Below are 57,523 nucleotides of genomic sequence, written 5' to 3'. Positions count from 1 at the left end.
CCGTGGAATACGGCAAATTCGGCATACGTTCCAACGCCGTTGCGCCGGGCACCGTGCGCACCCAGGCATGGGAGGCGCGGGCCGCCGCCAATCCTCAGGTCTTCGAAGAGGCGAAGCACTGGTATCCGTTGCAACGCATCGTGAGGCCCGAAGATGTGGCCAACGCCGTCGCCTTTCTGGCCGGCCCGCAGGCGGAGGCGATCAGCGGCGTGTGCCTGCCGGTCGATTGCGGACTGACGGCGGGGCAGGCGCCGCTGGCCCGGACCTTCTCGCAATCCGAACATTACTGACCGAAGCCCTCCTGAGGGCTCAATGCGCAATAAAGGGGAGCATCATGGCGCTCGCACATTATCGTCTCGAAAATTCCTGGCATCCGCTCAAAGATTCCGCCTCGGGCGGTTTTACCTTTACCCTGGTCAATCTTTCCCGCGAGCCGTTGAAGGATTTTCGCATCGTCTACACGTCGTTGACGCGGACGGTAGACAAGCCCGCTTGCGACAATGCCGTTTATCTGCGCCGCAACGCCAATTTCCATGAGTTTGCACCGCCGTCGGGCTTCGTGCTCGAGCCGGGGAAATCCTGGCGCTTCACCGTCGATGGCCTGCTACGACCGGCCCGGCATCGCACGGATGGCGCGAAATCCGCCTATGTCAGCCTTGCCGACGGAACGCATCGCGCCGTCGATGTCGGTGACCTGATGCTGGATGGGCGTCACAGCGAGCCGGCACCGGTGCTGCTTCCCGAAGGCAAGCTCGATCTGCCCTTTTCCATCCAGCCCTGGCCCGCTGAAATCGACGCCGAACCGGGCGAGGGTTTTCCCGTCGCGCTCTTCCCGGCGGAAGATGCGGGTGCAGAAGAAGTGCTTGCGGTGGAAACCGTGCTTTCGCTGTTCCGCAGGCTCTTTGCCGTCGGGCACGTGCCCTTCAGCCTTGCGCCGGTTCATGAGGGAAAACCGCTTCGTTTCAAGCGGCATAGCGGGCTGGAAGCGGAAGGTTATCGCCTCACTTTCTCAAAAGAAGCGGTGGTTGTGGAATATTCGGCCGCTGCCGGTCTGCAATATGGCCTGACGGTTCTGGCGCAGCTGCTGCATGGCGCGCGCATCGATCCCCAATTCCGCTTCCCGGCCTCCGGCACTATCAGCGATGCGCCGCGTTATAGCTGGCGCGGCTGCCATCTCGATGTCTCCCGGCAATTCTATCAGACAGGCGATGTCCTGAGGCTTATCGATATTCTCGCATGGCTGCGCATGAACCGCTTCCATTGGCACCTGACGGATGACGAGGCATGGCGGCTCGAAATCAAGGCCTATCCGCTGCTGACCACCGTTGGCGCCACGCGCGGTCCGGATGCGCCGCTTCTGCCGCAGCTCGGTAACGGGGCTGAGCCGGTGTCGGGCTATTACACGCAGGATGAGGTGCGCATGGTCGTCGCGCATGCGGCGGCATTGAACGTCGAAATCGTGCCGGAAGTCGATATTCCGGGCCACAGCACGGCGGCTCTCGTGGCCTATCCGGAGCTGACGGACGGGCAGGAAGCGCCGGACAGCTACCGCTCGGTACAGGGATATCCGAACAATGCGCTCAACCCGGCCATCGAGCCGACCTATGAATTCCTCGGCAAGATATTCGACGAGATGGTGGAGCTGTTCCCGTCGCGGCTGATCCATATCGGCGGCGATGAGGTTGCGGATGGGTCATGGCTGGCCTCGCCGCTTGCCAAGGCGCTGATGGAAAAGGAGGGGCTCGACGGCACCTTCGGCATCCAGTCCTATTTCATGAAGCGCATTCAGGGGATGCTGCATGAGCGCGGTCGCCAGCTTGCCGGCTGGGACGAGGTTTCCCACGGCGGCGGTGTCGATCCCGCCGGAACGTTGCTGATGGCGTGGCAGAAGCCGGAAGTCGGGCTTGAGCTTGCAAAGCAGGGCTATGACGTGGTGATGACGCCGGGTCAGGCCTATTATCTCGACATGGTGCAGGATGAAGCATGGCAGGAGCCGGGCGCAAGCTGGGCCGGCACCGTTCCGCCTTCGCATACTTATGCCTATGAGGCTGTCGGCGAATTTCCCGAAGAGTTGAAGGAGCGGATGAAGGGCGTTCAGGCCTGCATCTGGTCCGAACATTTCCTCAATCGCGCCTATTTCAACCATCTGGTTTTCCCCCGTCTGCCGGCGATTGCCGAGGCGGCGTGGACGCCAAAGGCGCAAAAGGACTGGCTGCGTTTTGCGGCCATCGTCCCCTTGAACCCGGTTTATTGAGGAAGGCGACATGCGTATTGCCGTGGGTGGAATTCATACCGAATGCAGCACCTATTCGCCGGTGCTGATGGGCGAGCAGGATTTTCGCGTCTTTCGCGGCGCGGAACTGCTGGAGGCCGAGTATTTCAATTTCCTCGGTGAAGGCGGGGCGGACGTGTTGCCGCTTCTGCATGCGCGGGCGGTGCCGGGCGGCCCGGTGTCGCGTGTGGCCTATGAGACGTTCAAGGCGGAGTTTCTCGAACGCCTTAAGGCCTGCCCGCCGCTGGACGGGCTTTATCTCGCCATGCATGGCGCGATGAATGTCGAAGGCATGGACGATGCGGAAGGTGACTGGATTTCAAGCGCCCGCGCCGTCGTCGGGCCGAATGTCGTGGTCTCTGCGAGCTATGACTTGCATGGCAATGTCAGCCAGACGATCATCGATCAGCTCGACATATTTGCCGGCTATCGAACTGCGCCGCATATCGATGTGCGCGAGACGATGGTGCGGGCGTGGACGATGCTGCTGAAGGCCCTGAAGACGGGCGAAAAGCCCGGCGTCGCCTGGGCGAAAATCCCCGTTCTGCTGCCGGGTGAGAAGACATCCACAGAAGACGAACCCACCAAAAGCCTTTATGCCGTTCTGCCGGATCACGATGCGCGGCCCGGCATTTGGGATGCGAATTTCATGATCGGCTACGTCTGGGCGGACGAACCCCGGGCGACGGCCTGTGCGGTGGTGACGGGAACGGACAAAGTGGCCGCACAGGCAGTCGCGACCGAGATCGCGCAATCCTACTGGAATGCCCGGCAGGATTTTCGTTTCGGCCCCGTGACAGAGCCGCTCGAGGCTATTCTGGATATCGCCGAAAACACGGCAACGCGGCCGATCATCTTGGCCGACTCCGGCGATAACCCGACCGGCGGTGGGGTTGGCGATCGCGCCGATGTTCTCGCTGCGCTGATTGCGCGCAACTGGCAGGGCGCGTTGCTGGGCGGCATCACCGACAGGCCGGCGGTCGAAGCCAGTTTTGCGGCCGGCGAAGGTGCCGCGCTTTCCCTGAAGATCGGCGGCAGTCTCGATCCGCAGAGCCCGTCCGTGACCGTCGAGGCCCATGTTGTGAAACTGGACGATCCCGGTGCTGCTGACCAGCGGCAGGCAGTGGTCGCCATCGGCGGCATCACGGTCATTCTGGCGGCGCGGCGCAGGCCTTATCACATGATTTCCGATTTCACCCGTCTCGGCTTTAATCCGAAGGAGGCGCGGCTGCTGGTCGTCAAGTCCGGTTATCTTTCACCGGAGCTTGCGCCTATCGCCAATCCCAACCTCATGGCGCTGACGGAAGGGGTCATCAATCAGGATATCGAAAAACTTCCCAATCGCCGCCGGGACGGCGATTTTTACCCATGGAAGCCGCATTTCGATTATACCCCTCAGCCCATCCTTTCGGCCCGCTGGCGATGACAGCGGTTCGGTAGCTTTTACCCAGCGATCCGGCGGTGCCGGATCATCTCAGGCGAATATCCATGCCGTCGGCTCTTTCCATCGTCATCAACAATCCGTCGATCCGCATCGGAGCGCTCGCCATCCTGTTCTTCGGGTTTTCGAATGCGGCGACCGCCCCCTATCAGGCGGTCATCGGCATTCGCGAAATCGGGCTGAGCAACAGCGTCTATTCGCTGTTGATGCTATTTGCCGCCGTCATCAATGTCAGCGCCAGCGTGTTGATGGGCATTGTCGCAGACAGGCTGGGTGAATATCGCAAGCCAATGCTCTATATCGCGCTCTTCGGTGTCAGCGGTTATCTGCTGGTCTATCTGGCCGGCAACGCCACCGCCTTCGTCGCCGCAAAGCTGGTGCTTCTGCCGATTTTCGGAGCGATGAATTCGTTGATCTTCGCCCATGTGCGCGCCGACGCGCGTAACCTTTCGACGGGTGAGATGATCGCGGTGAATTCGATCATGCGGGCAACCATCTCGCTTTCCTGGGTGCTGGTGCCGGGCATTGTCGGTGTTTTTCTGGTGAATTCCGGCAATATGCTGATGGCATTCCTGTTTTCGGGCATCTGCGCGCTTGTCTGCTTTCTGCTCGTCGCCTTCTGTCTGCCACGCGCCGCCACGCCGGCTTCGGCGAATACCGAAGCGCGGTTCGGCCTGCGCGCCTCGCTTGCGGAAATCGGATCGCGGCGGGTGCTGCTGCGGATCATCGCGATTGCGCTCATCTGCTCGATGCTGCATCTCAACGATTCCGTGCGCTCGCTCATCATAACCGGACAGGCCAAGGGCACGGTGGCGGATATCGGCATTGTTGCGGGTATCGTCGCTGCGCTGGAAATCGTCTTCATTCTCCTGTGGGGCTGGATCGAGAAGAAGGTTCCGCAGACGCTGACACTTGCGGCGGGAGCGGGGCTTTACGCCATCTATCTCATTCTGCAGGGGCTTGCTTCAGCGCCGTGGCATATCTACGCCCAAACGGTCATCAGTGCGCTGGGTGCTGCCGCGATCATCAGCATTCCAATTACCTATCTGCAGGAACTGATCGCGGACCGGCCGGGACTCGGAAGCTCGCTGATCGCCGTCAACATCTTCCTCGGCGCTGGTCTGGGCGCGTTGATTTTTGCCGTTGGAACCCTTGTCTCCAGCTATTCGGGAACCTCCATATTGGGGGCGATCGTAGGGCTCGGCGGCGTTTATATGCTTTACGCGCTTGATGGAAAGGGCCGCCGCAGGTAACGGCCACTCAAATGAAAGAGGTTACGATGATTCTCGAAATTTGCGTGGACGATGTCGCCGGTCTGGAAGCGGCGGTCAGCGGCGGAGCCGATCGGATCGAGCTCTGCGCGGCGCTTTCGGGCGGCGGTGTAACGCCATCGGCGGGTTTCATGCAGCGCGCTGCGTCCTGCGGGGTACCGGTGAGCGTCATGATCAGGCCGCGCGCCGGTGATTTCGTCTTCACGCACGACGAAGCGGATGTGATGAAACGCGACATTGATGCGGCAAGGGCAGCCGGTCTTTCCGGCGTGGTGCTCGGCGCATCGCGTGGCGATGGTTCACTCGATATCGGCTTGCTTGAAGAACTGCGCAGTCATGCCGACGGGCTGGATGTCACGCTGCACCGGGCTTTCGATGTCGTGCCTGACATGGACGAGGCGCTGGAAGCCGCCATCGCGTTGGGGTTTCCAAGAATTCTCACTTCCGGCGGCGCGCGTTCGGCGCTTGAGGGGATTGAGGCCCTGGCACACCTATCCGAGATGGCCGCAGGTCGGATCGTCATCATGCCCGGTGCCGGCGTGCGTCCGCAGAGCGTTCAGACCTTGCTGGATCGCTTTCCGATCACGGAAATCCATGCATCCTGTTCCGCCGTTCCATCCTTTGATCCGGAAAGCAGGGTGGCGAAGCTCGGTTTCACGGGCGCAGGGCGCAAGGTTACCGATGAGGCGGCGGTTCGCGAGTTGAAGACAATCCTCACCGCTCATCGTAAAGACGGCGTAGCGCTCTAGCCGTTCCGGCCGCGCCATCGAGATCGAGCGTGATCGCGCCGGGTGCCGGCAGGGACAATGCCGCCTTGATGGCATCGGCCATCGCTTGCGCTGAAATATCCTTCTCCTCCAGCACATGCGCCAGCCCCAGCCGTGCCAGCCGTTCGGCGCGGGCGCTCTGTTCGGTTTCGCCCCCGGCTGCGAAGGGGATCAGAAGCGAGCGGCATTTTGCCTGAAGAATATCGCAGACGGTGTTGTAACCGGCCTGTGAAATCGAAAGCCGTGCGCCGGCGAGCAAACTTGCGAAATCCTTGCGGAAACGGAAGACGGACACATTGCCCGCCGCCCGCGCCGAGATCGCATCGAAATCCGCCTGCGGCATGTTGGGACCGGTCACGAGGCACCAGTTCTTGATGCCATCCAGCAGGGGGGCAGCCTCGAGAGCAGCCCGGACAAGTGCGGCCCCAACGGCGCCGCCGCCTGCGGAAACCACGATATCGAATTTTTCCGCCGGTTCCGGGGGCGGAAGGGGGGCGACGAGGCCGGTATAGACGATGCGCTGGCTGATCTCGCCTGCGAGGGGAAACGTGTCTTCCAGCCGGGCGAAATCCGGATCGCCATGGACGAGCACCGCATCGAAATGTTTCTTCACCAGTGAAACGGTCTCTTCGTCCCGGCCCGGTTTGGTCTTTTCCTGCAAGATATCGCGCAGCGACGCCATGACGAGCGGGCGTGGTTCGCTGTCTTCTATCTCATCGAGAAGCGGCAACAATTCGAAACGCACCTGCCTGCGACCGAAGGGGAAGGCCTCGATGATAACGATATCGGGTTTTGCGCCGTGATAGGCGCCGATCAGCATATCGGTTCTCAGCCTCTTGAAGTCGTCGTCCACCGGTTTGCCGGAACTGTCGACCAGGCCGGCAAAGCTGCCATCGCTGACGGCGATGGGCGGCAATTCGACATGGCGGATGCCCTCGCCCGGAAAGCCCGGAACCGGCGTGCCGCCCGTGACCAGCACGACATCGAAACCTTTCGCCTGAAGGGCGTTGGCAATGCGGCTGGCGCGGGCGATATGGCCGATGCCGAGAAGGTGCTGGACGTAGAAGAAGACGCAGGGGCGTTTTTCCGTATCGGTCATGGCGTTTTTTCCCACTCGGTCTCGAACAGGGCCTTCAGCTCGACAATGCTGGTGCGATGGTCGAAGGCGGTGCGCACACGGTTTTCGGCGGCACTGCCAAGACGCTGGCGCAATTGCGGATCGGTGATGGCCGTGCGCAGGGCCTCTGCGAAGGCGGCCGGATTTTCCGGTTCCGTCAGCAGGCCGTTTTCACCACTGACGAAGAACTCCGGAATACCGGAAATATTGGTGGAGATGCAGGTCAGCGCCTGGCTCGCGGCCTCGACCAGCACATTTGGCAGGCCGTCGCGGTCGCCATCGCTGGTGATGCGGCAGGCAAGGGCGAAGAGGTCCGCTTCCCGGTAGTTCTCCAGCACCTGCTTCTGGTCCATGGCGCCGGTCCAGACGATCCTGTCGGCGACGCCGAGTTCGTCTGCAAGTTTCTTCAGGGAGGCCAGTTCATCGCCGCCGCCGATATGGGTGAAACGCCAATGGATATCCTGCGGCAGCGAGGCGAGCGCACGCAGGAGAATATCGATGCCCTTTTTCTTGACCGCCCGGCCGACGCTCAAAATCCTTACCGGATCATCGGCATCTGAACCATCTCTTGCCGGTCGTGGCGTGTCGAAATGCGGGAAACGGGTGAGATCGAGGCCATGATAACTCAGATGCACATTCTGCCCGGCCCCGGAAAGGGTCTGCAGATGCCGAAAGCCGCCGGCAGTGCATGTCACGGCCCAGCGGGCGCTTTGCAGCTTGGCGGCAAGGTCGCGGTCGTTCGAGGTCCAGATGTCCTTGGCGTGGGCCGAAATCGTCCAGGGCGTGCCGGTGATGAGGTGGGTATAGGCGGCGACCGAGGCGGGCGTATGGATGAAATGGACATGCAGCCATTCGGCATCCGCCGGCCATTCGTGAGCTAGCACGGCGGCCTGCCCGAAACGGCGGAAGCGATTGCGGCTGAGATCATGTGGCAGATCGCTGAAAAAGCGGCGGAGCGCCTTGGTGAAGCCCGGCTTCCTGCGGCAGGCCCAAAGCGCCTTCAAAACCCGCAGCGGTTCCTCGTGCAGATATTCCGGCAGATATGTGACGGGCGCGCGGATTTCATCGTGAACGGGGTGGCGCTTCTTGTCCGTGGGCCGGCGCATCGACATGAGTTCGAGTTTCAGTCCGGCTTTCTCCAGCCCCAGAAGCTCCTGGGCGATGAAAGTCTCGGACAGGCGCGGATAGCCCTTGAGGAGCACCACGATTTTTTTTGTATCGGTCACGTTGCGCGTGTCTCTTTTGAAGCGGTGTTTGTCGGGGAACCGGTCACGCAGTCAGCGTGATCGGCGCCTTGTCGCCCTCGGGCGGCAGCCATTCGGCTATCCGGCGCGATATGTTTTCCAGACCGTCCAGCTTCAACCCGCGCGCATTGACGGAAGGCCGTGCGCGGTTCGGCAGCGCTTTCAGAGCAGCCGCCATTTTTGCCGGGTTTTCGGCATCTTCCGGCAGAAGCATGTCGAAAAGGCCAAGCTCCGAGGCGCGGCTGGCGCGGATAAGCTGCTCTTCGCGCGGCACCGTGCGCGGCACGACGAGGGCGGGTTTGTCGAAGGACAATATCTCGCAGACGGTGTTGTATCCGCCCATGGAGACGACGGCCTGCGCGCCGGCAACGAGATCTTCCATGCGGTTGTCGAATTCGATGATTTCGATATGCGGAATATCGGCAACGCTGCTCATGAAGCGCTGGCGTTGATCCGCCGGCATATAGGGGCCGAGCACCACCAGCGCCTTGTGCGTCAGTTCGCTGTCATGGCGATAGGCGTTGATGACGTCGTCGATCAATTCGCTGCCATCGCCGCCACCGCCGGTGGTGACGAGAAGGTAATCGCCTTCCGGCCGATGCGATACGGTCTCGGCCTGCGTCTTGGATCTTTGCAGGAAACCGACGAAATCCATCTTGTCGCGCACGGTGTGCGGAACGTCGAGCCCCGTCAGCGGATCGTGGAAATCGGGTGGGCCATAAATCCAGACGTGGTCATAGAACTGGCCGATCTTGGTCATGACATTGTTGCGCTTCCACTCCGCTTCGAGCAGCTGCGGCGCATCCATGACGTCGCGCAGGCCGATGACGAGCTTGGTGCCGTGTCCCTTGAGATAGGCGAGCGTTTCCTCCACCTCGCCGCGCAGGCCCATGGGTTCCTTGTCGACGATGAAGATATCCGGCTGGAAGCTTTCGGCGGTGTGGTAGATGATGGAGCGGCGCATCTTCAGCGTTTCCTGAAGATCGATATGCCTGTCCATGGACGTATATTCGCCGTTGCGCAGCTTGATAACGCTCGGGATTTTCACGAAATCGACGCGGGCGCGGTAATCGAAAGCGCCGGCAATCGTCGCGCCTGAAATGATGAGGACGTTGAGGCCGCGATAATCCTCCACCAGAGCATGCGCGATGGTGCGACAACGCCGCAGATGCCCGAGGCCGAAGGAATCGTGGCTGTACATGAGGATACGCGCGTCGTTCAAACGGGAGGTCATGGGCCACACCTCTTTTTGCCTTTCACAAAAAAGGCGATGGTGGAAGGGCAGTTTATCAAAGGGTGTTCCATTTTATCTGAAGGGATCCGCAGCATCACGTAGTCCGTCACCGAAGAAATTAAAGGCCAGAATGACGAGAACGACCGGGATCGTCGGGATGAGAAGCCATGGATATAGCGCAATGACGCTGACGCTGCGCGCTTCCGTGAGCAGAATTCCCCAACTTGTGATCGGCGGCCTGAGACCGAGGCCGAGGAAGCTCAGCGCGGTTTCGCCGAGAATCATGCCGGGGATCGTCAGGGTGGCCGATGCGATCAAGTGCGACATGAAGCCGGGAATAAGGTGCCTGCCGATGATGCGCGGCGTGCTGGCACCCATTAATTGTGCAGACAAAACATAGTCTTCTTCGCGAAGCGCCAGAAGTTTCGAGCGCACGGCGCGTGCAAGGCCCGTCCAGTCCAGCATGCCGAGAATGATGGTGATGCCGAGATAGACGAGGATGGGGCTCCAGGTCACCGGCATGATCGCCGCAAGCGCCAGCCAGAGCGGAATGCTCGGGATGGATTGCAGGACCTCGATGATACGCTGGACAATCAGATCGAATGTGCCGCCGCGATAACCCGCCAGACCGCCGATCACAATGCCGAGAACGAAGCTCATGGCGACGCCGAGAAGGCCGATGGTCAGCGAAATGCGCGCGCCATAGATGATGCGGGACAGCACGTCACGGCCGAGACGATCCGTGCCGAGCAGGAACAATTCACCACCCTCCGCCGGGCAGACGAGATGGGTTCTGCCCTCGAACATGCCCCAGAAGCGATAGGTATCGCCCTTGCAGAAGAAACGCAGTGGCTGGATATCCGTCGGCACATCTCGGTAGACCCGTCTCAGATTGTCCATGTCGAGCGTCATTTCCCGGCCATAAACGAAGGGGCCGACAAATTTTCCGTCATTGAACAGGTGGATGGCCTGCGGCGGCGCGTAGATATGCTCGATATTGCGGGTGTGGAGATTATAGGGTGCGAGGAATTCGCTGATCAGGATCGAAAGATACAGCACCACCAGAAAGGCGCCGGACCACACCGCGATCTTGTGCTGACGGAACTGCCACCACATGAGGCGCAGCTGTGAGGCCTTGCTGAAGGCCGCCATTCCGGATGTGTTGGGTTCGATCAGCGACGGGTCGAAGGGCGCGGTCGAGACATAATGGGGCAGCGCTTCGCCGGGTTTCGGAATGGATGAAGTCATTTGACGTTACCACCTCCGAAGCGGATTCGCGGGTCGAGTATGGCAAGGGCGATATCCGACACCAGAACGCCGATCACCGTCAGGAATGCGAGGAACATCAGGAACGAACCGGCCAGATACATATCCTGGCTCTGCAACGCCCTGATGAGCATGGGACCGGTGGTTTCGAGCGACAGCACGACGGCGGTGATTTCCGCGCCGGAGATGATGGCGGGCAGGATCGAGCCGATGTCCGAGATGAAGAAATTCAGCGCCATGCGCAGCGGATATTTGGTGAGCACCTTGAAGGGGTGCAGCCCCTTGGCGCGGGCGGTGACCACATATTGTTTCTGCAATTCATCGAGCAGGTTGGCGCGCAGACGGCGGATCATGCCGGCGGTGCCCGCCGTTCCGATGATGAGGACGGGGATCCAGATGTGTTCGAGGATCGACTTGAACTTCGCCCAGCTCATCGCCTGGTTCAGATATTCCCGATCCATCAGATGGCCGATGGAGATGCCGAACCAGATATTGGCGAAATACATCAGGATCAGCGCCAGCATGAAGTTGGGAATGGCGATGCCGAGCAGGCCGAGAAAGGTGAGCCCGTAATCGCCCCAGCTGTATTTATGCGTGGCGGAGTAGATGCCGATCGGGAAGGCGATAAGCCAGGTGACGATGATGGTGACGAAGGAGACCAGAACCGTCAGCCACAGGCGGTCTCCCACCACATCGCTGACCGGCAGCTGATATTCGAAGGAATAACCGAAATCGCCGACCAGCATGCCGGTCGCCCAGCGGAAATAGCGGATCGGGGCTGGCTGGTCGAAACCGTAGCGGACACGCAGCTCCTCGATTTCGGCAAGGTTCGCCGTCTCGCCCATGGCGCGCAGCTCGGCGACATAGCTTTCGAAATAATCGCCCGGCGGCAATTCGATGATGGTGAAGACCAGCATCGAGATCAGGATCAGTGTCGGGATCATGACGAGGATGCGCTTTAAAATATACCGCAGCATATCAGGCGTCTCCGTCATACCAGAAGCTATCCGGCATATAGACGCCGAGATAGGATGTGGGCTCGTAACCGAAAAGCGCCTTGTCCGGCACATTTCGCATGCGTTTGACATGAACGACGGGTTGCAGCGCGCCGTTGACGATGCCGATGGAAAACACCTGCTGCGTATAGATCCCCAGCATTTCCAGCCAGATGGCTTCGCGCTCCTGTTCGGTGACGCTTCTGCGCCATTTTTTCAGGAGATCGAGCAGATGCGCCGCCTCCGGCAGATCGGGCTCCTTGCCCTCGCGGCCGCCGGAAAGATAGTGGACGCCCCAGACCGGCCATTGCAGCTGGTCGTCGCCGGTGGGCGCGAGGCCGGAAGGCAGCATGTCCGGCGTCGGTACACCGTTATCCATGCCCATCCATACCGACATCAACACCTCGCCGCCCATGGCGCGCTTGCGGAAGACATCGCGCTGGGTGGGGCGGACGGAAACGGCAATGCCGATATGCCGCCAGTGATCCGTCACCAGTTCCATCACGTCGGTTTCAAGCGTGCTTTCGCCTGTCGTTTCGACGATGATATAGGCCGGGCGGCCATCCGGCAGGAGCCGAAGGCCGGCATTGTCGCGCTTGTCGAGACCGGCTTCATCGAGCAGCCTGTTGGCCGTCGCCCGGTCGAAAGCGCTCCAGGCGTCCGCAAATTCCTGCCGGTAAAGCGGGCTTTCCGGCAGAACGGTATCGGCGCTTTCCTTGGCCAGCCCGTAAAAGCAGACCATGTTGATTTCGTGCCGGTTTATCGCGAGCGATAGCGCCCGGCGCACGCGCACATCCTGAAAAGCGCTGCGCCAGACCGGGTCGGCACAATTCAGATTGGGCAGCAGCGCGATGCGCGAACCCTGAGAGCGCTTGTAGAGGTTCACCTTCAGGGGAAAACGCTTTTCGGCATCCTTCAGAAAGGTGTAATCGGCGAAATCGAGGCCGAAATATTGCAGATCGCTATCGCCCGACGCCGTCTTGGCCGAGATGATGTCGGACGAAGTGACGTTGAGCAGGAAACGATCAAGATAGGGCAGTTGCAGGCCGTTTTCGTCGACCCGGTGATAATAGGGGTTACGCTCGAAGACGAATTGTTCGGCCGGCGGCGCGGTGGTGTTGCGCCAGGCATCCAGCGTCGGCAGATCGGGATTTTCGGGCCGCACCTGCCGCGACATCTTGATATGCAGCCCGCTCCAGTCATCCGTCTTGTTTTTCTTGATCAGCTTGGCGAGCTTTTCCGCCGTCTGATATTTGACGTGGAACTGTTTCATATAGGCGGCGGGCAGGAACAGCCGGGCCGGTGAGGCCGCTGCGAGCTTCGCCAGAAAATCCGGGTTCGGACCGTTCCAGGTGTAGCGCACGGTCAGCCGGTCGATGACTTCGATAAGCGGCGGCTTGCTGTTGACCAGAAGTTCGATCGGCGGGCCGCCCTTGTGGATTTCCCTGTTGAGGGCGACGTCCTCCCAGAAATAGCGGAAATCCTCGGAGGTGAAGTCGCTGCCGTCGGACCATTTGTGGCCTTCGCGCAGCTTGAAGGTGAAGATGCGTTCTTCCTGAACGTCGTAGCTTTCGAGAATATCCGGATGAAGCTCGAATTTCTCGTCATAGCCGACAAGGCGGGCATAGCTGCTGATCGGCATCAGGCGAATGTCGCGCTGGCCGCCAATGAGCATACGCACCGAGCCGCCATGTTTTCCCGGCTCGCGGCCAAGCGCTTTCATGTCGATGACGCGCGGGTTTTTCGGCAGGCGTTCGGCCACGTCGGGCAATTCACCCTTTTCCCGTTTTTCCTTGAAATAGGCGGGGTCGGTATAGGCGGCCCGCGCATAGGCCGGCAGGAAGACGGAAGCCAAGAGGGCAAGGGTGGTGCGACGCGTGATCAAGGGCGAAGCTCCCGGATATCGGCATTGCCGTTTGCGAGCACGAAATGGCCTTCGCCGAGATCGGCGGAAATCATGTCGCCATCACCCTCGTCGCGGAACTGTTTGCCCCAGTCGAATTTGCCCGTCGCGCTGATCTTGCCGATGGTGCGGAAATCGAGCGGGCGGTCGAGATCGGGGAAAGGCACGGCCGCCAGCAGGGATTTCGTATAGGGATGAACCGGAGAGCGCATCAGGATTTCGCGCGGCGCCAGCTCCACGATGCGGCCCTCGCACATCACCGCCACGCGGTCGGCCATATAGTCCACCACCGCCAGATTATGCGAAATGAAGAGATAGGTCAGCCCGAGATCCTGCTGCAAATCCTTCAGCAGATTGAGGATTTGCGCCTGCACGGAGACATCGAGGGCGGAAACGGGTTCGTCGCAGATGAGAAGTTCGGGACCGAGCGCCAATGCCCTGGCGATGCCGATACGTTGTCTTTGGCCGCCCGAGAAACTGTGCGGGTAACGGTTGAGCGCGCTTTCTCCGAGCCCAATGGCCCTGACGAGATTGCGCACTTTCTCCGCGCGGTATTTCGCATCGCCCCGTCCGTGGATTTCCAGCGGCTCGCTCAGGATGTTGCCCACGGTCATGCGTGGAGACAGCGACGATATCGGGTCCTGGAAGACCATCTGTATCTTCGACCGCAGCTCTTTCAGGTCTCCGTCCCTGGCATTGAGGACGTCGATGTCGCCCTCAGGCCGGTGAAAGGTCACCGAGCCTTCATCCGGGCGAACGGCGCGCATGAGGATTTTGCTGACGGTGGTTTTGCCGCTGCCGCTTTCACCCACCAGCCCGAGGCATTCTCCGCGGCGAATTTCAAAACTGACGCTGTTGACCGCTTTGGTGGCATTGGAGTCGCCTTTGCGGAACCAGCTGGACTTCCGGGTCGTGAACGTCTTGCTGATATTGTCCACGGTCAGAAGCGGGCCGGGGGTCTTGTTCACCGCGGCGTTTTTTTTGCCCACGAGGCTTTCGTGGTCAATGTTGATTTCGCGAAGCGCCTTCAGCCTTTCGCCGGGCTTCATGTCGAAATGCGGCACGGCGGCCATCAGACCCTTGAGATAGGGATGGCTCGGCGACTTGAAAATCTCGTCGACCGTACCGGCCTCCATGATCTCGCCCTGATAGATCACGGCAACTTCATCGGCGATGTTTGCCACCACGCCGAGATCGTGGGTGATGAGCAGCATGCTCATGTTCAGACGGCTCTGCAGATCACGCAGCAGCTTGAGGATCTGCGCCTGTATGGTCACGTCGAGCGCCGTCGTCGGCTCGTCGGCGATCAGCAGCGCCGGGCGACAGATCAGTGCCATGGCGATCATGGCGCGCTGGCGCATGCCGCCCGACAGCTCGAAGGGATACATGTTCACGACCTTCTTGGGTTTGGAAAACCCCACGAGGTCGAGCGTTTCATGCATTTTTTCCGCACGTTCGGCCGGTGACAGGATGCTGTGAATCCTGAGCGCCTCGTCGATCTGGTTGCCGATGGTGTGCAGCGGCGAGAAAGACGTCATCGGCTCCTGAAAGATCAGGCCGATGCGATTTCCGCGTATCGAACGGATTTCCCGGCCGTCCTTCGGCAGTTGTAGCAGATCGACAGGGCCGGCCGCGGCATTTTCCGGATCGGTGAACAGCACGCGGCCATTCACGCGAGCCGTCTTGGGATGGATGCCCATGATGGTCTGGCCGATGACGGATTTTCCGGAGCCGGACTCGCCGACGAGAGCAGTGACTTTTCCCGGAAGAATGCGAAGGCTCGCGCCCCTGACGGCATCGATGGTGCCGCCCATGAGAGAAAACGAGACCCGCAGATTTTCAATACGGAGCAAATCTGCGCCTGCGCTCATGCCAAAGGGTTCCTTGCCGTCTCTTTATCGTTGCCTTGTGACAATTTGCTCAGGAGGGCTTAAATCCACGTTATCGCAGGGTTTGTTGTCTGTCTATGCCTCTGAAACATCGAATTGTTTAGCGAATTCAAAGCCGGCTTCCGAAACACGACGGCTTGCCTGACGCCTTTTGTTTGGCGATATGTTAACGAGCGTTTCTGGATGAGGATCCATGTCCGACAAGAAATATTACGATGCCCAGCTGGATAAGGCCCGGCAGTTGCAAAATGGCGGCCAGTATGCGGAAGCCAACGCGCTTCTCTTATCGCTGGTTGCAGCAAAGGACGGCCACCTGATGGGTGAGCAAACGGTGCTCGGCCTGCCGCGCCGGCTGCACGCGGCACGGCTGCGCCTCGCCAAGGCCGAGGGCGATATGGTCGCCAAGATCGGTTATCAATATACGCTTGTTCCGCCCCCGCAGGTGCTGGAGAAATATGCGCGGTTTTCCACGGAAGAACGTCGCACGATCAGCGTCAAAAGCCGTGAAGATGTGCCGAGGCTCATCCACCAGATATGGATCGGGGAAAAAGCCCCGCCGGTATCGGTTGAGGCATGGGCCGCCCACGCTTCCAACCATGGTTACGACTATCGGCTCTGGCGGGAGGCCGATCTTGAGCGGGAAGGCGTGTTTTCGAACGGCGTCTTCAAAACAATGCTGGACAAGGGCGATTATCCGGGCGCGGTGGATGTGGCCCGCTATATCCTGCTGGAGCGGTTCGGCGGCATCTATCTCGATTGCGACTGGTATCCGGCGCGGGACGATGTGAGTTTCGATACATTCCTGCCTCTGGCGGGGCTGACGGTGTTTGACGAAAAAACGCCGCGGGACACGGGGCAGGGCAGCATGCTGCTTGCCAATTCCTTCATCGCCGCGCCTGCCGGACATCCGGTTTTCAGCAGGATGCTGAATGCCTTTCCCGGGATTATCGAAGACATGCCTCGCGCACCTGCCTGGTGGTCGACCGGCCCCTTGATCTTCACCATCATCGCCCGGGCGGGAAGTATCAGCCTCGCGCCGGCGGGGTTCGTTGCCGCGTCCCTTCCCGACCGCGCGCCCTTTGAAACGGTGGAAGCGGTCAGGCGGAAACTTTCCACTGAAGCGAGCGGGTTGCTGATCGCCTGGAAATCATGGTGAGATGTCGTCGACGAGGTCTTTCGAAGAACGCCAGCGGGCAGCGGGATGGTCGGCGGTCACCTCGAAAAGCCGTCTCAGAAAGCGCCAGACATTGTCGTCATGGACGAGATGGTGGGTGAGGATGCCGGTCGTGCCGCCGTTTTCGGCGGCACTCAAGATGCGGGTGGCGGTCTCCGCGAAGAGCACGTCGTCGTCGCGGCCACCGCGGCTGCCGTGCCAGTCGATCACATCGACATGGGTGTTCAGGCAGGGCGGCGGGGTGCTTTTCTCCGGGCCGAAAACGGATAGGGCGCGATATCCGAGGCCCGCCAGTGCCTTCACGATACCGGCATCTATGCGGTTCCACGGCGGCACGAGCATCGGCACCAAACGCCCGCCATGCAGATCGTGCAGTTTATCCAGTCCGGATTGCAATTCATCGAGAACGACAGCGGGATCGCGATGCGATCCGAGTTCCTGTTTCTTTTCCTTCTCGCCGGCATAATTCGTATGGGACCAGCCATGCACGGCGACCTGGGCAATGTCCGACGCATCCAGATGCCGTGCGAGCTTATCGGTCGTCATCTCGGGGATGACCGCGAGCGTGACCGGAGCGGAAAAGCCGCCGCAAAGATCGAGCAACGTGTCGAGCGCGGGCGTCGGCTCCACCGCATCGTCGTCCCGGAGCCAGAGATCGGCGGATATGCCGCGCCGCCCGCATTCGTCCAGTGCCGCAACGAGTTTTTCCAGACTCATGATTTTCGCGCCTTTGCTTGCAGCAGGATATGGTTCAGTTCTTTTGCGGCATTTTCCAGAGACCGTTCGTTCCTCACGAATTGCCGGGCCGCCCGTGCCAGTTCTTCGCGCTGTCTGCCATCGCCGAGCAGGGTTTTAATCGCGTCGGCATAGGCGGCTCTATCATTTTCTGGTGTCAGTAATCCTGTGGCGCCGGATTTTACCACCTCGGGAACGCCAGCCACTTCTTCGGCCACAACGGGCAGGCCGGCAGCCTGCGCCTCGAGATAGGCGAGACCATAAGCCTCGCCATGGCCCGGCCAGACATAGAGAGAGGCTTTTGAAAGGAGCATTGCGATCTCGGTCGCGGTTTTTTCCCCGTGCCAGACGAGACGGTGGTTGGGAAACGCGCTGAACATGGCCTGTACGGCCGTGCGTTCCGGTCCGTCGCCGACGATATCCAGCGTCCAGTCGAGATCATGCGGCAACAGGGCGAGCGCTTCGGAAAGGGCGCGATAGCTGTCGAGCTTGTCACCCGCCCGCATCATGGCGACGGTGATGAGCCTTGCGGGTGTCGGCTGGGGCGTGTTCTTGAGAAAGGCCTCGGCATCGATGAAAGGCGGCAGCATGGCCCAGCGAAGGGCGGGCGAGGCCCGCACAAGCCCTTCACGATCCCGTGCGGTGAAGCAGATATTGATGGCGGCGGCGTTCAACGCGGCCAGCAACCCATCCTGAACCGCCTGCCATCCCATCCCATTCCGTTTCGGCGAATAGGACGCTTCGGCGCTGGCATAGGGGATGTCGAAACGTTTGCTCAGTTCCGGTCCAAGCAAGTCCGGAGCCTTGTAATAGGGGTGGTAACAAAACCAGAGATCCGGCACGCCATCCCGTCGCCAGCGCCGTGTGACGATCTCGATTTCGCGCTCGGCCTCCTCGGCGAGCAAGGCCCTTGCCGGGTCATCCGGCTGTTTCAGGAAGCTGCGCAGTTCCGAAGCGACGGAAACATCGTGACCGCCCATCGTGATCGCCGTCATTAGCAAACGGGCCATCAGCCGGTCGCCGGAGGGAACGGGATGGTTGGGTGATTTGAGCGGCGCATAAAAGGCGATCTTCATGGCGATGGTTGTGCGTTGCCGGTGGCTTGGGCGTCAACCGGAATTTGAAAGGCCCGAGCCTTGACAGGTCAGTCATTCTTGCCCAACTGAAAGGCATCTTTTGCACATGCGCGGAGCGTGACACGCTTTGACTTCCCCAGACATTTCCCGGAACCTGCTTTCCAGCATTGAAAACAGAAGCGCCAAAGCGGGGGTGATCGGCCTCGGCTATGTCGGTCTGCCGCTTGCCATGACGATCGCGAGGGGCGGTTTCAAGGTTGTCGGTTTCGATATCGATCCCGGTAAAATTACCGCGATCGAGACCGGGCGCAGCTATATCGAGGCCGTTTCCGACGAGGTGCTGGCGAGTACGCGACAGGATGACGGCTTTGTCGCCACCTCGGATTTCTCCAGGCTGGCCGAATGCGATGTCGTTGCCATCTGCGTGCCCACGCCGCTTACGAAATATCGCGAGCCGGACCTTTCTTATGTCGAAAAGACCTGTCGCGATATTGCCGCCCATCTGCGCAAGGGCCAGCTCGTGGTTCTGGAATCGACCACCTATCCCGGCACGACTGACGGGGTGGTGAAGACCATTCTGGAAAGCACGGGGCTCGTCTCCGGCGTCGATTTCTTCATCGGCTTTTCACCCGAACGGGAAGATCCCGGCAATCGCGATTTCGAGACCTCGACCATTCCGAAGGTTGTCGCTGGCGATGGCGAGGCGGCCGGAAAGCTGATGGCGGCATTTTACGGTTCGGTGGTCAAAAAGATCGTCCCCGTCTCGACAAATGCCACGGCCGAGGCGGTCAAAATCACCGAAAACGTCTTCCGCGCCGTCAATATCGCGCTCGTCAACGAACTCAAGGTCGTCTACGAGGCGATGGGGATCGACATCTGGGAAGTGATCGACGCGGCGAAGACCAAGCCGTTCGGTTTCATGCCGTTTTATCCCGGTCCGGGCCTTGGCGGCCATTGCATACCGATCGATCCTTTTTACCTCACCTGGAAGTCGCGGGAATATGAATTGCCGACGCGGTTCATCGAACTGGCCGGCGAGATCAATACCGGCATGCCGCGTCACGTCATCGGGCGGGTCGCGGAGGCGCTCGATATTCATTCCGGCAAGGCGCTCAGCCGCTCGAAGGTGCTGGTCGTCGGCCTCGCCTATAAAAAGAATGTGCCGGATATTCGCGAAAGCCCCTCGCTGAAGCTCATCGAGCTTATTCAGGAGCGTGGCGGCGAAGCGGCCTATTTCGATCCCCACGTGGCCGAAATCCCGAAAACCCGGGAATATAGCCACCTGATGGGCATGAAATCCGTGCCGTGGGACAGGCAGGCGATCGGCGCTTTCGACGCCGTTCTCGTTGCGACCGATCATGACAATGTGGATTATGCCGCTCTAAGCGAATGGGCGCCGCTTATCATCGACACGCGCAATGTTTTCGCGCGTCGGGATATAGCCGCAAAACACATCATCAAGGCCTGATAACATGAGCAGACTCGATAGTTTCATTCGCCGGCTGACCGCGCAGCGCGATATCCTCAACCATGTCGCGGCCGATCTCGATATGCCGGGTGAAGGCGCGCTTATGGAAATCGGCCTTGGCAACGGGCGCACCTTCAATCACCTGCGGGAACTGTTCCCCAACCGCCGCATCATCGCTTTCGACAGGGCCATGGGTGCGCACGCCTCCTCCGTTCCGGCGCAGGAGGATCTGGTGATCGGTGAAATATCGCAAACCGCTCCGACTTTCATCGGCTCGGAAGCAGCATTCGTGCATGCCGATATCGGCACGGGCTATCCGGAAAAGGATGCGGTCACCCTCACATGGTTGCCCGATCTTGCGGCGGGCATGCTGGCGAAAGGCGGTCTTGCGGTCAGCGGCCTGCCTCTGGATCATCCCATGTTGAAGCCGCTGCCGGTGCCGGCAAGCGTGCCGACGGACCGTTATTTTCTCTATCGCAAGATTTGAGATCGGACGCCCCGACAGGTGTGACGGGGCTATCTCATAAATAGCGTTCGCTCTCTTCTTTCGAGAGCAGGAAGACCTTCATTTGCGAGTTGCGGCCGCGAATGGCGATTTCTTCGCTTCTGAGATCGGCAATCTCCTGTCCCGCCTGAATGATGGCCGGTTCGGAAACAACGATGGCTGCGCCGAATTCTTTGGCCTTGGATTCGAGCCTGCTTGCCACGTTGACGGTATCGCCGATGGCCGTCAGGGTTTTGGCCGCGCCATATCCCATGACGCCGACGATGCTCGGACCGGAATGTATGCCGACGACGACTTCCAGGCGGACGGCGAATTGTTTCTCCAGCCCCTCGTTCAGAATTGCTATATCCCGCAATATGGTCGCGGCCGCCTTCATGGCGTTGCGGCAGGCATGCTCCGCGTCCTCGCCAAGTCCGAAAAGCGCCATGGCGCCATCGCCGATGAATTTGTCGAGATGGCCTCCCGCCTGCTCTACGGCCTGGCCGACGATGGTGAAATAGCGGTTCAGAAGGAAGACGACATCATAGGGCAGCTTCGCTTCGGAAAGCGTGGTGAAGTTGCGCAGATCGCAAAAGAGGATGGCGATTTCTTCTTCCCGGCCGGGGCGGGCCGGTTGTGCATCGGCCGGCAGGTCGCTTTGCTGGGGCGGCGAAACGAGAAGGGCGATATCAATATCGCTGGTGGGGCGTAGCTGACAGCCGAGCCGGACATCCGAATCGGCATGGATGCGCCGCAATGTGGTTTGCTCGATGTCTCCCGGTGGCGGTAGCGGGCCTTTGCTGTTCAGAACCTTGACGCGACAGGTTGAGCAGCGCCCTTTGCCGCCGCAGACGGAGTAATGCGGAATTCCCGCAAGGCGGCTGGCTTCCAGAATGCTGAGCCCGGCAGGTACATGTGCCTGCGCGCCATGTTCATAGCGGATTTCGATCGCCGTCAATCGTTGCCGAAAGCTGCGTACGCCACGCATGGCGAAAACCAGCATTACCGCGCCGACGAACAACGTCTCCGCCGTGCCGGTGATGAAACGGATCTGTGTTTCCATTTCCCGCTGCAGTGGCAGCTCGTCCTTTTGAATCGTATTGTCGGCAAGTCCGGGTGGAAGCGCATATTTTTCATCGATTTCCGCCAGCCAGCGGCCGGCATCGCTGAAGCCCAGCAGCGCCAGGAGCGGCAGCATCACGGCCACCGTCATGAACAGCCCGGCTATCCGCGGATACCAGTCCCGGTAACGCAGCCAGAAATAGAGGCCAATGCATCCGTGGACCCAGATCACGATCAAGGCGAGGCTTTGCCAGGCGCCCTGTATCGGGTTGTTGATCCACAGCCTGCGGATGACGGAATAATAGCCGACATCGATGCCATAAAGCATATGCGACACGCGGATATTGACGGCGTGGCCGATGATCAGGAACGGGATCGACAGGCCGAATATGACCTGAAGCGCTTCGCGGAGCGGCATGCGCAGCGTTCTGCGCAGATAAAGCGAGCGCAGAACAAGACAGACATGCACTAGAACCGAACCATAAAAAAGCAGGCTGCTGACGGGGTTGAGCCAGATCAGGCTGAACCATTTTCGCGCCCGTTCGGCGGTATCGATGGAGATGAGTGCGAGGGAGTGATTGAAAAGATGGGAAAATACGAAAGCAAATATGATGAGGCCGGATAAAATCCGGGCGCGTCTCAAATTGGTTTCCGAAAAGAAACGGATCATGCAAATCCCATCATGTGGTCATCCAGCGCAGAATCATCATGTAGTATGTGGTGGCACCCTTATTGCAGGCCGTCTCATGGCAATATCGTGGAGCAATCCATCGGAAACGGTCAATTGTGCGTGTTCGAACGCCCGCATGGCAAGGGATGTCGAAATCAGGGTTTCGAAAACGCGGTCGGACAGCTCGACTTCGCCGGAGCCAGACTGCGTCAGAGTTCGATGATCTGGCCGTCCATGGCCGCGAAGGCCCCACTGAACTGGGCTTTCGCCTGTTTTTCGATATTGTCCAGTTCTTCGTCGCTGCGGCTTGGGGCGTGGTGGATGAAGCCGACATTTTTTGCGCCGGCGCGTTTGGCGAGGCGGATCGCCTGTTGCCAGGATGAATGGCCATAGCCGCGGTAAAGGCTCATTTCCTCATCGGTGAACATAGCGTCATAGAGGAAAAGGTCGACATCCCTGATCAGGTCGAGCACGGTTTCGTCCATATCGCCCGGCTCATGTTCGGTGTCGGTGATGATGGCGAGGGACTTTCCTTCCCAGTCCAGCCGATATCCGATGGCGTTGCCGGGATGGTTGAGCATTCCGGTTCTGATCGAAAGTCCGGGATGTACATCGAGCGCATCGCCCGGCATGAAGTCCCGCGTGTCGATTTTTGCGCAGCAGATTTCCAGCGGCACGGGGAACCACGGCGGGCTCATGAAGTCCTTGAGCATTTCCCGGGTGGTCATGGTGCCTGCGAGGTGCCCCGACCAGATGGCGACATCGTTGGAGCTATTATAAAAGGGCTTGAAATAGGGGAAGCCGACAATGTGGTCGTAATGACAATGCGAGAAGAACAGATTGACGTCGGTAATGCCTTCCGCCCGCAGAGCAAGGCCAGCGGGATGCAAGCCCGAACCCGCATCGAACAAAAGAACGTGATCGCCGCATCTTACCTCGATGCAGATGGTATTTCCGCCGTATTTTCGGAAGTTTTCACCTGAAACAGGAAGCGTTCCCCGCGCACCCCAGATCTTTACCCGAAAATTTCTATTACTTTCCCGACTTGCTGTGTCGGAATCGAACGCCATGACACACCCCAATAACAACGGAATCTTGCACGCTTTCCTCCCATGAAGCCCGTTGTCTCTATAGATTCTTATATCCGCTCGTTTCTGGCGGACGCCTTTACCCCTTATTCAGTCAGCATTTCATTTATATTGCAATAGTACGACATTTATTTTTCCAATATCGCCATTCACGGTAGCAAGGAATTGTCGTTTATGTCCGGGCACCCGCCCGCGCTTTGCTCAGTTCCGCCGTCGTCTGGGTAAGGCGTTCGGCCAGAACGCGCATGACCTTGATGGTGATGTCGGGGAAATCGGACATGAGCTTGAAGAACTGTTCCTTGCCGATGCGCAGGGCTTCCACATTGGTGGAGGCGCGAACGGTCGCGGTTCTGACGCTATCGCAAAGGATTGCGATTTCGCCGACAATGGCATTGCCGGTCATTTCGGCCACTTTCAGCGTGCCTGAAGGGGAATCGACCAGAACATCGACTTTTCCGGTCAAGACGACATAGGCCGCATCGCCGACATCTCCCTGATGAAACAGCACGTCGCCAGCATGATAGGACACCCGGTCGGATGCGAATGCCAGTAGTTTGAGCTTTGACGGTTCCATTTCCGAAAAAAACGGCACCCTTTTCAGCATCTGAATTTCGTCTTTAAACAGCATTGACTTACCCTGTTCTTGTTCCACCTCGGTCACCTTCTTGGATTTATGTTGCGACCATGTCCTTGAATGTACCGTTTTCCTCGGCGAGAGTCTCGTAACTTCCGTCGGCGGTGATCAGGCCCTGATGAACAACGATCACCCGCTCGAACATGCGGGAGAGCGTCGCATTCGACAGGACCCATATGATCGACGGGTTATTGTTGTTCTGTTTCAGGAGTGTGATGACCCGCTCGACAATTTCCTCCTGCTGTCGGGGATCGAGGCCGGGAAGAGGGCGGTTGAAGACGTAATAATCGGATTTGCGGATCAGCGCCCGCGCGAGATTGAGCTTCTGGCGCTGGAGCGGGCCAAGCCGCTTGCCGCCGGCGCCGAGGTTGAAGTCCAGGCCCACCGCCAGCACGCGTTCATAGACACCCTGCTTGCGCATGACATCGGCGACGATGCGGGTTATGCGCCGCGAGGCGTCGGTGTAGCGATGGCTGACCTTGCCGAACAGGATGTTGTCCAGCAGGCTGGTGGCGCTCATATATTTGGTCGGATCGTAGATTTCGATCACGTTTTTCAGGCCGTCGGGCAGGTTCTCATGGAACATGTGCCGGACTTCGACGATCCGGTTCATGATCTCCGGCGACAGCAGGCCGAAACGCTGGCGAGGCTCGATGTAGAAGAAGCTGAGCCGCAGCATTGCGCGCTTTTCGCTTTCATTGGCCTCGTCGAAACTCCGGCTCTGAAGACGTTGCAGCATCTGCTGATACACCGGAATGTCGTCGGGCGTCATGAAGGTGAGCTGCTGGAAGAAGGGGTGGTCTCCCGGCAGGTCGGCGAAGATTTCCACGATGTTTTCGGCAATCGTGTAACCCATCTCGAACAGGGTTTTTACGAGGCCGGTTTCGCGCATCAGGGAGCGGAAATAGTCGCTTTCGATGACGGTTCGGATCGTCTGGGAAGAATCCCGCATGGTGCCGAACAGCAGGTTTTCGCCGACCGTCGCCTCGCTGTTATAGCTCTCCAGTTCAAAAGGTGCGATGAGGCCGCTCAGATTTTCCTTTTCGAGCTCCGCACGCAGCACATGCCGCAGTTCAACGATGCGCGCGGCAAGATGCAGGTCGGTCAAAGGGTCGATCGAGGAACGCAGCGCAAACTCCAGAATATCCTGCGACAGCTCCACGCTGTCGAGGACGGCCAGAATGGCCTGGATGAGATTTTCCGGCCTGCCGTCGCCGGCCGGGCTTGAAGCGTAATCGATCCATTCGCTGTTGATATCGATCAGCGGATTGCCCGCCATCTTGGCTTCGCGGATTTCCCACTTGCGATGTTCCAGCGCCGCCCCCTCATAGTCCCTGTCCGCAAGCGGGGCGTGTTTGAGGCCGTAAAGCAGATTGTCCTTCAGGCTGGCGTGGAAGAAATAGCTGTCCGAGGATACATAGGAAATGCGCCGCCCGGTCAGCGATTCCGGCAGTTCCAATATGTCGACGTCGTTGATGCTGATCTTGCCCGAGGTTGGCCAGAGCGTGCGGCCGATCGCATCCGCCAGCGCCTCGGCGCCCGAGCCGCCGACGATGGCGATCACCTCGCCCGGCTCGACCTTCAGCGATGCCTGCTCCAGAAGCCGGCTGCCGCTATCGTCCTCCAGCGTCAGATTGGCGACGACGATCGGGGCGCTGATCGCCGCGACGGCGCCGGGAGACAGTTTCTGCACCTTCTCGTCGATCATGTTGGGAGCATCGAACTGCTCGAAGACCTGCTCGTATTTCACCTGCACGTCCTGACGCGCCTGATCCCAGTCGATCAGTTCCTTCAGCGGTCCGGGCAGTTCCTTATAGGCATTGATGACGGCGACCAGCTGCCCGACATCGAGGCTGCCTTTCAGTGTGAGATAACCGCCGAGCGCATAAAAGAAGAAGGGAGTGAGCTGTGCGAGGAAGTTATTGATGAACTTGACCAGAAACTTCCACTGGTAGAGATCGTAGCGGATCTTGAAGATGTCGCCGAGACGGTGTGAGGCATCCGCACGCTCGTAATTGGACGTGTCATAGGCATGGATGGTGCCGATACCGTCAACCATTTCGCCGATGCGTCCGGCAAGCTGGCGGGCGCTGAGTTGCCGCTGGCGGCCAAGCTCGATGAGGCGGCGGCGCATTTTGGGAATGATGCCCACCTGAATGGCAGCCATGAAAGCCGCGATCAGGCCCAGCCAGAAATTCTGAACGAGAATGAAGAAGAGCGCGGAGAGCGCCTGACCGCCGAGAAGGGCCGGCTGCACGAAGGCGTCGCCGGTAAATCCGCCGAGCGGCTCCACCTCGTCCTTCACCATGCTGGAGATTTCCGCGCCTTTGACCCGCTTGAAATGGGACGGTGGGAACCGCAGGATCTTGTCGATGAGCTCGAAGCGGATGCGCCGCAGAAGCCGCTCGCCAAGGCGGCCCTTATAGGTATTGATGTAATATTTGAAGAGCCCGTTGATGATGACAAGCGCAAGGAACGTCAGGCTGAGCGCCATCAGCATCGACATGCGGTTGAGCTCGAGCCCGGGGAATAATGTCACGGTGCCCCAGTAGGGAATATCGACCGTGAGATGCATGAAAAGCTGCGTCGCATTCGCCCCTTCGAAACCATCCCCCTGAATTGGGCCGTTGACGATCTGCTTGGGCAGATCGAAGGCGAGGAAATAGGGGATCATCGACAGGGCCACGATCAGCAGAATGAAAAGCTGCTGCCGCCTCGTGTGCGACCAGATATAACGCGTAAGGCTTTGTTCCATATAAAACTTCTATGACCTGTCGGGCGTGGCCCGGCGTGTTGGTTTGCGCGGTGTCTAGACGATCCGGTGGCCGGGTGGCGCAACCTCCTCCTGCAAATAGGTATGGGACTCGCTATTTATCAGTATATTCAAGCGGTTTCGAGTAAAATAGCGGCCCAGCCTGGACTTGCCCGTCATCCCGTCATTCATTTTTGCAACGTGCGGCCGGTAATGGATATAAATGCGACTATATTTTTAGACTTCTCTAATGTTGTTGTTTTTATTGTAGATCAGGCGGTAAGACGTTTCGATACAATGATCCCGTAATGGTTGAGCCAGACACTGGCGCAATGATGGCAAGGCCGATGGCGATAGATATTTCAGAGCGTACAGGCGGCGATCCGTCTCTTGATGCATTGTCGCTTTCCGGCATTGCCTCGAATGGGGCGGTTGCGCATCCGGTCTCTTTTGATGGGCTCACCGGGATTTTCCATCCGGCGCGCAAGGACGTCAGACAGCGCCATGCCGTTCTTTTCGTCAGCCCATGGGGTATGGAGGAGCTGTGCAGCCGCAAGTTTCAACGGGTACTGGCCGAGCGGCTGGCCGCTTGCGGTGTCGCCAGCCTGCGATTCGATTATCTGGGCGCGGGTGACGCCTTCGACCCTGATGATGCTGGCCGTGCAGCGGACTGGATTTCCGACGCGCGCGCTGCGCTCAACCGTCTGAAGCGTCTTTCCGGCTGCGCCGAAGTGGTCGTTGTCGCTCAGGGCCTCGGCTGCCTGATTGCTGCACAGGCGTTTGCCGATGTGGCTGAACTGGGTTCCATGGCGCTTCTGGCGCCTGTCGTTTCCGGCCGCGCCTATCTGCGTGAGCTGGCGATGTGGTCCTCCATGATCGACGATGGCCTCGGTCTCCGGCCCGCGCAACGGATGACGGAGGCGGGATCGATTGCCGGCATGGCCATGCCTGCCGGTGTTGCGGATGCGATCAGGAAGGCCAATCTTTCAAATCTGACCGCTGCTCCGGCGCGCACCATTCTGGCGCTTTCCCGGCCGGGCCGCGTAACCGATGCCGATTTCGCCAGGCATCTCGTTGCGATTGGCGGTGCGGTGGAGGAGGCGGAGTTTTCAGGTTACGACGATCTCGTCTCCAGCCCTACGCTTTCGAAAATATCCGACGATGTAGTCAACCGGCTGGTTGATTGGGTTCTCTCCCAGACCCATGCCGAGAGTCCGGCGATCCCCCAGGAGGATTTCATAGTCAATGCCCCGCAGCGTGGGCGCGGTTTTCTCGAGCAGCCGGTACAATTTGGAGAAGGCGGACGGCTTTTCGGTATTTTTTGCGGGCCTGACGACCGGGAGGTGATTTCTTCGGTTCTTCTGCTCGGCGCCGCCTATGACCGGCATGCGGGCTGGGGCAGGCTTTCCGTGCAGATGGCCCGTACATTGGCGCGCGAGGGGGGAGCATCGCTTCGCTTCGATGCGGCCAATATTGCCGACAGCCCTCCGGTCAAAAACGTGCCCGAGCAGGTTCTTTACGATGCCGCGCAGAATGACGACGTGGCTGCCGCACTCGATTTTCTCGGCAAGCGCGGCAAGGGACCTTTCATTGCGGCGGGCCGGTGCAGCGGCGCTTATCTCGCCTTCAACGGTGCAATCGCCGATGAGCGGATCGACGCCGTGGTCGCGGTCAATCCGGTCGTCTTCCATTGGCGCAAAGGCCGCTCGGTGGATGAGGCCCTGCATAAACGCCCGCGTTCCTTCGGGGAATACAGCCAGCGCTTTCGACAGGGCGCGACATTCAAGCGTCTCATCAGCGGCGATGTCGATGTGGCAAGTGCGGGGCTGAACATCGTCAAGGCGACGATCAAGAGGCTTTCGACAAAAACGGCGAGGCTGTTCCGCAGGGGCAGCGAGGAAGGGCGTGCCGTCTATGGTGCGTTCGACAAATTGAAGGCGAATGATACCGCCGTTCATCTGCTCTACAGCGACAACGACGATGGTCTGGAACATTTCCAATATTACTTCGACGCCAATGGCAAAGGACTGGCCGCCTATAAGAACGTGTCGCTGACCATTATTCCCGATGCCGATCACAATCTCTCAACGCCGGAAGCCAGACAAATCTATATCGACGCGGTGAAGCGGCTGGCTCTCGCGCATTTGCGGTAAAAATGCCTGGCCGTCATGCCCTAGAAGGAAAATCGCCGGCTGGAACCCAGTGACACGACCTCTCCGGAAGGAGGAGCTTCCGTCGCCGGGGTCTCCGGCAGGAGGCTGATTTTTCTGGTTTCGCCGGGGCCGAGATGGAACCAGTTTTCCGAGGCGTAATAACCATGCACCTCGACATGGACGGACTGCGCCAGCCGGTCCGTGCCGATTTCAAGAGACCAGTTGCCGTTCGTTTCACCGATCGCGACCTGAAGGTTTGCGGCGTGCAGCGCCTTTTTACGGCCCAGAGGGAAATGGAATGCGTCCGCGATGACGTGTCCTGTCGCAACGTCGCGAAGCCGGGCGACCGTTACATCATGGGACGGAGGGCCGAAACGATAGGCATAGGTCGTATCGAAAAAGGCGCCGAACAAATCTGTTGCGGCAATGGTCTGGCTCTGTCGCGGCGAAAGCGTGAGCGGTCGTTTGGCGTGGACGACGGGTTGCACACCTTCGCGCAGGCAGGTCAGCTCCAGCATGGCTTCGAGGCCGCCGCCGGTCTCGTTGGCGAGGTGTATATCCAGCCCGTTCGTGCCCTCATCGGAAAAAGTAACCTGGATGGGGCGGAACGCCCTTTTCAACGCGTGCCAGACGGATTTGGGCCGGCCAGTCGCATCGATGACACCCCAGCCTGCGCCGGGAACGAGATCCTGCAGGGTCCAGACCAGAGCGCCCTGACAGGAGGAGCCGCTGCGCCGCCATTCGGCGAAAGTCGCCTCCATGACCTCGGCCGTGGCGGCCCGGGACATGTCGAGATAAAGGCTGCCGTCTTCGCGACGCAGAACATCCGGTTCGACGTCGTAGAGCAGGTTCAGATAATGGTCGCGAACATCCTCGAAGTCCCAGGATGCCCCGCGATCGCGCGGTGCGCGTGCCTTCCATCGCGGATCGTGCACGGCCACGCCAGGTAGATATCTGTCCAGCGTCTCCTGTTCGGGAATATTGGCGAAGGCGAGGCACTCGGCGGCGAAGCGCAGATCGGCGCGGCGCGCATCTTCCAGCGGGCGGCAATAGGCGCCCACGCCGTAATAATGGCCGACCCCGACGTTGGGAAAAAAGGGCAATGCGCCGCCGGAGGGGGAATTGGCGACATAGGCTGCGTCCGGGCGTTTCTCGGCAAGGAGTTCCGGCAGAACCTCCTCGGTGAGCGTTCCCTTCCATATCTGTTCCGGCAGACCGAGCATCGCGCCCTGCTGGTACATTTCACTGCCGCCGCAGAAGACGGTGAGCGATGGAGAAAGCGCGGTGGCTTCGAGGAACTGCGAAATTTCCGTGACGATATGCTGGCGCAGGCTCTCGTCCTTTGCCGGGTAATCGAAATTGGCGAGCATGGCGTCCTGCCAGACCATGATGCCGAGTTCGTCGCAAAGTGTGAAAAATTCCGGCGTCTCATAAGCCATGGTGCCGCCGATGCGGATCATGTTCATGCCGACTTCCGCGGCTTTTCTAAGCCATGGCTCGTAGTCCGTCCCTGTTCCCGGCAGGCGCACAATATCGGCCGTTGTCCAGACCGCGCCGCGGCAGAAGACCGGCTGACCGTTCACCTTGAGGCCGAAACCATTACCGTCTTCGCCATGATCGATCTCGATCCGCCGGAAGCCGGTACGCCCCAGCCTATGTTGTTCGCCGTCCAGTTCCAAAAGTGTGTCGTGCAGCGCAGGCCTGCCATGGGTGTGCGGCCACCATGGTTCGACTTCGGGTATGTGGAGCTCGCCGGAAAACTTGCCGTTCTCATCCCTGGAAAGATCGGCGCTATAACCCGCGCAGCCAAGCCGTGCCGATTTTATGGGCCGTTCGGTTTCCAGCGCAATGGCGACCGTTCCCGTTCCTGCCTCGCCCAGCGAAGATTGGAGCGTGCAAAGCACCGCTTCCTGTCTGATCAGACTGATGGGCCGCCATGGACCGGCGGCGTGGATTTCCGGGCACCAGCCGGGCATGTAACCGAGTGCGGTGGTGCGGATCAGTCGCAAACCCTGGGTATTCATCATCTGCGGCCGCCAGCGGGCGCGGGGACCGGTTTTTTCAAGCCTCGGCGCAAGCGCCCGGAAGCAGATGCAAAGCTCGTCCGCGCCCGTGAGTTCAACCGGCACTTCCAGCCTTTCGAACATGCTCTGGCTCGCGGCGATCAGCTCGCCGTTGAAGAAGATTTCGCCAATGGTGGAGAGACCGTCGAAGCGAAGTATGGCGCGTTCGCGCGTATCGGAAATCATCGTCAGCCGATACCAGGCATCCCTGTCATTGAGAGGCGCCGGGGCAAGGCGGTCGAATTTTCCAGCCGCTTCCAGAGCCTGCGCCACGGTGCCGGGAACGGAGACGTGAAGGCTTTCAAGCGATGCGGGAATATCGGACGGTGTCTCACAGGCATCGGCGGGCGTCAGCGTCAGCGTCCAGCCTTCGCTCAGCAATTCCTCGCTTTCGCCGGGAAGATAGGTCCTCACGCGGCCTCGCTGGCATCAGTGAGTTTAGTCGCAAGCGCTTCCATCACGCCATCCCATGCATCCGCTGCTGGATCGAGCACGGTGGCCAGTGCATCAAATTTGCGGCGGGTGACGGCGCGGGCGAGCTGGAACTGCACGGTCTTGGCAACCTCGGAAATCTTGAGCGCGTGGTTTCTTGCTTCAGAAAAACCGTCCGCGTCCAGCCATTCGAAGTGGCTTGCCGCCAGTTCGAAATTGGCGCCGAGCTGGCGCAGCGTGTTGAAGGCATATTTGTGGAAAAAGCCGAAGGGTCGGTCGGCGACCTTTTCCACCTGCGCCGGAAAAACGCCGGCAAAAGCACGGACCGGGTTGGCGGAGGGCCGTCTGGAAAAATGAAACTTCAGGAGCCGTTCGGCCGTCTTGCGAATATGTGCGGGCGAGGGGCTGCTGTCCGCAAATTTTGCAAATTCGGTATAGGGCAGGAAAGGCGGGTCGGTCTCGGCCAGATGATGCTGGAACAGACCGTCGAAGTCCTCGCCGGACAGATGGAAGAAGCCGGCATTGTGGAAATAGTCGAGTTCGCGCTTCGCTAGGTCGAGCCGGTTGATGGCGATGGTGGTCTTGCCATGTTCCTTCCGGTAGCCCACCCCATGGGTATCCGGCATATAGAAGCTGTCCATCTCGATCAGGCAGATGCGGCCGCGTGCGAGCTGCGCCTCGATGTGGTTTTCCACGCTGTCGAAGATCGCAAGTTCGGTGGCGCGAACGCCATAAAGCGCCTCAAGGTCTTCCAGCGGCACCTTGAAGAAGGTGAACTGGTCGCCTTCGAAATCCTGCGTGAGCGTGAAACCGAACATGGCTTCCGGCGGCAGTCCTTTCGAGGCCAGCACCTCGATCCACAAATCGATGTAGCAATTGGTCTCCGGCCACATTCTCTCGGAGGAATGGAGCGGATGCTGCACATAGTTTTTGGGATCGAGACCGGGAAAAATCTGCCGCATGAATGATCAGCCCCAGAGCGTTTCCACGACCTTCGCAGGCCATTTCTTCACGTCGAGACCGTGATGTGCAAACAGCGCCAGCGCGATGCGCTCAAGGCCGAAACCGACGCAGGCGGTATGGGCGACATCGCCATTGGCGAGGTTGAGGCCCCATTTCTGGCCGAAGGCATCCTGATGATAATTAAAGCTCATGCAGGCCGTCGGGCTGGTCGTGGATGTGACCGGGATCAAGAGTTCGAATTTCAGGTTCTGGTCGCGCTGGTTGTTGGCGAGCATCTTGCCGGCGCGGCCGAAGAAGGGATCGTTGGCGACATCGATGGTGACATCGAGCCCGACCGCCTTCATCATCTCCACGCCGCGATCCATCCAGGTCTGGCGGAATTCGGTGACGTCGGATTCGGTGCCCATGCAAACATATTCGCGCATGCGGAAAAGCTGCTGGCGGGCCGGGTCCTTGGAGGGTTCATGACGGAAGCAATAGGACTGGATGTCATAGAGACCGCCGCCGGCAGGTAGCGCGCCGCGCTTGGCGATCGTCGGATAAAGCGGGTAGCAGGCCGCAGGCGTCAGCACGATGTCGGTGGCTTTCTGGTCCTTGGTCCAGTCGCCGCCCTCATCCATGGTTTTCAGCAGGCTGACATGGTCGAGCTCACAGCCGCAGAAGGAATGGACCGTGCCGGCGAGCTGTGGGAAGCTCTTCATATAACCGCTCTTTTCGAAATAGGCGCGGTTGATGCCGGGCGGAAAGCGGATCGCTTCGGCGCCGTCACTGCCACCCGTGCGGTCGATCAGCCGCTCGAAGGCGGCAATGACATCCTCGAACTGGCCGCTGCGGCCATAAAGACCGTCCACACCGGTTTCAATCAGCAGGCCTTCTTCGAACAGTCGATCGAGAAACGATGTTTGCATGTCCATGGTCTTATCCCAAGAGGCTGGTGTCCTGCTTGTGAACCAGCAGGAGATTGGCGGAATTGCCGAGAATGCGGTCGTTGGAAATCATCAGACGGGCGGAGTGCGCGTCGCGCAGGTGCCGGCCGAGGCTGTAGGGCGTGCCGTTCTTGTAGCCCATGATGCCGCAGACCAGCATGGCATGATCGATGATCTCGAGAATGGTTTCCGAAGAGCAGATCTTCACATTGTTCATGGCGACGGCAAAGGCCATGGACATCAGTTTTTCGGGGTCGCTCTTGGTGTCCTCGTAAGCCTTGATGCCGGCGATGATGTTGGATTTCACGACCTGCAGCTTGGTGGAAACCTCCGCAAGGCGGATCGCGCCGGGAGGGGCGGTGCCGGGCGATTTGCGCGCCGCTGCTCTGACGAAAGACTGGGCGCGCAGCACGGCATCCGAGGCGATGCCGTACCAGACGGCGCTCCACAGGAGATGCGAGCTTGCAAGCATGGATTGTGCGGCGATTTCCGCAAAGGGTTTAGGGAATATCTGCGCCGCGGGCGCTTCGCCGCGGAACAGGAAACCATCCGAACAGGTGCCGCGCATGCCGAGCGTATCCCACACATGGGTCTTTTCGAGCGTGTACTGGTTTTTCAGGAAGACTGTCATCACCTGATCGGCGGGCGCGGCATCCTTGTGGGCGCGCGAGGTGATGAGGATCGCATCGGCATTGCTGCCATAGGAAATGACGGTGGCGTCTTTTTCCAGCCGGCAGAAATCGCCTTCGACCTCGATTGCACAGATGGAATTGCGCAGATTGCCGCCAATGCCGCCTTCGGTGGTGGCGGAGCCGAGCAGAAGCTGTTCGCTGGCGATGCGGCTCATGAAGCCGGCATGCCATGCGCTCGTCTCGCCGTGTTCCACCAGGCTGGATGCCTTGATATGGTGCATGGCGAAAATCATCGCGGTTGCCGAACAGGCCTGACCGAGCCGGGCGCAGATATCGGCGATTTCTTGTAAGGAAGCGCTTTCGCCGCCCAGCGAAGAGGGGACCTGGATGCCGAGCAGACGTTCCTGTCGCAAGGCGTCGACGGCTTCCTGCGGGAAGCGGCCGGTGACATCCACCTCATCCGCGTGTTTGGCGGCGATTGCCGCGACACGGCCCGCGCGCGCGGACAGCGTTTCATCCTGCGGCGCTACGGTGACGTTCATCAGGCTGCCTCTTTACCATCCAGAATGAGCTTAACGGTGTCTTCAATGGCCTTGATGCTCGCAAAAGACTTGCGGTTCAGCAGATTGTCGGGGAATTCGATATCGAATGCTTCTTCGATGCCGAGCATCAATTGCACGGATGCAAAGGAAGAAAGGCCCGCCGCATAAAGATCGGCTTCATCTGCAATCGTATCGACAGGGGTTGGAAGCTGGCCGAATTTGGCCAGTATTTCACGAATAGTCGCGTTCATTCCGACGTATCTCCCATGAATTTCACATCAGGATGGTTTGTGCTTATCGTTATGTTGCAAACGATAATATTCGCCTAAACCGTTAGGTTAATTACAACTAACGGCAGCATGCGCCATTCCCGCACCTTTGCCAAGCATGGATCGTCGGCCTTGACAAATGCCGGTCGGTGTTTTTTGCTGTGGTCATTCACCAGGGGTGTCCCGTCAAGGGGCTGAGATTCTGCTTTCATGCGCAGTGACCCGTTGAACCTGATCCAGTTCATACTGGCGTAGGGACGGTGCAAAGACCGAAGGTCGGGCGGGCGTATGACGTCGCGTTTCGGCAATTCGGTATTTTCCATCATTCCGGCTCGAACTGGGTCTCCACTGTTAAACTTTGGAGCCTCAAGATGAATATCGCTGCCAAGACTATCCCGCTGTCGGTTACCACCGGGCCGCATGCCGCCTCCACGAAAATCCATAAACCGGGAATTTTGCATCCCCATATCCGCGTGCCGATGCGCGAGATTGCGGTTCATCCGACGGCGGGTGAACCGCCGGTGACGGTTTACGATTCCTCCGGTCCCTATACTGATCCTTCGCATCCCGTTCTGATTGAAAAGGGTCTGCCGCGTCTGCGTCATGACTGGATCGTGGCGCGCGGCGATGTCGAGGCCTATGACGGCCGGCACGTCAAGCCGGAGGATAACGGCTTTGCCACCGGCGAACGCCTGACGCCTGAATTTTCCGTGCGCCACCAGCCGCTCAGAGCCACGGCCGGTAAAGCCATGACCCAGCTTGCCTATGCGCGGGCAGGTATCATCACGCCGGAAATGGAATTCATCGCCATCCGCGAAAATCTCGGGCGCGAGGCGGCCAAGGAAAAGCTGGCGCGTGACGGCGAGAGTTTCGGGGCGCATATCCCTGACTACGTCACGGCGGAATTCGTGCGTCAGGAAGTGGCGGCCGGCCGCGCCATCATCCCTGCCAACATCAATCATTCGGAACTTGAGCCGATGATCATCGGCCGCAATTTTCTCGTCAAGATCAACGCCAATATCGGCAATTCCGCCGTTACCTCCTCCATGGCGGAAGAGGTGGAGAAGATGGTCTGGGCGATCCGCTGGGGTGCGGATACCGTCATGGACCTGTCTACCGGCCGCAACATCCACAATATCCGCGAATGGATCATCCGCAATTCGCCGGTGCCGATCGGTACGGTGCCGCTTTATCAGGCGCTTGAAAAGGTCAACGGCATTGCCGAAGACCTGAACTGGGAAGTGTTCCGCGATACGCTGATCGAACAGGCGGAGCAGGGTGTGGATTATTTCACCATCCATGCCGGCGTGCGGCTGCATTACATCCCGCTCACCGTCAACCGCGTCACCGGCATCGTTTCGCGCGGTGGGTCGATCATGGCCAAGTGGTGTCTGCATCACCACAGGGAAAGCTTCCTCTATGAGCATTTCGACGAGATTTGCGACATTTGCCGCGCTTACGACGTCTCCTTCTCGCTGGGCGATGGCTTGCGTCCCGGCTCGATTGCCGACGCCAATGACGCCGCACAATTCGCGGAGCTGGAGACGCTCGGTGAGCTGACGCAGATCGCCTGGGCGAAGGATTGCCAGGTGATGATCGAAGGCCCCGGCCATGTGCCGATGCACAAGATCAAGGAAAATATGGACAAGCAGCTGAAGACCTGCGGTGAGGCGCCTTTCTATACGCTTGGGCCGCTCACCACCGATATTGCGCCGGGTTACGACCACATCACCTCCGGCATCGGTGCGGCGATGATCGGCTGGTTCGGCACCGCGATGCTCTGCTACGTCACGCCGAAGGAACATCTCGGCCTGCCGGATCGCAACGACGTGAAGGTCGGCGTCATCACCTACAAGATCGCTGCCCACGCCGCCGATCTCGCCAAGGGCCATCCGGCGGCACAGGTGCGGGACGATGCGCTGTCGCGCGCGCGGTTCGAGTTCCGCTGGGAGGACCAGTTCAACCTGTCGCTGGACCCGGATACGGCGCGCTCCTTCCATGACGAGACCTTGCCGAAGGAAGCGCACAAGGTCGCGCATTTCTGCTCCATGTGCGGACCGAAATTCTGCTCGATGCGGATTTCCCACGATATCCGCGCCGAGGCGCAGAAGGAGGGGCTGGAGGCCATGGCCGCACGCTTCAAGGAGGGCGGTGAGCTTTACATGCCGCTCGCGACCCCTGCGGATGCCGAATAGCATGCGCGTTCTGGTCAAGGGAACGGGGGTCGCCGGTTTGACGGCGGCCTTCGAGCTGGCGCGGACCGGTGTTACCGTCGAGGTTTGCGAGCGCAATGCCGAACCCTCTCGCGGCGCATCCTGGTATGCGGGCGGCATGCTGGCGCCCTGGTGCGAGCGTGAAAACGCTGAAGAGCCGGTTCTGACGCTTGGTCGGGCGGCGCTCGACTGGTGGGATGAAGCGACACCCGGCCTTGTCGTCCGTAACGGCACGCTGGTCGTTGCGCCGGCCCGCGACAAGGCGGAGCTTTCGCGTTTCGCATCGCGGACCGCCGGCTATCGCTGGGTGGATGAGGGCGAAATCGCCGCGCTGGAGCCAGATCTTGCCGGGCGGTTTCGTTCCGGGCTTTATTTTCCGGATGAGGGGCATCTCGATCCGCGTCTTGCACTGAAATCGCTGCATGAACGGCTCTGCACCATGGGTGTGCAGTTCCATATGGGTATCCCGTTGGATGAAGAGCCGTTCGACCGGGTGGTGGATTGCACTGGTTCTGCGGCAATCGGCGGGATTTCCGATCTTCGCGGTGTGCGGGGAGAGATGCTCTATCTCGCCACGCGGGAGGTTTCCCTGTCTCGTCCCGTCCGGCTGCTGCATCCGCGCATTCCGCTTTACATCGTGCCGCGCGAGCCTGGCCGTTTCATGGTGGGCGCGACGATGATCGAGACCGAGGATACCGGCGACATTTCTGTCCGTTCGATGATGGAATTCCTGAATGCTGCCTATGCGGTGCATCCGGCTTTCGCGGAAGCGGAAATCATCGAGACAGGCACCGGCGTGCGCCCCGCCTATCCCGACAATCTGCCGAAGGTCACGCAGGATGGCCGGACAATTTTCATCAACGGCGCGCACCGGCACGGCTTTCTGCTGTCACCGGCGATGGCGCGGCAGGCGTCTGAAATCGTCTGCCAAACTCTCTCTCGAAAGGAACGGGATCATGAAACTTCTGGTGAATGGCGACGAGCTTGATCTCGCCGCCGAGACGCTGGCCGGCCTGCTCGCTAGCCTCGAATACGAGGGTGAGTGGCTGGCGACGGCGGTAAACGGTGACCTAGTGCATTCGGAAGAGCGCGCCGATTATAAGCTGAAGGCTTTCGACCGTATCGAAATCCTCTCGCCGATGCAGGGAGGCTGAAACCATGCTGACGCTTTATGGCCGCGAGGTCTCGTCCCGTCTCCTGCTCGGCACGGCGCGCTATCCGTCCCCTGTCGTGCTTGCCGATGCCGTGCGGGCGAGCAAAACGGATATTCTGACGATTTCACTGCGCCGGGAAACGGCGGGTGGCAAGAAGGGCGGTCAGTTTTTCGAGCTTATCCGCGAGCTGGATCGCCAGATTCTGCCCAATACCGCCGGTTGCCACACGGTCAAGGAGGCGGTGCTGACGGCAAAGATGGCCCGCGATGTGTTCCGCACTAACTGGATCAAGCTGGAGGTCATCGGTCATCACGACACGCTGCAGCCCGATGTCTTCGCTCTTGTCGAGGCGGCGAAAATCCTCTGCGACGATGGTTTCGAGGTCTTTCCCTATACGACGGACGATCTGGTCGTCGCCGAGAAGCTGCTGGAGGCAGGCTGCAAAGTGCTGATGCCCTGGTGCGCGCCAATCGGCAGCGCCATGGGACCGCTCAACCTGACGGCGCTGAAATCCATGCGGGCGCGTTTCCCGGATGTGCCGCTGATCGTCGATGCCGGTATCGGCCGTCCGTCGCATGCGGTCACGGTTATGGAACTCGGTTACGATGCCGTTCTGCTCAACACGGCGGTGGCGCGTGCGGGAGACCCGGTCGGCATGGCGGAGGCTTTCGCCCGCGCCATAGACGCCGGCCATCAGGCATATCTCTCCGGGCCGCTGGAGCCGAGGGACATGGCCGTTCCCTCGACGCCCGTGATCGGAACGGCTGTTTTTTCCTGATCGCGGCTTGTCGTCGACATCAGGCACCTCACGTTTTGCGTTGACAGTGCCTGATGGTGGCGGGATACCGGGAGAAAAAGGGAAACGGCATGGCGGCACTCACCAATCTTCTGACGGATATCGGCGGCGTTTCGGTCGGCAATGTCACCGATCTTGCCCTCGGCTCCGGTGTCACGGCGATTGTTTTCGAAAAGCCCGCCATCGCTTCCGGTTCTGTTTTGGGTGGTGCGCCGGGCGGGCGCGATACCGGCCTGCTCGACCCGACGATGACGGTGGAAACGGTGGATGCCTTCGTGCTGTCAGGCGGTTCTGCCTTCGGGCTGGATGCGGCGGGCGGCGTTCAGGCCGGGCTGCGCGAAATCGGACGCGGCCTGCAGGTGGGCTCCACCCGCGTTCCCATCGTGCCGCAGGCGATCCTGATGGATCTGCTGAATGGCGGTGACAAGGATTGGGGGCTGCATTCACCCTATCGCGAGATGGGATATGCGGCCTTCAAGGCGGCGCGTGCGGAGCCCTTTGAGCTCGGAACGGCCGGAGCTGGAACGGGTGGGACGACCGCCACCTTCAAGGGCGGGCTCGGTTCGGCAAGCGCCGTCAGCTCAGGCGGTTATAAGGTGGCGGCCATCGTTGCCGTCAATGCGCTCGGCTCGGCAACCGTTGGAACGAGCCGCCATTTCTGGTCCGCGCCGTTTGAAGTGCAGGGTGAATACGGCGATTGCGGTTTTCCCGATCGTTTCGAGCCGGATCATACCGCGCTGCGCCTCAAGGGCGTCAATCTCACGGCAACGACCATCGGTGCGGTGGTGACGGATGCCGTGCTGACCAAGGCGCAGGCGCATCGCCTTTCCATCATGGCGCATGACGGGCTGGCGCGCGCCGTTCTGCCCGCCCATCTGCCAAGCGACGGCGACACCATGTTCGCGGCCTCGACCGGTGAAAAGCCGCTTGAGGGCGGCGTTCATTTTGCCGAGCTTTGCCATCTGGCGACCATCGTGATGGCGCGCGCGGTCGCGCGTGGCGTCTATGAGGCGACGGCCTTACCGGTGGATGGAGCGCAAAAGGCCTATCGCGATGTTCATGGACGGAGCCTTTGAACGATGAGTGAGGCCCTTTCTCCATTGAAGCCTGTTCTTCGTATCGATTTTCCGCCCGGGGAACGTCTCGGCCATGGCAAGATCGAATTGATGGAGCTGATTGTCGAGACTGGCTCCATCTCTGCCGCCGGGCGGGCGATGGACATGTCCTATCGCCGCGCATGGCTGCTGGTGGATGCGCTGAACCATATGTTCAGGCAACCGGTTATCGAATCGCAGCGTGGCGGCAAACAGGGCGGCGGTGCGGCGCTGACCGCTTTCGGCACTGAAGTGCTGGAGCGTTATCGCGGCATGGAAAAGCGGATGAACGAGGCCTTGCGCGCGGATATCGACTGGCTGGAGGCCAACCGCAATCCCGACGCGGCTCTCAATAGGGATCGAGAGCCGCCGACTTTATGATCGCGTGCACCGGTTTTCCCGGCTCCAGTTGCAGCCTCTCGCGTGACAGGTCGGTGATGCGCGACTGGATGATGTCGCCGCCGCAATCCACCTGAACCGTGACCATGCCGTCTTCGCTGGCAGAAACAGTCGCGACATGGCCGGCGAGAATGTTGAGCGCGCTCAAGCCTTCGGGCTTTACGGTTGCCAGCATCACATCGCGCGCCGGTATGAGCACCCGCGCCGGGCTGCCAGCCACTCCCTTTTTTGCCGGAACATGGAGCAGCATGGTCTTTAGCCTTACGGCGGCAAGTCCATGCCGCTCATCAAAGCTTTCAATGTGCCCGGTAAGAATGCTGCCCGCTTCGCGTCGTTCGAGATGCGCGCTGAAATCCGGTCTGGAAAGCACGTCGGCCGCTTTTCCCTGCGCTTCCACCTTGCCGTCCTTCATCACCACGATGCGGTCGGCGAGGCGGGCGACCTCCTGAATAGAATGGCTGACATAGACGATCGGTATTTTCGTCTCGTCGCGCAGCCGCTCGAGATAGGGAATGATCTCGGCTTTTCGCTCCTCGTCGAGCGAGGCGAGCGGCTCGTCCATCAACAACAGGCGAGGCGATGACAGAAGCGCGCGGCCTATCGCGACACGCTGTTTCTCGCCGCCGGAAAGCTTGTCCGGCCGGCGCTGCAGGAGATGGCCGATGCCGAGCATGTCGACGATGCGGTCTTCATTCGCGCTCCCGGTTTTGTTCACGACGAACCAGCGGCCGTAATGCAGGTTCTGCGCCACGCTGAGATGCGGGAAGAGCCGCGCTTCCTGAAAAACATAACCGAAGCGGCGTTTATGAGCCGGCAGGAACAGCCGTGTTCCGCTATCGGCCAGCACTTCTCCATCGAGCAAAACCTGTCCCTCATCCGGCCGCAGCAGGCCCGCTATGATGCGGATCATCGAGGTTTTGCCGGAGCCGGAGCGTCCGAACAGCGCGGTGACGCCGCCTTCGGAGGTGAATGACGCATCGAGTTCGAAAGAACCCAGGCGATGGCGGGTGGCGACCGAAAGCGTCATTCCATGCTTACCCGTTTGCCGACGATGCGGGCCAGAAACTCCGAGACGAGCAAAGCGAGCATGGAAATCACGACGGAGACAATGGTTAGCCGCAAGGCGCCGGCATCGCCGCCCGGAACCTGGGTGAAGGTATAGATGGCGGCGGACAAAGTCTGGGTCTCGCCAGGAATATTGGAGACGAAGGTGATAGTCGCGCCGAATTCGCCCATGGCCTTGGCAAAAGCCAGGATCATGCCGGCGATGATGCCGGGCAGCGTCAAGGGCAGGGTGACGGTGAGGAACACCCAGAACGGGCTTGCGCCCAAGGTTCCCGCGGCTTCTTCCAGCTTGCGGTCCACCGCTTCTATGGAGAGACGGATGGAACGCACCATCAGCGGAAAGGCCATGACGGCGCAGGCGAGCGCCGCCCCGGTCCAGCGGAAGGAAAAGACGATGCCGAACCAGCTATCGAGAAATTGCCCGATCGCGCCCCTGCGGCCGAACAGGACGAGCAGCAGAAAGCCGGTGACGACAGGCGGCAGGATGAGCGGCAGGTGGACGATGCCGTTGAGGAGAGACTTGCCCCAGAAGCGGCCGCGCGCCAGCGCCACGGCGACCAGAATGCCGAAAGGCAGGCTGGCAAGCATGGCGATGGACGACACCCACAGGCTGAGCCTGATCGCCGTCCATTCTTCAGGGCTGAGTGTCCACCAATGCAATGCCATATCCTGCAATCGTCATCTCTCGCGGCCCATAGGTTGGGGCCACGAAAGGCAGTTTATTTCAAAACGGTAAAGCCTTGCTTTTCGAAGAAGGGCGTTGCCTTGGCCGACTTCAGGAAATCCAGATAGGCTTTTGCTGCCGGGGACTTGGCTTCCGAAAGAATGGCCACCGGGTAGATGATCGGCGGATGGCTGTCTTCCGGGAAGGTGCCGACGATCTTCACACCCGGATCGGCGGCGGCGTCGGTCTGGTAGACGATGCCATAGGGTGCTTCGCCGCGTGAGACGAGCAGCAGGGCGGCACGCACGCTTTCCGCGCCGGCAACCTTCTGTTCGACCGAGGACCAGACGCCGAGTTTTTCCAGAGCGGCCTTGCCGTATTTGCCCGCCGGCACGGAATCGACCGCACCCATGGCCAGACGGCCATCGCCCACCAGAGCGGCAAGATCGAAGCCCTGCTTGATCTCGACCGGCTTTGCCTTGTCTGCGGGAGCGACGAGAACGATGCGGTTGCCGAGAAGATTGGAGCGGCTGTCAGCGTTGATCAGCTTTTTTTCGGCGACATAGTCCATCCATGCAAGATCGGCCGAAACGAAGATATCCGCCGGTGCGCCCTGCTCGATCTGCTTGGCCAGCGCCGAGCTTGCTGCATAAGAAACGGTTGCTTCGTTACCGCTTTCCTTCGTCCATTCGGCGTTGAGAGCATCGAGCGCGTTTTTCATGCTTGCGGCGGCAAACACCGTGACTTTTTCGGCTGCATGGGCCGGAACGGCTGCGAATGAGGCCACCATCCAGAAGGATGTGGCTGCGGCAATGGTTTTGAAGAAGCTGCGACGCAAAAGTCTCATGGTCTGTTACCCCCGGTTCGAGATATTCTGGTGAATATATCGATAGGCCTATAGGGCAATCATTATATTTTCAAGGATATATCGATGAGATGGGGAAAAGAGGCTGCCGGGGTGTCTGTGTAGAGGGGTTGTTAAGCTCGAAAGGCTCTCCTCGTCATGCTGGAGCTTGTCCCGCGCATCTGCAACGTTTCCATTTTATTGAACGTGATTAGATCCTTGGGACAAGCCCAAGGATGACGTCGTTCCCTTGAAGCGGCTCTGTCTCCGATCAAAAACGCTCGCCGGCGAAATGGGCGATCTGTGCGCCTGCTTCGTAATAGGCTTCCTTCACCGCCCGGAAAGACTGCGCTTTCGGCTCCGTCAAAGGCAGCGGCAATTCGGCTTCAGCAATCTCTCCGAGAATATGCTGCGCAATGACCTTGCCAAAGGCCGTGCCCGGCGCGATGCCGCGGCCGTTATAACCTGAAAAGCCGACGACATTTTCAGCGAATTTGTGAAAGCGGGGCACGGCATTGTCGGTCATGCCGATCTGACCGTACCATTCACATTCGAATTCCATATCCCCGAGTTGCGGGAAAAGTCGCTTCAGCGAACGCTTCGCCCAGGCACGATGAATGGCGGCGCCGGTGCCGCGCAGGGCGCCGACGCTGCCGAAGACCAGCCGGCCGGCTTTGTCCATGCGGAAGGATGAGAGAATCTCCTTCGTATCCCAGCAGCCCTCACGGCCAGGCAGGATGCTCTTTTGCAGGTTATCGCCGAGCGGTCTCGTCGCGAAATTGAAATAGGGCAGGTAGACCTGTTCGTCGCGAACGATCTGCCATGGGCCGGTGCTATAGGCTTCGGTGGCTACAACGATCCAGTTGGCGGTTACAGACCCTTGCGGCGTCTTCACCACCCATTTTCCATTGCTGCGTTCGGTCGCTACCGCGGGGCTTTCGGTATGCAGGCGCACGCCCGCTTTCTGGGCGGCTGCGGCAAGGCCTCGAACATAGGCGAGCGGCTGTATCGTGCCGGCGCGTGTATCCAGAAGCGCACCGGAATAGCCCGTACTGCCGGTGCATCTCGCTGTCTCTTCGGCATCGAGGATACGGACGGGTGCGCCTCTCTCCGCCCATTGTTCGCAGCGCTCACGGATTTCGGCGAGCCCTTTTTCTCCGACGGCGCAATGGAGCGTGCCGTTTTTTTCCATCTCGCAGGGAATTGCGTGTTTTTCCACCAGTTCACGCACGAGAAGCGGGGCATTGCCCAGAAGGTCGAGAAGCCGCTCGCCGTAAACCTCGCCCAGCACGCCGGGCAGCTCTTTCGGCATGACCCACATGCCGCCATTGATGAGGCCGACATTGCGGCCCGCGCCGCCGAAACCGATTTGCCTTGCTTCGAGAAGAACGACATCCACACCGCGTTCGGCAAGATGAAGGGCGGCGGACTGGCCGGTGAAGCCACCTCCGACGACGACGACATCGGCAATTGCTGCGCCCTGCAAGGTGGGCGTTACGGGCGGCTGCGGCGCGGTCTTTTCCCAGAGGCCGTGCGAGCGGGGGTCATTATACATCGTTCCACCATGTTCCGGGCCAGTTCATTTGTTCTTCGTATGAGTGACAAGCCCTTGTTTATAAGACTTTACAAGTGGTCTTACCTGTTGAATATCGACATATCGTCAAGAGTTCATTCCGTGAGGGAATATGGTTCTGCCGCCACGCCGTTTTCTGCCGTCGCTTTCGCTGCTGGCGGCTTTCGAAGCCGCTTCCCGGACGGGCAGCGTCACCGCCGCTGCGAGGGAACTGGGGCTGACGCAGGGTGCGGTCAGCCGCCAAATCCTTGCGCTCGAAGAGCAGCTTGGCGTGGCGCTGTTCCTGCGTGAGCGGCAGACGATCCGGCTGACGAGGGCGGGGGAGGGGTATGCGCGGGAAATCCGCGAGGCCTTGCGGCGCATATCGACGGCCTCGCTCAACCTGCGCGCCAATCCGGATGGCGGCACGCTCAACCTCGGGGTTCTGCCGAGCTTCGGCACGCGCTGGCTCGTGCCGCGCCTTCCCGATTTCATCGCCAGACACCCCGGCGTTTCGGTCAATCTTCTGACGCGATCATCGCTGTTCGATTTCCGCACCGATACAGTCGATGCGGCCATCCATTTCGGATTGCCGCATTGGCCGGGCACCGAGCTGGTTTTCCTGATGCATGAAAAGGTCATTCCGGTATGCAGCCCTGCCTTCAAGGCGCGACACGGGCTTTCAAGGCCGGACGATCTGCTGCATGTCCCGTTGCTGCACATGACGACACGGCCGGATGCCTGGGAGCAGTGGTTTCGCAGCCACGACGTCGGTTTCGACAATGTGCATGGCATGCTTTTCGATCAGTTCACGACGATTGCCGAGGCGGCGAGCGCCGGGGTTGGGGCGTCGCTCATTCCTTCTTTCATGATCGAGGAGGAGTTGCGAAGTGGTCGTCTGGTCGCGGCTGTTGCGGGGGAAGTGGAGAGCGAGGAAGCCTATTACCTCGCCTGCATGCCGGATCGCGCCGGTTATGCGCCGCTCGAAAGTTTTCGGCGGTGGATCGTTTCCGAGGCCGCAACCGGGGCGAACGGTGGGGCCGGGGAGTTTTCAGCGTAAACCGGTAAGCGGTCTTGCAAGACGGACGCCGCTCAGCCAATAGTGCGCCATGACGCGTGGCGCGAGCAGCCATGCACCGAAAGTTCAAATACGGGAGATGTCCGTGAAGCCCATTTTCGTTCAGCTTCAATGTGAGCCCGGCAAGACCTATGATGTCGCCGACGCCATCTATAAGACGGAACTGGTTTCCGAGCTTTATTCCACCAGCGGTGAATATGATCTGCTGCTGAAAATCTATCTGCCGCAGGAAGAAGATATCGGCAAGTTCATCAACCAGAACATCGTCAATATTCCGGGAATCGTGCGCTCGCTGACGACGCTGACCTTCACCGCGTTTTGATGCAGCCTATCTGACGATACATGCATGGCGGCGGGGTAAAGCCCGACGAGTGCCGTTTTGCAGGGCGCCATACGCCACTTTGATTCTGCTGGAATGCTTTCTGTCTGACGATGGGAAGCGGGTGGGGCGCTTCCGTGCTCTATTTTCAGAGCGATTTGGCGATCTACGGCCGGCGCGATGCAGGCAGCCGGATTATCGTGCAAGACATGCAAGAGAAGAGCGCGCCATCGGGCCGCTGTTCGGGGTCCGATATTTGGCGCGCTCTGATTTTGACGGTTCTGTGAGCGGGCGCAAGTTTTCCCGCATCAGGCGACCGCGGCCAGATTCCGGTTGCGCACGAGATCGCGGATCGCAATCCGCACGTCGTCGGCGCTGTCGAACTTCTGTTCGTCCAGGTCGTGAACGTGGAACTTCACCGCGATGAACTTCAACCGGTCATTATCCGGGATGACGATGCCGACGGGCTCGCCGGCGAATTCAATAACTTGCTTCTGCATAGATATACTCCCGCTGTGGCTACTTCACACAGCATGTTGTCGAACTGATTTTCAGGAAATTGAGACCGTTAAGTCACATTCGACAGCAGCGGGAACACGTGGATTTAAATCCAGCGTTCCAGGACTCAAAACCAAGGATTGCGTTGATGTTGATATGTTTTGACATGACACACTCCCTGTATTGGTGTTGGCCCGGAATCAGGAGACTCGTTCTCCAGTTCCACACTGATAATCCAGACCAGCACTAAAATCAATGCTGATTGTTATAGGTAGAATATTTTTCTTTATGATGACAGGAGAGGGGCGGAAATGTGAAATTTTTGTTTTCGTTGGCTGCCGCCGCGAAAAGCCCGCTGTAGCAGGCTTTTTATGTATTTTTTAATCGTCGCCGGTGGCTGGCGGTGGGTAAATATGATCGTTTCCGTTGAAGTCGGAAACGGAATAACAGCCATCGCGGGTCTTTTCGGCCGCATTTCTGCCAATTGCCGCTTTGCCGTGGCCGCCAGGAATGTCGAGAACATAGGTCGGCTGGCAAAGGCCGGAGACATGCCCCCGCAAAGCGGAAACGATTCGCTGCCCCTCTTCTATCGTCAGCCTGAAATGGCTGGTGCCGGGCGCAAGATCGGGATGATGCAGGTAATAAGGCTTGATACGGGTCTCGACGAAGGCGCGCATCAACTCGGCAAGAACAGCCGGGTCGTCATTAACGCCTTTCAAAAGGACCGTCTGGCTGACCATGGCGATGCCGGCATCGATCAGGCGTGCCGAAGCCTGTCTTGCGGCTTCGCTGAGTTCCCGGGAATGATTCGCGTGCAGGGCCACATAGGTGGTTTTGCCGCTGGCCTTCAGCGCATCGATCAGCGCCGCGTCGATACGGTCGGGATCGACCACCGGCACGCGGGTATGGAAGCGGACAATCTTCACATGCGGTATGTCTTTCAGGCGCGTCATCAGGTCGGACAAGCGCCGTGGGGAAAGCACCAGCGGATCGCCACCGGTCAGGATGACCTCCCAGATGGCGGGATTGGCCTTTATATAGCCGAATGCGGCGTCGAGTTCCGCCGGGCTCATCATGCCGTTGCCCTGCGGTCCGACCATCTCCCGGCGGAAACAGAAGCGGCAATAAACGGGGCAGACATGCACTGCCTTTAAAAGCACCCGGTCGGGATAACGGTGGACGATGCCGTGGACGGGGCTGTGCGCGTCGTCGCCAATCGGATCGTCCCGTTCTTCAGGAAAATGAACGAGTTCGGCCGGATCAGGAACGAATTGTCGGGCGATGGGATCCTGCGGGTCGCGGCTGTCGATCAGCCCGGCAATCGATGGCGTGATGGCGAGCGCGTAAACTTGCGTCACCGCGCGCAGCGTCTCGAGCGCTTCGGCTTCGATAAGCCCCGCTTCGAGAAGTGCCTCGGCTGTCTTGATGGTCTCAAGCCCTGTCATCGTCCATATTCCGCGACTGGGGCCCACATGACGAGATCGATACGGGGCGCGCCGGTTGCCAGCATCACCAGCCGGTCGAAACCGAGCGCTATGCCGCTTGCCGATGGCATGATTGCCAGTGCGGCCAGAAAATCCTCGTCCAGCGGATAGGTTTCGCCGTAAACCCGCTGCTTCTCGGCCATTTCCATTTCGAAACGTCGCCTCTGCTCGGTGGCGTCCGTCAATTCGCCGAAGGCATTGGCGAGTTCAACGCCGCAGGCATAAAGCTCGAAACGCTCCGCCACCCGCGCATCCTTGGGTGACTTGCGGGCAAGGGCCGCCTCACAGGTCGGATATTCATCGAGAATGGTCGCCCTGACGAAACCCAGCTCCGGCTCCACCCGCTCCACGATGACGCGGCTGAACATATCCGCCCAGGTATCGTCATCGGCCACGCGGATCCCGGCCTCGGTGAGGTTCGCCGCAAGATGGCGAGCGTCGGTTTCGCCGTTTCGGCTGATGGTGGCCAGCAGGTCGACGCCCGCATATCGCTCGAAGGCTTCGGCGACGCTTACCCGCTCCGGCTCGAGGAAGGGATCAACGCTGCGGCCGCGATAGGTGAAATTCTTCGTCTTTGTGGTTTCGGCTGCCAGCGCCAGAAGATTGGCGCTGTCCTTCATCAGGCTCTCATAGGTTTCGCCGACCCGGTACCATTCCAGCATGGTGAATTCCGGATGGTGCAGGGGGCCTCGTTCCCGGTTTCTGTAAACATGGGCAAAACAGGTGATGCGTTTTTCGCCGGCGGCGAGCAGCTTCTTGCAGGCGAATTCAGGCGAGGTGTGCAGATAAAGCGGCACGGCGTCGCCGGCCGGCGTCAGGCCCTGTGTTGCGAAAGCATGCAGATGTGCCTCGTTGCCGGGGGAAATCTGCAGTGTCGCCGTGTCGACCTCGAGAAAATCGGCGCTGGCGAAATAGCCGCGAAAAGCCGACTGGATCGCATTGCGCCCAATGAGAAATGCGCGGCGGTCGGCGTGGACGTCCGGCGTCCACCATGGCGACATTGTTTCGTTGCTTGCGCGCATTCTCTGTTCTTTTCCGTCTTCTCTGCGGCGCCCAATTGCGGATAAACGGCCCGCAAAACGCCTTATCGCGTCATTTAAAGCTATTCCGGGCGGAAAACCGCTAGGCACTCTTCCGCGAATTGCTGTAGAAGGCTGGCAATTCGTGCGGATTTAAGGTAGTTGCGCCCCAGAAAAAAGACAAAACGTCTGCCGGGGCCGGTGCTGCCGCGCAGTCCTTTACGACGCATTTCATCGAGTTACAAGGAAGTCATATGGTCAAGGTTATCGCCTCATCCGTCCGCAAGGGCAATGTTCTCGACGTGGACGGCAAGCTTTACGTCGTTCTTACCGCGCAGAACTTTCACCCCGGCAAGGGCACGCCGGTCACGCAGGTTGACATGCGCCGCATCGTTGACGGCGTGAAGGTCTCCGAGCGCTGGCGCACCACCGAGCAGGTCGAGCGCGCTTTCGTTGAAGACCTGAACTTCCAGTTCCTTTATGAAGATGGCGAAGGCTTCCACTTCATGAACCCGGAGAACTATGACCAGGTCGTGGTCGACACTGAGACGATGGGCGATCAGAAGGCCTATCTGCAGGAAGGCATGACCTGCATTCTTTCCATTCATGAAGGCAATCCGCTGGCCGTCGAACTGCCGCGCCACGTCACACTGGAAATCACCGAAACCGAACCGGTCGTTAAGGGCCAGACGGCGTCTTCTTCCTACAAGCCGGCCATTCTTTCCAACGGCATCCGCACCATGGTGCCGCCGCATATCGATGCCGGTATCCGCGTGGTCATCGCGACGGAAGACAATTCCTACGTCGAGCGCGCCAAGAACTGAGCCTGACGGCCCGTTAGACAAAAGCACCGGGAGACCGGTGCTTTTTTTGTGTCATGAATAACAAAAAAAGCCCGCGTCGAGACGCGGGCTTTTTCTTTGCCTTGCGGCGTATCTTACATGGCCTTTGCCGCGGTCCGGGTCGGGCCGAGCGCCTTCTTCGGAGCCGTGGTCTGGCCAACGGCATAACCGCCGCCAAGCGCTACGTTCAGCGAGACGTAGTCCTGCGCGGTCTGCTGTACAGCCTGTGCAAGGCTTGCCTGTGCGGTGGAAACCTGGCGCTGCGCATCGAGAACGTCGAGCAGCGAGGAGGCACCGTCGCGGTAGCTGGCCGTCGAAAGCTGCAACGCTTCCTGATAGGACGCCACGGTCTTGCGCAATGCATCGGCCGTGCGCTGATCGCGGGTGACGGCGGCCAGAGCGTTTTCGACTTCTTCCACAGCGGTCAGAACCGTCTGCTTCCAGACGAGATATTCTTCACGGGCCTGGGAATTGGCCAGATCGATATTGGCGCGGATGCTGCCGCCATCGAGAATCGGCAGAACGAGGCTCGGACCGAAGGACCAGCTATTGGCCGTTCCCCTGCCGCCACCGCTCAGGAAATTGTAGCTTGGCGTGATCGATCCGCCGAGTTCGATGCTGGGATAGAGCTGCGCTTCCGCGACACCGATTGAGGCAACTGCGGCGGCGAGATTGCGTTCGGCGACACGAATGTCCGGACGGTTGCGGATGAGATCGGCCGGAATGCCGGTGCGCGGAATGCTGCGGGCAACCGGCTGGCGTGCGCCCTTCTGCAATTCGGAAATCAGAGATGAGGCCGGCAGGCCGAGAAGCGTGGCGATGCGATGCGCCGCCTTGCGGAAGTTGGTTTCGAGGCCCGGAATGTCGGACAGCGTGGAGTTCACCAGACCTTCGGACTGGACGACATCGAGACGGGAGGCCGCGCCCGCTTCAAGCTGCAGCTTGGTCAGGTCCAGCGTTTCGCGGCGGGAAGCCAGGTTCTGACGGGCAATCGCCAGGCGCTCCTGATAATAACGCACATCGATATAGGCTGCTGCGACCGAGGAAATCAGCGTCAGGCGCTGAACATCGACGGTGGAGTAAGCGGCATCGAGCGATGCATTGGCGCTTTCCGTGGCGCGGCGATAGCGGCCGAAGAGGTCAAGCAGCCAGGAGACGCTGAGACTGCCTGAGGACACGTTGGTGACGGGAACATCACGGTAGCTACCCTTGGTCTCGCTGGTCGTGTGGCTGCCGTTTGCCGTCAGGCTCGGCAGACCGCCCGCGCCGGCCGAGATAACCTGGGCTTCCGCCTGATTGATCCGCTCGATCGCCTGCATCACGGTCAGGTTCTGGCTGAGGCCAGTGGAAACGTAACCATTGAGGCGGCTATCGTTAAAGGCTGTCCACCACGCAACGCTGCTGATGTCGCCATTACTGGTTTTTCCGGCTTCCGCAAACTTTCCCGGCAATTGAATTTCCGGCGTCTTGTGGTCGGGCCCGACAACACAGCCTGAGAGCAGCAGCATTGTCAGGGGAAGAGTAGCGCGAATAGACAGCATGTAATTTTCCCAATTCTCTGGTTGGCTTACCGAGCGCGGCTTGCTGACAAATGGGCTGCGCGGTCGATATGCCGTAGAAACGTGCATTTGCCAAATCGGCAACATTTCTAGCAGCGTATTAACGGTTGGCACAGCCCATTTTTGTTTTGTTAACGCCTTGAAAGGCGACGAATGATGACGAAAAAGGACGGAACGAAGAAAATTCCGAGCAGTGTTGCAGAAAGCATACCACCCAGCACCCCGATACCGATTGCATTTTGTGCGGCGGAACCCGCTCCGGTTGCGATTGCGAGAGGCACGACACCCAGGATGAAGGCCAGCGACGTCATGATGATCGGACGCAGGCGCAGCTTCGCCGCTTCCAGTGTCGCTTCCATCAGGCTTAGTCCATGCTCCTGTCTTTCCTTGGCGAATTCGACGATCAGAATCGCGTTTTTCGCCGCAAGGCCGATGGTCGTCAGCAGGCCCACCTTGAAGTAGACGTCGTTCGACTGGCCGAAGAAATGCGCCGCAGTCAATGCGCCGAGGACGCCCACCGGCACGGCCATGATGACCGAGAAGGGGATCGACCAGCTTTCATAGAGGGCGGCAAGGCAAAGGAAGACGATCAGCACCGAGAGCGCATAGAGCATCGGCGCCTGCGAACCGGAAAGGCGTTCCTGATAGGAGATGCCCTGCCATGCCACGGTGTAACCGCCCGGCAGGCTCGCCGTCAGCCGTTCCATCTCGTCCATGGCGTCACCGGATGCAACGCCTGCACCGGCAGTGCCTTCGAGCGAGATCGCGCCCGTGCCGTTGAAGCGGGCGAGAGACGGCGGAGCATTGATCCATTTCACTTCGCTGAAGGAAGAGAAAGGCACCATCTCGCCGCTGGTATTGCGGGCATACCAGAACTTCAGGTCGTCCGGCTGCATGCGGTAGGGCGCATCACCCTGAACATAAACGGGCTTGAGCTCGCCGTTCAGCGTGAAGTCGTTGACATCCCGGCCGGCAAAGATCGTCGACAGCATGAGGTTCACGGAGGAGAGATCGACCCCCATGGCTCCCATCTTTTCCTGATCGAGAATGATCTTCATCTGCGTTTCATTGTCCTGGCTGTCGCTTCTGAGCGAGCTGACCTTTGGATTGCTGGTCGCCAGCGCGATCAGCTCCTTGGACGTGGCGGTCAGTGCCTCGGTGCCGTTGCGACCGCTATCCACGAGATACATCGAGAAACCGCTCGATGTACCCATGCCCTGAATTGCCGGCGGCAGAAGCGGGAACACCTGAGCATCGCGGAAACCGAAGAAGGTGCCCATCGCACGCTGCACGATGGCGCCGGCGTGTTGGTCGGGGGCTGTTCTCTCGGCGAAATCCTTGAGCTTGGTGAAGACGATAGCGTTGTTTTGGCCCGAACCGCTGAAGCTGAAGCCGAGAACGCCGAAAACCGATTCGACATTGGCGGCTTCCTTTTCACGGAAGTAGCTTTCGACTTGCTTCACCACCTCGTTGGTGCGTTCGATGTTCGAGCCGGTCGGCGTCTGGATGATCGTCAGCAGCACGCCCTGGTCTTCCTGCGGCAGGAATGAGCTGGGCAGCTTGCTGAAGAACCAGGCGCAGCCGCCGATCACGATCGCGAAAATAATCATCACGCGGAGAGGCCGTTTCAGCAGGTAGCCAATGGAGGAGACGTAACCATCCGTCGTCTTGCCGAAGCCGCGGTTGAACCACGCGCCCGGTCCGCGCTGCTTCTTGTGATGGTCGATCGGCTTCAGCATCGTGGCGCAGAGCGCCGGCGTCAGAACGATGGCGACCACCGCCGAAAGCAGCATGGCCGAAACGATGGTGACCGAGAACTGGCGGTAGATGATACCCGTCGATCCACCGAAGAAGGCCATCGGAATGAACACGGCGGTGAGCACGAGCGCGATGCCAATGATCGCACCTGTGATCTCGCCCATCGATTTTTCAGTCGCCTCGACGGGCGACAAGCCCTCTTCCGACATGATTCGTTCGACGTTTTCGACGACGACGATAGCGTCGTCAACGAGAAGGCCGATGGCCAGAACCATGGCGAACATGGTGAGTGTATTGATGGAATATCCTGTCAGCGCAAGGACGCCGAACGTGCCGAGAAGCACGACGGGAACCGCGATCATCGGAATGAAGGTGGCCCGCAGGTTTTGCAGGAACACCAGCAGCACGACGAAAACGAGGATGATCGCCTCGATCAGCGTGTGTACCACTTTCTCGATCGACAGCTTCACGAAGGGTGTCGTATCATAGGGATATTCGATCGAAACCCCCTCGGGCAGCGAGCCTTCGACAGCGGAAAGCGCCGACTTTACGCGCGCCGCCGTATCGAGCGCATTGGCACCCGTGGCAAGGTTGACCGCGAAACCAGCCGAAGGACGGCCGTTTGAACGGGAATCGCCGCCATAGGTTTCTTGGCCGATTTCAATGCGGGCCACGTCGCTCAGGCGAACGGTTGCGCCGTCCTTCTCGACTTTCAGGATGACCGATTCGAAATCGGCGACGGTGGTGAGCTGGCTCTGCGCCGTCACCGTCACGTTGAGCTGCTGACCCTTGACTGCGGGTACCGCGCCAAGCGAACCGACCGAAACCTGGGTGTTCTGGCTTTCGATGGCGCTGGTCACGTCGGCCGTAGTCAGCTGGTATTTATTGAGCTTGAACGGATCCAGCCAGATGCGCATCGCATATTCGGAACCGAAGACGTTGATGCTGCCCACGCCTTCGAGGCGCTTGATCTGGTCTTCGACACGAGAGGAGAAGACATCGCCGAGATCGGCGGAGTTGCGCTTGCCATCGGTCGAGATCAGTGCGCCAACCATCAGAATACTGGATGTGGATCGACTGACCTGAAGACCCTGCTGCTGCACGGTGTCAGGCAGTTGCGACTGGACGAGCTGCAGCTTGTTCTGCACCTGAACCTGCGCGATGTCCGGCAGGATGGTATTGCCGAAGGTCAGCGTCACTTCGGCGCTGCCGGTTGAGGACGACGATGTCATATAGGTGAGGTCGTCGAGGCCGGTCATGCCGTCCTCGATAATGGTCGTCACCGATTTTTCGACTGTCTCGGCGCTCGCGCCATTATAGGTCGCGCTGACGCGTACCGTCGTCGGTGCGATATCGGGATATTGCGAAATGGAAAGCGTCCAGATCGCAAGGGCGCCGCCCAGCATGATGACGATGGCGATAACCCATGCAAACACGGGGCGCCGGATGAAGAAATGGGCCATGGCAGTCCTGCCTTACCTTTTACGAGCTTCGACCGAGGGTTTCGTGCTCATGCTTATTTCGAGGGGGCGGCGGCAGGCTGAGCTTGCTGCGGCATAACGACGATACCGCGATCGTCGATGGTCACTTCAACCGGTGCGACCGTCGCACCGTCGGCAATCCACTGGAAGCCGTCGACGATGAGCTTGTCGCCATCCTTGACGTTCTCAGTTACCAGCCAGGCATTGCCCGACTGCTGGCTGGACGGGAAGGTGCGGGTTTCCACCTTGTTTTCCGCCGTCACGAATTTCGCTGTCAGTTCGCCATTGGCGTTCCGGCTCGCGGCGCGCTGCGGAATGCGGAAGCCTTTTTCCTTGCCGATGGTCAGCGTGGCGCGGACATAGGTACCGGGAAGCAGAAGATCGTCCGGGTTTTCGAAGAGGGCGCGGATGGAGAAGGTGCCGGTGGTTTCGCTCACGGCCATGTCCGACATGTCGATCTTGCCGTCATGCTTGTATTCCGTGCCGTCTTCCAGCGTCAGGTGAATGCCGGTCTCCTTCGTGTCGCCGCCGAGCTGGCCCGACGAGATCGCCTTTTTCAGACGCAGAAGATTGATGCTGGATTCCATCAGGTCGATATAGATCGGATCGATGCGGCGCAGCGTCGTCAAAGCCGTCGTCTGGTTGGCCGTCACCACGTTGCCGATGCTGAAAGCGGTTGCGCTGGTGATGCCGTCGAAGGGGGCGCGGACCTTGGTGAGATCGAGGTTGATTTCCGCCGTTTCCAGCGCCGCCTTGGTCTGGGCCACATCGGCTTGCGCCTGCAGCAGCGTCACCTTGGCGTTTTCATATTCAATCTGCGTCGCGCCGCTGTTGACCAGCCGCTCGTAGCGGGCAAGGTTCGCCTGGGCGCTCGGAATGCTTGCTTCCGCCTTCGCCACGTTTGCCTTCGCCTGTGCTACTTCCGCCAGATAGGTATTGTCCTCGATCTGGTAGAGAATATCACCCTGCTTGACCTCGCTGCCTTCCTTGAAGGGAATTTCGCGGATGATGCCGGTGACGCGCGGGCGGATTTCCGCTGTCTGGAACGCGCTGGCGCGGCCGGGCAGAACGGTGGTCAAGGGATATTCGCTGGTCTTCATCAGGATGATGCTGACCGGAGACGGCGGACGCTCGGCGCTCTGGGCGGCGTTCTGGCTGCTCTCGCCGCCATCGCTGCAACCTGCCAGGAGCGCGGTCACACACAGAGAAGCAAATAGGGGTAAAATACGTCGGCTCATTGTTCTTCCCTGCGTATCGATCGCATTCAACTATAAGCGCAATGTCGCTCGGCGGATGCGCGTCCGGAAACAGACACGACAGGCGAAGGCCTTGGAAGGACCCGATTCGCTCATTCTGTCCGGACCGCCACGCGCATAGAAGCGCAGGCTTTTGCGCTTCGCAAGCAATTGCGAGAAGGTGACGTAAATTGGGAATCGTCACTTAGCAAGCGGATTGCGCAATCCCGCGTCGATTAAATCGACGAGTTGATCGCAACGTGTTGCTAAATTGCCGATATCTTCCCGGGCAATGAGGACGGGATGAATCACGCTTGTCAGCGCGTGGAGCACGGTCTCCGCCAGGGGAGAAATCTCGGCCGGCGCGTAGATTCGCGCGTCGATACCGTCGCGGATAATGTCAGCGAGCAGGTTGGCGATGACGGCTTTATAATAGTCGCCGCACTTCATGTCCTGCTTCGCCGTCATCAGGATCATTTCGAATATGTAGGGATTGTCGTTTAGATCCTGGTGGTGCTGTTCCATCAGCGTGCGGGCGAGATGGCGCAGTCTCGAAAGCGGCGCGTGGCTTTTATCCAGCGGCTGGATGTCCCGTTCGAATGCGCCGATCTGCTCGAAGGCGATCGCATCGACGAGCGCGTTCTTCGAGCTGAAATTCTTGAAGACGTTGGCGGGAGACATGCCGAGCGCCGCGGCGATATCGGCAATCGCCACCGCATTGAAACCACGTTCGCGGAAAAGCTCTTCTGCCTTGGCGAGAATGTCCCGCCGCGTTTCCTCGGCGGAACGGCGAGGCCGGCGCCTGACAGGACGGTCACTCTTCCTGTCGGCCTTTCTCGCCTGTTCGATCGTTTTGCTCACGGTCAGACTCCGGGGAAAAACGGCTCCAGGTTCCGGCGTATTCTTGCAAGCGGTGTCTCGCCGCTATCGTCGGGAACGAAGCTCTGTCCGGTGATGCGCTCGTAAGCATCAATATAGACCTTCGAGGTCTGCAAGACGAGGTCCTGCGGAATTTCGGGAACGTCGTCCTTATAAGGGTCGCAGCGTTCGGCGACCCAGGCCCTCACGAAATCCTTGTCGAAGCTTGCCGGCCGTGTTCCGTTGAGGAAGCTTTCGTCGTAACTGTCGGCCATCCAGTAGCGGCTGCTATCGGGCGTGTGGATCTCATCGGCCAGGATGATTGTGCCGTTTTCATCCGTCCCGAATTCATATTTCGTGTCGACGAGAATGAGTCCCTGCTTTGCGGCAATTTCCTGCCCGCGCTTGAACAGCGCCAGCGCGTAACGGGAAAGCGTGTCCCATTGCTCCTGCGTCAGCAGTTTCTTCTCCACGATCTCGGCCGGTGTCAGCGGCTCGTCATGGCCGCCATCGAAGGCCTTGCTCGTCGGCGTGATCACCGGTTCGGGCAGAATCTGGTTATCCTTCATCCCGTCGGGCAGGCTCATGCCGTACATCTGGCGCTCGCCCTTCTTATAAAGAGTCAGGATCGACGTCCCGGTGGTGCCGGCCAGATAACCGCGAACCACCACCTCGACCGGCAATATGTCCAGCCGCTTGCCGATGACGACATTGGGGTCGGGATAGCTCACGACGTGGTTCGGACAAATATCCTTCGTTTGTTCGAACCAGTAGCGTGCCGTCTGGGTCAATACCTGCCCCTTATAAGGTATGCAGGTGAGGATACGATCAAAGGCGCTCAGGCGATCGGTCGATATGATGATGCGGTTGCCGTCGGGCAGATCGTAGTTTTCCCGCACCTTGCCACGGTAATAATTCGGCAGCTCGGAAATGACGGCTTCATCGAGAATGCGCACGGGCTCTCCAATTCTTGGCTTTATAAAGAGGCGTCAGACGCCTCAAGTCTTCTGAAACTCTCGTCCGTTCCTATTGCATGTTTCCTGGAACAGGGCCAGTCGCGACATGAAGGCTGCCTTTTTCTCCGGTTCC

General features: G+C 59.7%; 48 protein-coding genes and 1 riboswitch (1 of these 49 cut by a window edge). Of the genes, 18 read left to right on the top strand and 30 right to left on the bottom strand.

Annotation, left to right across the window (positions count from 1 at the left end):
- From ACQZ5G_RS18065 to ACQZ5G_RS18045, 5 genes are all read left to right on the top strand, one after another.
- A protein-coding gene (locus tag ACQZ5G_RS18065; protein ID WP_448737930.1) for an SDR family oxidoreductase crosses the window boundary here: on the top strand, window positions 1–290 show its 3' end. Its footprint begins 493 nt before the window's first position; only the last 290 of its 783 coding nucleotides appear in the window; its start codon lies beyond the left edge, outside the window; it ends in the stop codon at window positions 288–290.
- Window positions 291–334: 44 nt separating this feature from the next.
- Complete coding sequence (locus ACQZ5G_RS18060) at window positions 335–2,254, top strand: beta-N-acetylhexosaminidase (protein ID WP_448737929.1); 1,920 nt, start codon at window positions 335–337, stop codon at window positions 2,252–2,254.
- A gap of 10 nt (window positions 2,255–2,264) precedes the next feature.
- Entirely contained in the window at window positions 2,265–3,698 is a 1,434-nt protein-coding gene (locus tag ACQZ5G_RS18055) for a M81 family metallopeptidase (RefSeq protein WP_448737928.1), read from the top strand.
- 62 nt (window positions 3,699–3,760) lie between these two features.
- Complete coding sequence (locus tag ACQZ5G_RS18050) at window positions 3,761–4,966, top strand: MFS transporter (protein ID WP_020808536.1); 1,206 nt, start codon at window positions 3,761–3,763, stop codon at window positions 4,964–4,966.
- Window positions 4,967–4,992: 26 nt separating this feature from the next.
- Window positions 4,993–5,733, top strand: a complete 741-nt coding sequence (locus ACQZ5G_RS18045; protein ID WP_448737927.1) for a copper homeostasis protein CutC — start codon at window positions 4,993–4,995, stop codon at window positions 5,731–5,733.
- Here the strand turns inward: ACQZ5G_RS18045 and ACQZ5G_RS18040 are convergent.
- The 7 genes from ACQZ5G_RS18040 to ACQZ5G_RS18010 all read right to left on the bottom strand — a co-directional run bounded on the left by ACQZ5G_RS18040 (window position 5,699) and on the right by ACQZ5G_RS18010 (window position 15,381).
- A complete protein-coding gene (locus ACQZ5G_RS18040; protein WP_448737926.1) occupies window positions 5,699–6,850 on the bottom strand; it encodes a glycosyltransferase family protein in 1,152 nt (383 codons plus the stop codon). The genes ACQZ5G_RS18045 and ACQZ5G_RS18040 overlap by 35 nt on opposite strands.
- Window positions 6,847–8,094 carry a glycosyltransferase family 4 protein gene (locus ACQZ5G_RS18035; RefSeq protein ID WP_448737925.1) on the bottom strand — a complete coding sequence of 416 codons (1,248 nt, stop codon included), beginning with the start codon at window positions 8,092–8,094 and terminating at the stop codon, window positions 6,847–6,849. Before ACQZ5G_RS18035 ends, ACQZ5G_RS18040 begins: the two co-directional genes overlap by 4 nt.
- 43 nt (window positions 8,095–8,137) lie before the next feature.
- A complete protein-coding gene (locus tag ACQZ5G_RS18030; protein ID WP_448737924.1) occupies window positions 8,138–9,346 on the bottom strand; it encodes a glycosyltransferase family protein in 1,209 nt (402 codons plus the stop codon).
- Between the two features lie 72 nt (window positions 9,347–9,418).
- Window positions 9,419–10,594, bottom strand: a complete 1,176-nt coding sequence (locus tag ACQZ5G_RS18025) for an ABC transporter permease (RefSeq protein ID WP_003521287.1) — start codon at window positions 10,592–10,594, stop codon at window positions 9,419–9,421.
- Complete coding sequence (locus tag ACQZ5G_RS18020) at window positions 10,591–11,589, bottom strand: ABC transporter permease (protein WP_003521288.1); 999 nt, start codon at window positions 11,587–11,589, stop codon at window positions 10,591–10,593. Before ACQZ5G_RS18020 ends, ACQZ5G_RS18025 begins: the two co-directional genes overlap by 4 nt.
- A 1-nt stretch (window position 11,590) precedes the next feature.
- Window positions 11,591–13,492 (bottom strand): ABC transporter substrate-binding protein, encoded by a 1,902-nt coding sequence (locus tag ACQZ5G_RS18015; RefSeq protein ID WP_448737923.1) that lies wholly within the window; start codon window positions 13,490–13,492, stop codon window positions 11,591–11,593.
- Window positions 13,489–15,381 (bottom strand): ABC transporter ATP-binding protein, encoded by a 1,893-nt coding sequence (locus ACQZ5G_RS18010; protein ID WP_174057428.1) that lies wholly within the window; start codon window positions 15,379–15,381, stop codon window positions 13,489–13,491. Before ACQZ5G_RS18010 ends, ACQZ5G_RS18015 begins: the two co-directional genes overlap by 4 nt.
- Before the next feature lie 211 nt (window positions 15,382–15,592).
- Here ACQZ5G_RS18010 and ACQZ5G_RS18005 point away from each other — a divergent pair, with 211 nt between their 5' ends.
- Window positions 15,593–16,555 (top strand): glycosyltransferase family 32 protein, encoded by a 963-nt coding sequence (locus ACQZ5G_RS18005; protein WP_448737922.1) that lies wholly within the window; start codon window positions 15,593–15,595, stop codon window positions 16,553–16,555.
- Here ACQZ5G_RS18005 and ACQZ5G_RS18000 read toward each other — a convergent pair.
- Window positions 16,547–17,290 (bottom strand): polysaccharide deacetylase family protein, encoded by a 744-nt coding sequence (locus ACQZ5G_RS18000; RefSeq protein ID WP_448737921.1) that lies wholly within the window; start codon window positions 17,288–17,290, stop codon window positions 16,547–16,549. The genes ACQZ5G_RS18005 and ACQZ5G_RS18000 overlap by 9 nt on opposite strands.
- The gene (locus ACQZ5G_RS17995) at window positions 17,287–18,384 is read right to left on the bottom strand and encodes a glycosyltransferase family 4 protein (RefSeq protein WP_448737920.1); all 1,098 of its coding nucleotides are present in this window, start codon (window positions 18,382–18,384) and stop codon (window positions 17,287–17,289) included. The genes ACQZ5G_RS18000 and ACQZ5G_RS17995 overlap by 4 nt, the downstream gene beginning before the upstream one ends.
- A gap of 127 nt (window positions 18,385–18,511) precedes the next feature.
- Here ACQZ5G_RS17995 and ACQZ5G_RS17990 point away from each other — a divergent pair, with 127 nt between their 5' ends.
- Together ACQZ5G_RS17990 and ACQZ5G_RS17985 are read left to right on the top strand one after the other, a co-directional pair.
- Window positions 18,512–19,852: a nucleotide sugar dehydrogenase gene (locus ACQZ5G_RS17990; protein ID WP_448737919.1), complete on the top strand. Its 1,341-nt coding sequence runs from the start codon at window positions 18,512–18,514 to the stop codon at window positions 19,850–19,852.
- 4 nt (window positions 19,853–19,856) lie between these two features.
- On the top strand, window positions 19,857–20,339 hold the full coding sequence (locus tag ACQZ5G_RS17985; RefSeq protein WP_448737918.1) for a class I SAM-dependent methyltransferase: 483 nt from the start codon (window positions 19,857–19,859) through the stop codon (window positions 20,337–20,339).
- Between the two features lie 34 nt (window positions 20,340–20,373).
- On the opposite strand, the gene ACQZ5G_RS17980 is transcribed toward ACQZ5G_RS17985, so the two are convergent.
- The 4 genes from ACQZ5G_RS17980 to ACQZ5G_RS17965 all read right to left on the bottom strand — a co-directional run bounded on the left by ACQZ5G_RS17980 (window position 20,374) and on the right by ACQZ5G_RS17965 (window position 26,545).
- Window positions 20,374–22,068 (bottom strand): adenylate/guanylate cyclase domain-containing protein, encoded by a 1,695-nt coding sequence (locus tag ACQZ5G_RS17980; protein ID WP_080815745.1) that lies wholly within the window; start codon window positions 22,066–22,068, stop codon window positions 20,374–20,376.
- Window positions 22,069–22,277: 209 nt separating this feature from the next.
- Complete coding sequence (locus tag ACQZ5G_RS17975; protein WP_051671927.1) at window positions 22,278–23,138, bottom strand: MBL fold metallo-hydrolase; 861 nt, start codon at window positions 23,136–23,138, stop codon at window positions 22,278–22,280.
- A gap of 190 nt (window positions 23,139–23,328) precedes the next feature.
- On the bottom strand, window positions 23,329–23,784 hold the full coding sequence (locus ACQZ5G_RS17970; RefSeq protein WP_003521299.1) for a cyclic nucleotide-binding domain-containing protein: 456 nt from the start codon (window positions 23,782–23,784) through the stop codon (window positions 23,329–23,331).
- 43 nt (window positions 23,785–23,827) lie between these two features.
- Complete coding sequence (locus ACQZ5G_RS17965; protein WP_448737917.1) at window positions 23,828–26,545, bottom strand: ABC transporter transmembrane domain-containing protein; 2,718 nt, start codon at window positions 26,543–26,545, stop codon at window positions 23,828–23,830.
- A gap of 344 nt (window positions 26,546–26,889) precedes the next feature.
- On the opposite strand from ACQZ5G_RS17965, the gene ACQZ5G_RS17960 reads away from it, so the two are divergent.
- Window positions 26,890–28,695, top strand: a complete 1,806-nt coding sequence (locus tag ACQZ5G_RS17960; protein ID WP_448738074.1) for a serine aminopeptidase domain-containing protein — start codon at window positions 26,890–26,892, stop codon at window positions 28,693–28,695.
- Between the two features lie 20 nt (window positions 28,696–28,715).
- Here ACQZ5G_RS17960 and ACQZ5G_RS17955 read toward each other — a convergent pair whose 3' ends face one another.
- From ACQZ5G_RS17955 to ACQZ5G_RS17935, 5 genes are read right to left on the bottom strand one after another with little or no spacing between them, the layout of a single operon-like run.
- The gene (locus tag ACQZ5G_RS17955; protein ID WP_448737916.1) at window positions 28,716–31,172 is read right to left on the bottom strand and encodes a glycosyl hydrolase 2 galactose-binding domain-containing protein; all 2,457 of its coding nucleotides are present in this window, start codon (window positions 31,170–31,172) and stop codon (window positions 28,716–28,718) included.
- Entirely contained in the window at window positions 31,169–32,152 is a 984-nt protein-coding gene (locus tag ACQZ5G_RS17950; protein ID WP_448737915.1) for a DUF1839 family protein, read from the bottom strand. The genes ACQZ5G_RS17955 and ACQZ5G_RS17950 overlap by 4 nt, the downstream gene beginning before the upstream one ends.
- A 6-nt stretch (window positions 32,153–32,158) precedes the next feature.
- Window positions 32,159–33,067, bottom strand: a complete 909-nt coding sequence (locus ACQZ5G_RS17945; protein ID WP_003521305.1) for an amino acid--[acyl-carrier-protein] ligase — start codon at window positions 33,065–33,067, stop codon at window positions 32,159–32,161.
- Window positions 33,068–33,071: 4 nt separating this feature from the next.
- Window positions 33,072–34,253: an acyl-CoA dehydrogenase family protein gene (locus ACQZ5G_RS17940; RefSeq protein WP_059759982.1), complete on the bottom strand. Its 1,182-nt coding sequence runs from the start codon at window positions 34,251–34,253 to the stop codon at window positions 33,072–33,074.
- Window positions 34,253–34,504, bottom strand: coding sequence for an acyl carrier protein (locus tag ACQZ5G_RS17935; protein WP_003504852.1), 252 nt, complete (start codon window positions 34,502–34,504; stop codon window positions 34,253–34,255). Before ACQZ5G_RS17935 ends, ACQZ5G_RS17940 begins: the two co-directional genes overlap by 1 nt.
- Before the next feature lie 182 nt (window positions 34,505–34,686).
- Window positions 34,687–34,798: riboswitch (TPP riboswitch) on the top strand.
- Window positions 34,799–34,893: 95 nt separating this feature from the next.
- On the opposite strand from ACQZ5G_RS17935, the gene thiC reads away from it, so the two are divergent.
- The 6 genes from thiC (at window position 34,894) to ACQZ5G_RS17905 (ending at window position 40,160) form a co-directional block, all read left to right on the top strand.
- On the top strand, window positions 34,894–36,717 hold the full coding sequence (gene thiC / locus ACQZ5G_RS17930; protein ID WP_448737914.1) for a phosphomethylpyrimidine synthase ThiC: 1,824 nt from the start codon (window positions 34,894–34,896) through the stop codon (window positions 36,715–36,717).
- A 1-nt stretch (window position 36,718) separates the two neighbouring features.
- Entirely contained in the window at window positions 36,719–37,723 is a 1,005-nt protein-coding gene (gene thiO / locus ACQZ5G_RS17925; protein WP_448737913.1) for a glycine oxidase ThiO, read from the top strand.
- Window positions 37,692–37,889, top strand: coding sequence for a sulfur carrier protein ThiS (gene thiS / locus ACQZ5G_RS17920; RefSeq protein WP_003521310.1), 198 nt, complete (start codon window positions 37,692–37,694; stop codon window positions 37,887–37,889). Before thiO ends, thiS begins: the two co-directional genes overlap by 32 nt.
- A gap of 4 nt (window positions 37,890–37,893) precedes the next feature.
- The gene (locus ACQZ5G_RS17915; protein ID WP_448737912.1) at window positions 37,894–38,667 is read left to right on the top strand and encodes a thiazole synthase; all 774 of its coding nucleotides are present in this window, start codon (window positions 37,894–37,896) and stop codon (window positions 38,665–38,667) included.
- A gap of 89 nt (window positions 38,668–38,756) precedes the next feature.
- The gene (locus ACQZ5G_RS17910) at window positions 38,757–39,761 is read left to right on the top strand and encodes a P1 family peptidase (RefSeq protein WP_448737911.1); all 1,005 of its coding nucleotides are present in this window, start codon (window positions 38,757–38,759) and stop codon (window positions 39,759–39,761) included.
- 3 nt (window positions 39,762–39,764) lie between these two features.
- On the top strand, window positions 39,765–40,160 hold the full coding sequence (locus ACQZ5G_RS17905; protein ID WP_425646777.1) for a winged helix-turn-helix domain-containing protein: 396 nt from the start codon (window positions 39,765–39,767) through the stop codon (window positions 40,158–40,160).
- Here ACQZ5G_RS17905 and modC read toward each other — a convergent pair.
- From modC to ACQZ5G_RS17885, 4 genes are all read right to left on the bottom strand, one after another.
- On the bottom strand, window positions 40,129–41,205 hold the full coding sequence (gene modC, locus ACQZ5G_RS17900) for a molybdenum ABC transporter ATP-binding protein (protein WP_448737910.1): 1,077 nt from the start codon (window positions 41,203–41,205) through the stop codon (window positions 40,129–40,131). The two genes, ACQZ5G_RS17905 and modC, sit on opposite strands and share 32 nt — an antisense overlap.
- Window positions 41,202–41,909, bottom strand: coding sequence for a molybdate ABC transporter permease subunit (gene modB, locus ACQZ5G_RS17895; protein ID WP_020813461.1), 708 nt, complete (start codon window positions 41,907–41,909; stop codon window positions 41,202–41,204). Before modB ends, modC begins: the two co-directional genes overlap by 4 nt.
- A gap of 53 nt (window positions 41,910–41,962) precedes the next feature.
- Window positions 41,963–42,754: a molybdate ABC transporter substrate-binding protein gene (gene modA, locus ACQZ5G_RS17890; protein WP_448737909.1), complete on the bottom strand. Its 792-nt coding sequence runs from the start codon at window positions 42,752–42,754 to the stop codon at window positions 41,963–41,965.
- Window positions 42,755–43,022: 268 nt separating this feature from the next.
- Window positions 43,023–44,306: an NAD(P)/FAD-dependent oxidoreductase gene (locus tag ACQZ5G_RS17885; protein WP_448737908.1), complete on the bottom strand. Its 1,284-nt coding sequence runs from the start codon at window positions 44,304–44,306 to the stop codon at window positions 43,023–43,025.
- A 130-nt stretch (window positions 44,307–44,436) separates the two neighbouring features.
- On the opposite strand from ACQZ5G_RS17885, the gene ACQZ5G_RS17880 reads away from it, so the two are divergent.
- The gene (locus tag ACQZ5G_RS17880; RefSeq protein WP_003521319.1) at window positions 44,437–45,363 is read left to right on the top strand and encodes a LysR family transcriptional regulator; all 927 of its coding nucleotides are present in this window, start codon (window positions 44,437–44,439) and stop codon (window positions 45,361–45,363) included.
- Between the two features lie 103 nt (window positions 45,364–45,466).
- Entirely contained in the window at window positions 45,467–45,703 is a 237-nt protein-coding gene (locus ACQZ5G_RS17875; protein ID WP_003521320.1) for an Lrp/AsnC ligand binding domain-containing protein, read from the top strand.
- Window positions 45,704–46,008: 305 nt separating this feature from the next.
- On the opposite strand, the gene ACQZ5G_RS17870 is transcribed toward ACQZ5G_RS17875, so the two are convergent.
- The 3 genes from ACQZ5G_RS17870 to epmA form a co-directional block, all read right to left on the bottom strand.
- Window positions 46,009–46,200, bottom strand: coding sequence for a hypothetical protein (locus tag ACQZ5G_RS17870; RefSeq protein ID WP_003492264.1), 192 nt, complete (start codon window positions 46,198–46,200; stop codon window positions 46,009–46,011).
- Window positions 46,201–46,578: 378 nt separating this feature from the next.
- Entirely contained in the window at window positions 46,579–47,643 is a 1,065-nt protein-coding gene (locus tag ACQZ5G_RS17865; protein WP_448737907.1) for a lysine-2,3-aminomutase-like protein, read from the bottom strand.
- On the bottom strand, window positions 47,640–48,704 hold the full coding sequence (gene epmA, locus ACQZ5G_RS17860) for an EF-P lysine aminoacylase EpmA (RefSeq protein ID WP_448737906.1): 1,065 nt from the start codon (window positions 48,702–48,704) through the stop codon (window positions 47,640–47,642). The genes ACQZ5G_RS17865 and epmA overlap by 4 nt, the downstream gene beginning before the upstream one ends.
- 251 nt (window positions 48,705–48,955) lie before the next feature.
- Here epmA and efp point away from each other — a divergent pair, with 251 nt between their 5' ends.
- On the top strand, window positions 48,956–49,525 hold the full coding sequence (gene efp, locus ACQZ5G_RS17855; RefSeq protein WP_003521324.1) for an elongation factor P: 570 nt from the start codon (window positions 48,956–48,958) through the stop codon (window positions 49,523–49,525).
- A gap of 113 nt (window positions 49,526–49,638) precedes the next feature.
- Here the strand turns inward: efp and ACQZ5G_RS17850 are convergent, their stop codons facing one another.
- The 5 genes from ACQZ5G_RS17850 to ACQZ5G_RS17830 form a co-directional block, all read right to left on the bottom strand.
- Complete coding sequence (locus tag ACQZ5G_RS17850; protein WP_448737905.1) at window positions 49,639–51,084, bottom strand: efflux transporter outer membrane subunit; 1,446 nt, start codon at window positions 51,082–51,084, stop codon at window positions 49,639–49,641.
- A 149-nt stretch (window positions 51,085–51,233) separates the two neighbouring features.
- Window positions 51,234–54,323: an efflux RND transporter permease subunit gene (locus ACQZ5G_RS17845; protein ID WP_035261240.1), complete on the bottom strand. Its 3,090-nt coding sequence runs from the start codon at window positions 54,321–54,323 to the stop codon at window positions 51,234–51,236.
- Between the two features lie 53 nt (window positions 54,324–54,376).
- Window positions 54,377–55,579: an efflux RND transporter periplasmic adaptor subunit gene (locus tag ACQZ5G_RS17840; RefSeq protein ID WP_065657016.1), complete on the bottom strand. Its 1,203-nt coding sequence runs from the start codon at window positions 55,577–55,579 to the stop codon at window positions 54,377–54,379.
- Between the two features lie 198 nt (window positions 55,580–55,777).
- A complete protein-coding gene (locus tag ACQZ5G_RS17835) occupies window positions 55,778–56,437 on the bottom strand; it encodes a TetR/AcrR family transcriptional regulator (protein WP_003521328.1) in 660 nt (219 codons plus the stop codon).
- A gap of 2 nt (window positions 56,438–56,439) precedes the next feature.
- Window positions 56,440–57,390: a phosphoribosylaminoimidazolesuccinocarboxamide synthase gene (locus ACQZ5G_RS17830; protein ID WP_003521329.1), complete on the bottom strand. Its 951-nt coding sequence runs from the start codon at window positions 57,388–57,390 to the stop codon at window positions 56,440–56,442.
- Window positions 57,391–57,523 lie beyond the last annotated feature (133 nt).

This window comes from Agrobacterium sp. 22-214-1 (assembly GCF_053522465.1).
Note: the sequence above shows the minus strand (reverse complement) of the source record. Positions and strands in the feature narration are given on the sequence as shown.

What these genes read in the sequence shown, in the direction of transcription:
- ACQZ5G_RS18060 (WP_448737929.1), top strand. Translation starts at nt 335, where the DNA reads ATGGCGCTCGCACATTATCGTCTCGAAAATTCCTGGCATCCGCTCAAA.
- ACQZ5G_RS18055 (WP_448737928.1), top strand. Translation starts at nt 2,265, where the DNA reads ATGCGTATTGCCGTGGGTGGAATTCATACCGAATGCAGCACCTATTCG.
- ACQZ5G_RS18050 (WP_020808536.1), top strand. Translation starts at nt 3,761, where the DNA reads ATGCCGTCGGCTCTTTCCATCGTCATCAACAATCCGTCGATCCGCATC.
- ACQZ5G_RS18045 (WP_448737927.1), top strand. Translation starts at nt 4,993, where the DNA reads ATGATTCTCGAAATTTGCGTGGACGATGTCGCCGGTCTGGAAGCGGCG.
- ACQZ5G_RS18040 (WP_448737926.1), bottom strand. Translation starts at nt 6,850, where the DNA reads ATGACCGATACGGAAAAACGCCCCTGCGTCTTCTTCTACGTCCAGCAC.
- ACQZ5G_RS18030 (WP_448737924.1), bottom strand. Translation starts at nt 9,346, where the DNA reads ATGACCTCCCGTTTGAACGACGCGCGTATCCTCATGTACAGCCACGAT.
- ACQZ5G_RS18025 (WP_003521287.1), bottom strand. Translation starts at nt 10,594, where the DNA reads ATGACTTCATCCATTCCGAAACCCGGCGAAGCGCTGCCCCATTATGTC.
- ACQZ5G_RS18020 (WP_003521288.1), bottom strand. Translation starts at nt 11,589, where the DNA reads ATGCTGCGGTATATTTTAAAGCGCATCCTCGTCATGATCCCGACACTG.
- ACQZ5G_RS18010 (WP_174057428.1), bottom strand. Translation starts at nt 15,381, where the DNA reads ATGAGCGCAGGCGCAGATTTGCTCCGTATTGAAAATCTGCGGGTCTCG.
- ACQZ5G_RS18005 (WP_448737922.1), top strand. Translation starts at nt 15,593, where the DNA reads ATGTCCGACAAGAAATATTACGATGCCCAGCTGGATAAGGCCCGGCAG.
- ACQZ5G_RS18000 (WP_448737921.1), bottom strand. Translation starts at nt 17,290, where the DNA reads ATGAGTCTGGAAAAACTCGTTGCGGCACTGGACGAATGCGGGCGGCGC.
- ACQZ5G_RS17995 (WP_448737920.1), bottom strand. Translation starts at nt 18,384, where the DNA reads ATGAAGATCGCCTTTTATGCGCCGCTCAAATCACCCAACCATCCCGTT.
- ACQZ5G_RS17985 (WP_448737918.1), top strand. Translation starts at nt 19,857, where the DNA reads ATGAGCAGACTCGATAGTTTCATTCGCCGGCTGACCGCGCAGCGCGAT.
- ACQZ5G_RS17980 (WP_080815745.1), bottom strand. Translation starts at nt 22,068, where the DNA reads ATGATCCGTTTCTTTTCGGAAACCAATTTGAGACGCGCCCGGATTTTA.
- ACQZ5G_RS17975 (WP_051671927.1), bottom strand. Translation starts at nt 23,138, where the DNA reads ATGGCGTTCGATTCCGACACAGCAAGTCGGGAAAGTAATAGAAATTTT.
- ACQZ5G_RS17970 (WP_003521299.1), bottom strand. Translation starts at nt 23,784, where the DNA reads ATGCTGTTTAAAGACGAAATTCAGATGCTGAAAAGGGTGCCGTTTTTT.
- ACQZ5G_RS17965 (WP_448737917.1), bottom strand. Translation starts at nt 26,545, where the DNA reads ATGGAACAAAGCCTTACGCGTTATATCTGGTCGCACACGAGGCGGCAG.
- ACQZ5G_RS17960 (WP_448738074.1), top strand. Translation starts at nt 26,890, where the DNA reads ATGGCGATAGATATTTCAGAGCGTACAGGCGGCGATCCGTCTCTTGAT.
- ACQZ5G_RS17950 (WP_448737915.1), bottom strand. Translation starts at nt 32,152, where the DNA reads ATGCGGCAGATTTTTCCCGGTCTCGATCCCAAAAACTATGTGCAGCAT.
- ACQZ5G_RS17945 (WP_003521305.1), bottom strand. Translation starts at nt 33,067, where the DNA reads ATGGACATGCAAACATCGTTTCTCGATCGACTGTTCGAAGAAGGCCTG.
- ACQZ5G_RS17940 (WP_059759982.1), bottom strand. Translation starts at nt 34,253, where the DNA reads ATGAACGTCACCGTAGCGCCGCAGGATGAAACGCTGTCCGCGCGCGCG.
- ACQZ5G_RS17935 (WP_003504852.1), bottom strand. Translation starts at nt 34,504, where the DNA reads ATGAACGCGACTATTCGTGAAATACTGGCCAAATTCGGCCAGCTTCCA.
- thiC (WP_448737914.1), top strand. Translation starts at nt 34,894, where the DNA reads ATGAATATCGCTGCCAAGACTATCCCGCTGTCGGTTACCACCGGGCCG.
- thiO (WP_448737913.1), top strand. Translation starts at nt 36,719, where the DNA reads ATGCGCGTTCTGGTCAAGGGAACGGGGGTCGCCGGTTTGACGGCGGCC.
- thiS (WP_003521310.1), top strand. Translation starts at nt 37,692, where the DNA reads ATGAAACTTCTGGTGAATGGCGACGAGCTTGATCTCGCCGCCGAGACG.
- ACQZ5G_RS17915 (WP_448737912.1), top strand. Translation starts at nt 37,894, where the DNA reads ATGCTGACGCTTTATGGCCGCGAGGTCTCGTCCCGTCTCCTGCTCGGC.
- ACQZ5G_RS17910 (WP_448737911.1), top strand. Translation starts at nt 38,757, where the DNA reads ATGGCGGCACTCACCAATCTTCTGACGGATATCGGCGGCGTTTCGGTC.
- ACQZ5G_RS17905 (WP_425646777.1), top strand. Translation starts at nt 39,765, where the DNA reads ATGAGTGAGGCCCTTTCTCCATTGAAGCCTGTTCTTCGTATCGATTTT.
- modC (WP_448737910.1), bottom strand. Translation starts at nt 41,205, where the DNA reads ATGACGCTTTCGGTCGCCACCCGCCATCGCCTGGGTTCTTTCGAACTC.
- modB (WP_020813461.1), bottom strand. Translation starts at nt 41,909, where the DNA reads ATGGCATTGCATTGGTGGACACTCAGCCCTGAAGAATGGACGGCGATC.
- modA (WP_448737909.1), bottom strand. Translation starts at nt 42,754, where the DNA reads ATGAGACTTTTGCGTCGCAGCTTCTTCAAAACCATTGCCGCAGCCACA.
- ACQZ5G_RS17885 (WP_448737908.1), bottom strand. Translation starts at nt 44,306, where the DNA reads ATGTATAATGACCCCCGCTCGCACGGCCTCTGGGAAAAGACCGCGCCG.
- ACQZ5G_RS17880 (WP_003521319.1), top strand. Translation starts at nt 44,437, where the DNA reads ATGGTTCTGCCGCCACGCCGTTTTCTGCCGTCGCTTTCGCTGCTGGCG.
- ACQZ5G_RS17870 (WP_003492264.1), bottom strand. Translation starts at nt 46,200, where the DNA reads ATGCAGAAGCAAGTTATTGAATTCGCCGGCGAGCCCGTCGGCATCGTC.
- ACQZ5G_RS17865 (WP_448737907.1), bottom strand. Translation starts at nt 47,643, where the DNA reads ATGACAGGGCTTGAGACCATCAAGACAGCCGAGGCACTTCTCGAAGCG.
- epmA (WP_448737906.1), bottom strand. Translation starts at nt 48,704, where the DNA reads ATGCGCGCAAGCAACGAAACAATGTCGCCATGGTGGACGCCGGACGTC.
- efp (WP_003521324.1), top strand. Translation starts at nt 48,956, where the DNA reads ATGGTCAAGGTTATCGCCTCATCCGTCCGCAAGGGCAATGTTCTCGAC.
- ACQZ5G_RS17850 (WP_448737905.1), bottom strand. Translation starts at nt 51,084, where the DNA reads ATGCTGTCTATTCGCGCTACTCTTCCCCTGACAATGCTGCTGCTCTCA.
- ACQZ5G_RS17845 (WP_035261240.1), bottom strand. Translation starts at nt 54,323, where the DNA reads ATGGCCCATTTCTTCATCCGGCGCCCCGTGTTTGCATGGGTTATCGCC.
- ACQZ5G_RS17840 (WP_065657016.1), bottom strand. Translation starts at nt 55,579, where the DNA reads ATGAGCCGACGTATTTTACCCCTATTTGCTTCTCTGTGTGTGACCGCG.